Source organism: Streptomyces sp. NPDC030995 (genome assembly GCF_055571215.1).
Genome location: NZ_JBVIFS010000003.1, coordinates 114,813 through 170,043, shown reverse-complemented (window position 1 = coordinate 170,043; position 55,231 = coordinate 114,813). Strand labels below are relative to the sequence as shown.

The following is a 55,231-nucleotide window of genomic DNA, read 5'->3' as shown; positions in this document are numbered from 1 at the left end:
CAGGCCGGCCTTCACGCACTCGTCGAGGAAGACGGAGTTCAGCAGGACGCGGGCGGCCGGGTTGAGACCGAAGGAGATGTTGGACAGGCCGAGGGTGGTCTGGACGTCCGGGTGGCGGCGCTTGAGCTCGCGGATCGACTCGATCGTCGCGATGCCGTCCTTGCGGGACTCCTCCTGGCCGGTGCAGATCGTGAAGGTGAGGGTGTCGATGAGGATGTCCGACTCGCGGATCCCCCAGTTCACCGTCAGGTCCTCGATCAGGCGTTCGGCGATGGCGACCTTGTGGTCGACGCTGCGGGCCTGGCCCTCTTCGTCGATGGTCAGCGCGATCAGCGCGGCGCCGTGCTCCTGGGCCAGTCGGGTGACCTTCGCGAAGCGGGACTCCGGTCCGTCGCCGTCCTCGTAGTTCACCGAGTTGATGACGGCGCGGCCGCCGAGCTTCTCCAGGCCCGCCTGGATGACGGGAACCTCGGTGGAGTCCAGGACGATCGGCAGCGTGGAGGCGGTGGCGAAGCGGCCGGCGAGCTCCTGCATGTCGGCGACGCCGTCGCGGCCCACATAGTCCACGCAGAGGTCGAGCATGTGCGCGCCCTCGCGGATCTGGTCGCGGGCCATCTCCACGCAGTCGTCCCAGCGGGCCTCCAGCATGGCCTCGCGGAACTTCTTGGAGCCGTTGGCGTTGGTCCGCTCGCCGATCGCCATGTACGACGTGTCCTGGCGGAAGGGGACCGTCTGGTAGAGCGAGGCGGCTCCGGCCTCCGGCTGGGGGCGGCGCTCGGTGACGGCCGTGCCGCGGACCCGCTCCACGACCTGGCGCAGGTGCTCGGGGGTCGTACCGCAGCAGCCGCCGACCAGCGAGAGGCCGTACTCGCGGACGAAGGTCTCCTGGGCGTCGGCGAGCTCGGGGGCGCTCAGGGGGTAGTGCGCGCCGTCCTTGGTCAGGACGGGCAGGCCGGCGTTGGGCATGCAGGAGAGCGGGATGCGGGCGTTGCGCGCGAGGTAGCGCAGGTGCTCGCTCATCTCGGCGGGGCCGGTGGCGCAGTTCAGGCCGATCATGTCGATGCCCAGCGGCTCCAGCGCGGTCAGCGCCGCGCCGATCTCCGAGCCGAGCAGCATGGTGCCGGTGGTCTCGACGGTGACGGAGCAGATCAGCGGGACGGTGACGCCCAGCGCCTCCATGGCGCGGCGGGCGCCGATGATGGAGGACTTGGTCTGCAGGAGGTCCTGGGTGGTCTCGACGAGCAGCGCGTCGGCGCCGCCGGAGAGCAGGCCCTCGGCGTTGATCTGGTAGGCGTCGCGGATCTTCGCGTAGGTGATGTGGCCGAGCGTGGGCAGCTTGGTGCCGGGGCCGATGGAGCCGAGGACCCAGCGCTGCTGGCCGGTGGAGGCGGTGAACTCGTCGGCGACCTCGCGGGCGATGCGCGCGCCGGACTCCGACAGCTCGAAGTTGCGGTCGGCGATGTCGTACTCGGCGAGTGCGGCGAAGTTCGCGCCGAAGGTGTTGGTCTCGACGCAGTCCACGCCCACCGAGAAGTACGCCTCGTGCACGGTGCGCACGATGTCGGGGCGGGTGACGTTGAGGACCTCGTTGCAGCCTTCGAGCTGCTGGAAGTCCTCCATGGTGGGGTCCTGCGCCTGGAGCATCGTTCCCATGGCTCCGTCGGCGACGACCACGCGGGTGGCGAGCGCCTCTCGGAGGGCATCGGCCCGGGTCTGGGTGTCAGCGGGCGGGGTGGGCAACGAGGCCATGTGATGCTCCCTGGGATGCGACGGCTGTCGGCTTTGCACCCCCTCTGTCTCAAGGGTGCACGCGGCCAGCGTAACCGCGAGGCACCGGACCCGGTGCGGGTGTCCCACGTGGCGGACTGCATTCTGTGCGGGGGCTTGCCGGGGGTCACCCGGCGGCGGTGGGGGCGAAGAGTTCCCGACGGTGCACGAGGTCGACATCGACCGATACTGTTCAGCATTGTCGAACCGCATCATGATGGTCAGTAATGACAACAAGGTCAGCAGGAGGCTGCGCGATGGCACGGAACATCCAGTCGCTCGAACGAGCCGCTGCGATGCTGCGACTCCTGGCGGGCGGCGAGCGCCGGCTGGGGCTCTCCGACGTGGCTTCCTCGCTGGGCCTGGCCAAGGGAACGGCGCACGGGATCCTGCGCACGCTCCAGGCCGAGGGCTTCGTGGAGCAGGACCCGGCGTCCGGCCGTTACCAGCTGGGCGCGGAGCTGCTGCGCCTGGGCAACAGCTACCTCGACGTCCACGAGCTGCGCGCCCGCGCGCTGGTGTGGACGGACGACCTGGCCCGGGCGAGCGGCGAGAGCGTGTACGTGGGGGTGCTCCACAAGAGCGGGGTGCTGATCATGCACCACGTGTTCCGGCCCGACGACAGCCGTCAGGTGCTGGAGGTCGGGGCCATGCAGCCGCTGCACTCGACGGCGCTGGGCAAGGTGCTCTCCGCGTACGACCCGGTGGCGCACACCCAGGCGATGGAGGTCGAGCGCGAGGCGTTCACCCCCCGTACGGTCACGGACGGCATCGGCTTCGAGGAGATCCTGGGCCTGACCCGGGCGCGCGGCTGGGCCGCGGACGTCGAGGAGACCTGGGAGGGCGTCGCCTCGGTGGCGGCGCCCATCCACGACCGGCGCCGGATGCCGGTGGGGGCGGTCGCGGTGGCGGGCGCCGTGGAACGGGTCTGCGGGGAGTCCGGGGAGCCCCGTGCGGCCCTGGTGGCCTCCGTGCGGGACTGTGCGCGCGCGGTTTCACGCGATCTCGGCGCAGGCCGGTTCTGACCTTCCTTTAGCACCTGTCAGCCAACCCTTGGCCTCTATCTGCCCACTTTTCGCCATATCCCGACCTCAGGATGGCCGGATTTGGGCGATCGCACCTAGTGGTAACGATCCGGCACATTGGCCTGGCCAGCCCTTGACGCATTCTTCACCTGGGCGGAAAACTGCCGTTCACCGGTCGGCATTGTCGAACACCTGACGGCAATACGCGCTAGGATGCGACAAGGCCAAGGACCGGTGCAGCACTCACCGAGTGCGCGGACCCACCGGAGGGACCCGGTGTCCGCCCACCCCTGGACGTACGTAAGGAGTCGCGGGTGTCCAGCTCCGACATCTTCATCGGCGAGACCATCGGTACCGCCCTGCTCACACTGCTCGGCGGTGGCGTCTGCGCCGCAGTGACACTCAAGAGCTCCAAGGCCCGCAACGCAGGCTGGCTCGCCATCACCTTCGGCTGGGGATTCGCCGTACTGATCGCCGCCTACGTGTCCGCGCCGCTCTCCGGTGCGCACCTCAACCCGGCGGTCACGGTCGGCATCGCCGTCAAGACCGGTGAGTGGGGCGACGTGCCCGTCTACTTCGCCGGCCAGCTGCTGGGCGCCATGCTCGGCGCGGTCCTGATGTGGATCACCTACTACGGCCAGTTCCGCGTCCACCTGGCGGACCCGGAGCACATCCGCGACGCCAAGCTCGGTCCCGAGGACCCGCACCCGCACGATGTGGCCGGTCCGGTGCTCGGCATCTTCTCCACCGGCCCCGAGATCCGTAATGTCGTACAGAACCTCGCGACCGAGATCATCGGCACCGCCGTCCTGGTCCTGGCGATCCTGACCCAGGGCCTCCAGGCCGACGGTCAGGGCCTCGGTGTCATCGGTGTCCTGATCACCTCGTTCGTGGTCGTGGGCATCGGTCTCTCGCTGGGTGGCCCGACCGGCTACGCCATCAACCCGGTGCGCGACCTCGGTCCCCGCATCGTGCACGCCCTGCTGCCGCTGCCCAACAAGGGCGGCTCCGACTGGGGATACTCCTGGATCCCGGTGGCCGGCCCGCTCGTCGGTGCCGCCCTCGCCGGTGGTCTGTACAACATCGCGTTCGCCTGATCAGCACCGGCAAGATCGCAAGATCCGCACCGCCCTCCTGATTCCGCCTACTCATCAGACCTGCCAGGAGCAGCCACATGACCAGCAGCACCGGCCCCTTCATCGCCGCGATCGACCAGGGCACCACCTCCTCCCGCTGCATCGTGTTCGACCGCGACGGCCGCATCGTCGCCGTCGACCAGAAGGAGCACGAGCAGATCTTCCCGAAGCCGGGCTGGGTCGAGCACGACGCCACCGAGATCTGGACCAACGTCCAGGAGGTCGTCGCCTCGGCCATCGCCAAGGCCGAGATCACCGCGGCGGACGTCAAGGCCGTCGGCATCACCAACCAGCGCGAGACCACCGTCCTGTGGGACAAGAACACCGGCGAGCCGGTGCACAACGCGCTGGTCTGGCAGGACACCCGCACCGACGCCCTGTGCAAGGAGCTCGGCCGCAACGTCGGCCAGGACCGCTTCCGCCGCGAGACCGGCCTGCCGCTGGCGAGCTACTTCGCCGGCCCGAAGGTCCGCTGGCTGCTCGACAACGTCGAGGGCCTGCGCGAGCGCGCCGAGGCCGGCGACATCCTCTTCGGCACCATGGACTCCTGGGTCATCTGGAACCTCACCGGCGGTGCCCAGGGCGGTGTGCACGTCACCGACGTCACCAACGCCTCGCGCACCATGCTGATGAACCTGCACACCCTGGCCTGGGACGAGAAGATCGCCGAGTCCATGGGCGTCCCGCTCAACGTCCTCCCGGAGATCAAGTCCTCCGCCGAGGTCTACGGCCACGTCAAGGACGGCGTCCTCGCCGGTGTCCCGGTCGCCTCGGCGCTCGGTGACCAGCAGGCCGCCCTCTTCGGGCAGACCTGTTTCGCCGAGGGCGAGGCCAAGTCCACCTACGGCACCGGAACGTTCATGCTGATGAACACCGGCGACAAGATCATCAACTCCTACAGCGGCCTGCTGACCACGGTCGGCTACCAGATCGGCGACCAGAAGCCGGTCTACGCGCTGGAGGGCTCCATCGCCGTCACCGGCTCGCTCGTCCAGTGGATGCGCGACCAGATGGGCCTGATCAAGTCCGCGGCCGAGATCGAGACCCTGGCCTCCTCCGTCGAGGACAACGGCGGCGCCTACTTCGTGCCCGCCTTCTCCGGTCTCTTCGCCCCGTACTGGCGCTCCGACGCCCGCGGTGTGATCGCCGGCCTCACCCGGTACGTCACCAAGGCGCACATCGCCCGTGCCGTCCTGGAGGCCACCGCCTGGCAGACCCGCGAGATCACCGACGCGATGACCAAGGACTCGGGCGTCGAGCTCGCGGCCCTGAAGGTCGACGGCGGCATGACCTCCAACAACCTGCTGATGCAGACGCTCTCGGACTTCCTGGACGCCCCCGTGGTGCGCCCGATGGTCGCCGAGACCACCTGCCTCGGCGCGGCCTACGCCGCCGGCCTGGCCGTCGGCTTCTGGCCCGACACCGACGCCCTGCGCGCCAACTGGCGCCGCGCGGCCGAGTGGACCCCGCGGATGCCCGCCGAGCAGCGGGACCGCGAGTACAAGAGCTGGCTCAAGGCCGTGGAGCGTTCCATGGGCTGGGTCGACGACGAAGACGCCAGCTGACCGCACTCAGCTGAGTCAATCGACGAGGAGCTAAGAGAGATATGAGCAGCCTGCAGAGCGTTCCCGCCCTGGGTACGCACCCGACCGCCGGCTCGAACGCGAGCCGCGCCGAGACCCGTGAGCAGCTGGCGAAGGCCACGTACGACCTGCTGGTCATCGGCGGTGGAATCCTGGGCACCTCGGTGGCCTGGCACGCCGCGCAGTCGGGTCTGCGGGTCGCCATGGTGGACGCCGGCGACTTCGCCGGCGCCACCTCCTCGGCCTCCTCCAAGCTGGTCCACGGTGGCCTGCGCTACCTGCAGACCGGCGCGGTCAAGCTGGTCGCGGAGAACCACCACGAGCGCCGGGTGCTGGCCAAGGACGTGGCCCCGCACCTGGTCAACCCGCTCACCTTCTACCTGCCGGTCTACAAGGGCGGACCGGTCGGTGCGGCCAAGCTGGGCGCGGGCGTCTTCGCCTACTCCGCCCTCTCGGCCTTCGGCGACGGCATGGGCAAGGTCATATCGCCGGCCCGTGCCGCCGCCGACAACCCGGGTCTGAAGACGGACAACCTCAAGGCCGTCGCCGTCTACTACGACCACCAGATGAACGACTCCCGCGTCGCCGTCATGACGGTCCGCGCGGCCGTCGAGTCCGGCGCGGTCGTCCTCAACCACGCCGAGGTCACCGGGCTGCGCAAGACGCGCGGCCGGGTCACCGGCGCCGAGCTCAAGGACCGCCTGGACGGTACCGAGTTCGGGGTCGACGCGCGCGTCGTGCTCAACGCCACCGGCCCGTGGGTGGACCACCTGCGGCGCATGGAAGACAAGCACTCCATGCCGTCGATCCGCCTCTCCAAGGGCGCGCACATCGTCATGAAGCGCAAGTCGCCGTGGAAGGCCGCCATGGCCACCCCGATCGACAAGTACCGCATCACCTTCGCCCTCCCGTGGGAGGACCAGCTGCTGCTCGGCACCACCGACGAGGTGTACGAGGGCGACCCGGCGGACGTGCGCGCCACCGAGTCCGACATCCAGCAGATCCTGGACGAGGCGGCCTTCTCGGTGAAGGACGCGGACCTCGACCGCTCGCTGATGACGTACGCCTTCGCGGGTCTGCGGGTGCTGCCCGGCGGCCCCGGCGGCGTGGAGAAGGCCAAGCGCGAGACGGTCGTCTCCGAGGGCGCCGGCGGCATGCTGTCGGTGGCCGGCGGCAAGTGGACCACGTACCGGCACATCGGCCGCGTGGTCATGGACAAGCTGGCCAAGCTCCCGGGCAGCCCGCTCACCGAGGACATGGAGCCGCTGAAGTCCCTGGTGCGCCGGATCGCACTGCCCGGTGTCGCCAACCCGAACGCGGTCGCGCACCGGCTGCTGGTGGACCGTGAGCCGGGCAGCCGGATGGACCCGCTGACCGCGCGCCACCTGGCCTCGCACTACGGTTCGCTGGCCTTCGACATCGCGCGGATCGCGAACGAGGACCCGGCGCTGGCCGAGCGCATCCACCCGGACGGTCCGGAGATCTGGGCGCAGGTCGCCTACGCCCGCGACAACGAGTGGGCCGAGACGGTCGACGACGTGCTGCGCCGCCGCACGACGGTGACGGTCCGCGGCCTGGACGACGCGGCCGTGCGCGCCCGGGTCGAGGAGATGCTGGGCCACAAGGCATAGCTCCGACGCAGGTGGGGAAGAGGGGCGGTTCCGAGGGGAACCGCCCCTCTGTCGTGGGCTGTGGCTGGCGTCGCATCAAGGCTTAGGCTGACCCACGTACGCAAGGAACTTCGGAAGGAGACCTGGGTGATCGAGCTTGAGGGCGTGCCCGAGCTGATCGACCCGGTCATGGTGGCCGCGTTCGAGGGCTGGAACGACGCGGGTGACGCCGCCTCCGGTGCGGTCGCACACCTGGACCGGGAGTGGAAGGGCGAGGTGTTCGCGGCGCTCGACGCCGAGGACTACTACGACTTCCAGGTCAACCGGCCGACGGTGTGGCTGGACAACGGGGTACGGAAGATCACCTGGCCGACGACACGGCTCTCGGTGGTCCGGATCGGCGGCGCCAAGCCGCGGGACCTGGTGCTGGTCCGCGGGATCGAACCGTCCATGCGGTGGCGGTCGTTCTGCAACGAGATCCTCGGCTTCGCGCACGAACTGGGCGTGGAGATGGTGGTCATCCTGGGGGCGCTGCTCGGCGACACCCCGCACACCCGGCCGGTGCCGGTGAGCGGGGTCACCTCGGACGCGGACCTGGCGCGGACGATGGACCTGGAGGAGACCAAGTACGAGGGCCCGACGGGCATCGTGGGCATCCTGCAGGAGGCCTGTACGCACGCGGGCGTCCCGGCGGTGTCCCTGTGGGCGGCGGTGCCGCACTACGTGTCGCAGCCGCCGAACCCCAAGGCCACGCTGGCGCTGCTGAACCGGCTGGAGGATCTGATCGACATCCGGATCCCGCTGGGCGAACTCCCCGAGGACGCGCGGGCGTGGCAGCTGGGCGTGGACCAACTGGCCGCCGAGGACAGCGAGGTGGCGGAGTACGTCCAGACGCTGGAGGAGGCGCGGGACACGGCGGACCTGCCGGAGGCGTCGGGCGACGCGATCGCGCGGGAGTTCGAGCGGTACCTGCGGCGGCGCGATCCCTCGGCGGAGGCCGGCGACGGCTCGTACCTGCGGGACACGTCGAGCGGCCTGACGCGGCCGCCGAAGCGCAGGCCGGACGCCTCCGGCGAGGATCCGCAGCCCCCTGCCGCGACCCCGCCGGACGAGGACACCCCGCCGGAGGCCTAGCGGGTACGGTCACGCCTCCGCCCGGCCCCGTGGGGCTCCGCCCCACACCCCGCGCCTCAAACGCCGGCGGGGCTGGATTGTGCCCGGCGGGAGCGAAAACGTCGGCCCGGCCGCATCTGCGGCCGGGCCGACGTTTCGTTTGCGCGGGGGTCCGGCGGCGGCGCCCCCGGTGCACGGCCCGCAGACGGCTACAAGGCCACGCCGAGCAGCGCGTCCACCGTGCGGGAGACCAGGCCCGGGGCCGACTCGTCGTCCCCGTCCGAGGCGTTCTGCGCGTCCACCCAGCGGTCCACCGCGGCCAGCGCCGCCGGGGCGTCCAGGTCGCGGGAGAGGGCCTCACGGACCTCCTCGACCAGGGCGTCGGCCGGCAGGCCGTCCGGGCGGGACACGGCCGCGCGCCAGCGCTCCAGGCGGGCCACCGCCTCGGCGAGGACCTCGTCCGTCCACTCCCAGTCGGCCCGGTAGTGGTGCGAGAGCAGCGCCAGGCGGATCGCCGCCGGGTCCACCCCCGCCCGCCGCAGCGCCGACACGAAGACGAGGTTGCCCTTCGACTTCGACATCTTCTCGCCGTGCAGCGCCACCATGCCCGCGTGCACGTACGCCTTGGCCATCGGGAACTCGCCCGTCAGCACCTGCGCGTGCGACGCGCCCATCTCGTGGTGCGGGAACGCCAGGTCCGACCCGCCGCCCTGGACGTCGAAGCCCATGCCCAGGTGGTCCAGGGCGATGGCCACGCACTCGATGTGCCAGCCCGGCCGGCCGCGGCCCAGCGAGCCGCCGTCCCAGCTCGGCTCGCCCGTACGCGCGGCCATCCACAGCATCGGGTCCAGCGGGTTCTTCTTCCCCGGCCGGTCGGGGTCGCCGCCCCGCTCCGCCGAGAGCAGCCGCATCGCCTGCGCGTCGAGGTTCGAGACCCCGCCGAAGTGCGGGTCGGATTCGACCGAGAAGTAGATGTCGCCTTCGAGCTCGTACGCGGCGCCCGCGTCCCGCAGCCGCTCGACGAGCGGCACGATTCCGGGTATGGCCTCGACGGCTCCGATGTAGTGCTGCGGCGGCAGCATCCGCAGGGCCGTCATGTCCTCGCGGAAGAGTGCGGTCTCGCGCTCCGCCAGCTCGGTCCAGTCGTGGCCGTCGCGCAGCGCCCGCTCCAGGAGCGGGTCGTCCACGTCCGTGACGTTCTGGACGTAGTGGACCTGCCGCTTGGTGTCGAGCCACACGCGTTGCACGAGGTCGAACGCGTTGTAGGTCGCCGCGTGACCGATGTGTGTCGCGTCGTACGGAGTGATGCCGCAGACGTAGATACGGGCGACGGGACCGGGGGCGAGGGTGATCGTCCCCTGGGTCGCGGTGTCGTGGATCTCGAGGTCGCGGCCCTTGCCAGGAAGGGCGGGGACCTCAGAAGCGGGCCAGGCATGCATGTCTCGAGCCTAACCGGACGGATGTTCCGGAAACGAACCGGACCTGCGGTGTTGTCTTGATCGGCACCCTTGCGGTCTGGCCGATTCTGTGCGTGTGGCCGTTGGCTGGTTCAGACCGGTGGCCAGGGAATGGACGGCCACTGCCCGGACGGCTGCGGGTGCGTGCCCGTGCGCAGCAGGTGCGCCACCCGGTCCCGTACGGCGGCCAGCTCGACCGCCGTGATCAGTTCGGCCAGCCGGGTGGCGAGCGGGGCTCCCTCGGCCAGTTCGGCGGCCAGCGCGGCCAGCACCTCGCGCGCCTCGTCCGTCAGCGGCTCTCCCGCCCAGCCCCACAGCAGGGTGCGCAGCTTGTCCTCGGCGTGGAAGGTCACGCCGTGGTCAATGGCGTAGAGCCGCCCGTCATGCGCGGTCAGCAGGTGGCCGCCCTTGCGGTCGCCGTTGTTGATCACGGCGTCGAGCACGGAGAGCCGTCGCAGGTCCGGGTCGTCGGCGTGGACGAGCAGGGCGGTGCGGCCCTCTCCGACCTCGGCGAGGGCGACGGGCTTCCAGCCCTCCCCCGCCTCCTCGCCGTCGACGAGCGCGAGCAGTGCGGGCGGTCCGGATGCCGGGTCGTCCTCCTGCGCCGATTCGATCCACCGCTGGACCATGCCCTCGCCGTAGGGGCCGTCACGCAGCACGGTGGCGGGTACCAGGCCCCATCCGGTGGCTTCGGAGACCAGGTAGGCGGCGACCTCGCGCTGGGCGAGGTTCCCGTCGGGGAAGTCCCACAGCGGCCGCTCCCCCTTGACCGGCTTGTACACGCAGTCGGCGCTGACGCCCTCGTGCTCGACCCTGCACAGCAGGACGGCGTTGGACGCCTCGCGGATCCGGCCGACGACGGTCAGCTCGCCCTTGGCGAGCAGTTCCTCGAGCTCCCCCGTGTCCGTCACGCCTGGCGCCGGTAGCCGTTCTGGCGCGGGCACACGTGCCCCTCCGGATCCAGCGGCAGGCTGCACAGCGGGCACGGCGGCCGGCCGGCGTTGACCACGTCCAGGGCGCGCTTGGCGAAGGCCCGGGCCTGGGCGCCGGTGAGGCGGACCCGCAGCATCGGCGGGCCGTTCTCCTCGTCCTGGAGCATCCGCTCCTCCGCCTCGGCGAGGTCCTCGTCCGAGTCGGCGTCGAGCTCCACCAGGGCCTGGGCCTCGACGATCATCCGCTGTTCCTCGCCGTCCCAGGCGAGGGCCATGGTGCCGACGCGGAACTCCTCGTCGACGGGGACGTCCAGGGGTGCGGTGTCGGCGGCCTCGGCGGGGGCGACGGCCGGTACCGGGGCGTTGCCCCCGGTCCGCCGTACGACCTCGTCCAGCAGCTCGTCCATCCGCTCCGCCAGCGCCGCGACCTGGGTCTTTTCCAGGGAGACGCTGGTGACGCGGGGGCCGGCGGAGGCCTGCAGGAAGAACGTACGGCGTCCCGGAAGGCCGACCGTGCCGGCCACGAAGCGGTCCGGGGGGTCGTAGAGGAACACCTGACGGGGCACGTCCAGTCTCCAAGTCTCGGCGGCAGGGGCAGATCTGCGCCCTGGGGTTGGCCCGTCCACCCTACTGCGCGGTCCGATCATGCCGCGCCCGAGCCACCTCCCACGACGGCGTTCCCGGCGGCTTCGGCGTCCTTGTCCGATGCGACGGCTTCCGGTGCGGGCGGGCGCGCCACCAGCGAGCCGAAGTCGCCGGTGTCGCCCAGCCGGAACACGAACGGGCGGGTCGGCGTGTAGCGGATGGCGGTCACCGAGCAGGGGTCGACGTGGATCCGCTGGAAGAGGTCCAGGTGCATCCCCAGGGCGTCCGCGACAAGGGACTTGATGATGTCGCCGTGCGAGCACATGAGGAAGACGGCGTCGCTCCCGTGCGCCTCCTCGACCGTCGCGTTCCACTCCCGTACGGCTTCCACGGCGCGCGCCTGCATGGCGCGCATGGACTCGCCGCCGGGGAAGGCGGCCGCCGACGGGTGCTGCTGGACGATCTTCATCAGCGGTTCGTCGGAGAGTTCGGAGAGTTTGCGGCCCGACCAGTCTCCGTAGTGGCACTCGCCGATCCGCTCGTCGGTGTGCAGCTCCAACCCCGGCCTGGCGGCCAGCAGGGGTGCGAGGGTCTCCCGGCAGCGTTGCAGCGGGCTGGTGACGGCGGCGGCGAGCGGCACCCCGGCCAGCCGTCCGGGCAGCGCGGCGGCCTGTTCGGCGCCGCGCTCGTCGAGGGCCACTCCCGGGGTCCATCCGGCGAGCAGCCCAGCGGTGTTGGCGGTGGACCGCCCGTGTCGTACGAGGATCAGCGTGGCCATGGGGCACAGCCTAGGCCCCGCCCGGAAAGGGGCTGCGCGGTGTCACGTGTGTGCGGGCGGGACCGGGGCAGGGAAGAATGCCCCGCGTGATTGTGGACTGCGCGATTTACCGGGACGGCCGCCGCACCGAGGGACCGGAGGACTTCTCCGACGCCCTCGACGAGGCGAGGGAGACCGGTGACGCCTTCCTCTGGGTGGGCATGCACGAGCCGTCGGCCGAGGAGTTCGACCACGTCCGCCAGGAGTTCGGTCTGCACCCGCTGGCGGTGGAGGACGCGCTGACCGCCCACCAGCGGCCGAAGCTGGAGGTGTACGACGATTCGCTGTTCGTCGTCCTCAAGCCGGTGCTCTACGACGACGACGCCGACACGGTGACCGCGGGCGAGCTGATGGTCTTCATAGGCGACTCGTTCGTCGTCACGGTCCGGCACGGCGAGGGGGCCCCGCTGGCCGCCGTGCGCCACCGGCTGGAGCAGGAGCCGGAGGTACTGCGGCACGGCCCGACGGCCGTGCTGTACGCGGTCTCCGACGCGGTGGTGGACCACTACATCGAAGTGGCGGCCGAGCTCCAGGGGGATCTGGAGGAGCTGGAGGCCGAGGTCTTCGCCCCGAACGCCTCGGACACCAAGAACACCGCCGCCCGGATCTACGCGTTCAAGCGCCAGGTCCTGGAGTTCCGGCGGGCGACGAGCCCGCTGCTCCAGCCGATGGACCGGCTCGCCTTCGGGCAGGTGCCCTTCGTCCACGAGCACGCCCAGCCGTTCTTCCGCGATGTCGCCGACCACCTGACCAAGGCGAACGAGTACATCGAGGGGCTGGACCGGCTGCTGTCGGACGCGCTGTCGGCGCACCTCGCGCAGATGGGCGTCCGGCAGAACGACGACATGCGCAAGATCTCGGCCTGGGCGGCGATGGCGGCCGTCCCCACCATGGTGGCGGGGATCTACGGGATGAACTTCGACCACATGCCGGAGCTCAGGCACACCTGGGGCTATCCGGCGGTGGTGGTGGTCATGGTGGTGGCGTGTCTGGGCCTGCACCGCATGTTCAAGCGCCGGGGCTGGCTGTAGGTCTGCCCTGCCTGCCCTGCCTGCCCTGCCTGCCCTACGCGAATTCGGGTGAGGTGACCGGTGCACCGCCCAGGGCATCGCGGCGCTCCGGCATCCGCAGGTTCACCATCCGGTGCCAGCCGCTGAAGCGCTCGTACGCGTACATCCCGCGGATGCCGGCGGCGAGTACGGCCGCCTTCGGCGCGGGCCAGTGCAGCAGCCGCCCCATGTGGTCCATGACGGCGAGGCTGACGTCCCGGTAGACGGCGATCTCGGCGAGCGCGCTCTCGCGGAGCACCCGCTGGATGGTCCGGCCGTGTCCCGCCCGGGCCAGCCGCAGCAGTTCCTCGTGGCAGTAGGCGAGGTGGTTGTCCTCGTCGTTGCTGATCATGTGAATGGCCTTGCCCACGTCGGGGTGGTCGCCGAAGTAGGTGACCAGCATGTCCATCTGGTCGGCGGCGCGCTGTTCGGTGACGCGGCTGTGCGCGAGGTAGACGACGATGTCCTCCTCGGTCAGCGCCTCCTCGCGGCGCAGTCTGTCGTGCGCGAGGCCGATGCCGCGGCGCTCCAGCAGCATCGTGTAGTCGGTCTCGGGCGGTACCGGGACGGGTGGCAGGCCGCGTTTGCGGAGCAGGGCGTTGAAGATCCGGCCGTGCTTGTCCTCGTCGGCCCCGTGCCGGACGATCTTGGGCGCGAGGTGGCGCATGCCGTCGGGGACCAGGGCCGCGATACGGGCGTTCTCCCAGCCGCCCTGGGTCTCGCCGCTGGCGGCGATGGAGCAGAACAGCTGGAAGGAGTCGTCGTTGTCGACGATCTCCTGGAACAGGCTGCGGGCAGAGAGCATGCACCGAGTCAAACGCCGGTCCGCCGGGCGGGCAACCGATAGGTCGCACTGCTCGTCCGAATGAACGAAACGAGGGGATGGCCCGCGGTGCGTAACCCCGCGGGCGCCCGGGGCGTTGTTCGCTGTGTCGGCCGTGGCGGGGAAGACCCCCCGAGCCCCCACCACGGCCGTAGACCTCTTCGTGACGCCGCTTCGTGACGCCGCTTCGGGCCGCGTCTCAGGCGAGACCGGCCAGCTCCATGGCCTCGGTGCCGGCGCGCAGGGCGGCGATCCGCTCGTCCAGGGTGAATCCGGCCGGGGCCAGCGTGAGGGTGGTGACCCCGGCCTCCGCGTAGGCCCGCATGCCGTCCGCGATCCGCTCGACCGGGCCGAGCAGCGTGGTCGAGTCGATCAGCGAGTGCGGGACGGCCTCGGCCGCGCCGGTCTTGTCCCCCGCCAGGTACTTGTCCTGGATCTCGGCGGCTTCCTTCTCGTAACCCATGCGCTGGGCCAACTGGTTGTAGAAGTTCTGCTTCCGGCTGCCCATGCCGCCCACGTACAGGGCGGTGTAGGGGCGGAACATGTCCGCGAGCGCGTTCACGTCCTCGCCGAGGGCCAGCGGCACGGTCGGGCAGACGTCGAAGCCGTCCATGGTCAGCCCGGCCTTCTCGCGGCCCGCCCGGATGTGGGTGAGCGCGGTGGCCTCCAGGTGCTCGGCGGCCGGGAAGATCAGCAGTGCGCCGTCGGCGATCTCGCCGGTCTGCTCCAGGTTCTTCGGCCCGATGGCGGCGATGTAGAGCGGGATGTGCTCGCGCTCGGGGTGCACGGTCAGCTTGAGCGGCTTGCCCGGGCCGCCCGGCAGCGGCAGGGTCCAGTGCTCGCCCTCGTACGAGAGGCGCTCGCGGCTCATGGCCTTGCGGACGATCTCCACGTACTCACGCGTCCGCGCGAGCGGCTTGTCGAACTTGACGCCGTACCAGCCCTCGGAGACCTGCGGGCCGGAGACGCCGAGGCCGAGCCGGAAGCGGCCCTTGGTGAGGGAGTCGAGGGTGGCCGCGGTCATGGCGGTCATCGCGGGCTGGCGGGCCGGGATCTGGAGGATCGCGGAGCCGACGTCGATGCGCTCGGTCTGGGCGGCGACCCAGGCGAGCACGGTCGGGGCGTCGGAGCCGTAGGCCTCGGCGGCCCAGCACACGTCGTAGCCGAGGCGGTCGGCCTCCTGGGCGACGGCGAGGTTGTCGGCGTCCATGCCCGCACCCCAGTAACCGAGATTGATGCCGAGCCGCATGTGTCGTCCCCTTACCGGTTTACCGATCAGTAACGTAGGTCTGCGGGGACTGTAGCGCGCCAGGGACCTCTGCGTCAGCGCCCCAGTAGTCTCAGCCCTCATGGAGCAGAGGCATCTCGGCCGCACCGGACTGCGCGTCTCCCGGATCGGCCTCGGCACCCTCACCTGGGGCCGCGACACCGGCGAGGAAGCCGCCGCCGAGCAGGTGAAGACGTTCTGGGAGGTGGGCGGCACGCTCGTCGACACCGCCGACGTGTACGGGGGCGGGGAGGCGGAGTACCTCCTCGGGCGGCTGATGGCCGGACTCGTCCCGCGCCGGGACCTGGTGATCGCGACCAAGGCGGGCAGCGTCCCGGACCCGGACCGGCGGTTCGACGGCTCGCGCGGACACCTGCTCGCCGCCCTCGACGCCTCGCTGGACCGGCTGGGCACCGACTACGTCGACCTCTGGCAGGTGCACGCCTTCGACCCGTCGACCCCGCTGGAGGAGACCCTTCAGGCGCTGGACCTGGCCGTGAGCAGCGGCCGGGCCCGGTACGCCGGGGTGGCGGGCTTCTGCGGCTGGCAGCTGGCGAAGGCTGCGACCTGGCAGCTCGCGGCCCCCGGGGTACGGACCCGGCTGGCCTCCACACAGATGGAGTACTCCCTGCTCCAGCGCGGCGTGGAGCGGGAGGTGCTGCCGGCCGCGCTGGACCTCGGGATCGGGCTGCTGCCCTCCTCCCCATTGGGCCGCGGGGTGCTGACGGGCAAGTACCGGGACGGCACCCCGGCGGACTCCCGGGGCGCCTCTGAGTCCTTGGCCGCCCTCGTGGAGCCGTACCTCGACGAGGCGGCGGGCCGGATCGTGGACGCGGTGGCGACCGCCGCCCAGGGGCTGGCCGTGACCCCGCTCCAGGTGGCCCTGGCGTGGATCCGGGACCGTCCGGGGGTGGTCGCCCCGATCGTCGGCGCGCGGACGTCGGCGCAGCTCGCGGCGGCATTGTCGGTGGAGGCCCTTAGTCTTCCCGAGGAGATCTGCCGGGCGCTGGACGATGTTTCGGCCCCGGTGCACCGCTATCCCGATCAGGACTGGAGCACGCTGTGAGTACGGACCGCCACGCCGATACCGCTGCCGCGGAGGAAGCCGGCCCCGACTCGGCCCAGGCCGGACCGAGCAGCACGGAGGACACCCCCATGACCACAGCAGCCGCCCCGGCCGACCCCGACGCCACGCAGCCGACTCCGGATCCGGTGTCCCCCGAGCCCGGCGACCCCGGTGACGGAGCTCCAGGGGCGCAGCCCCGGACCCCCGAGCCGGGGGCGGCTGCCGGAGGCGCGGATGAGCCCGGCGCGCAGCGCCCCGAGTCCGCCGCAGGCGGGGACGGGCGCCCGGCGGCGGAGCCGGCGGACGGGGCCGAAGGCCCGGTCCGTGGCGAAGCCGAAGAGCGGGGTCCAGGGGCGGAGCCCATGGTTTCGGGAAGGGGCGGGGTGGGGGAAAGCCCCGCAGGGCCCACCCCGGAGGCCGGGGCCGACGCGGAGGCCGGGGCCCAGGCCGACGCCCAGGCCGGGGCTGGGGCTGGGGCTGGGGCCGACGCCGGGGCGCAGGCACAGCCCGTGCTCAGCGAAGCCGAAGCCGAGTTGGCGGCGCAAAAGGTCGAGCGGGAGCGGATCGCCCGGCGCAAGGCCGAGCGCGAGGCGCCCGTCGACGCCGGGGCGAAGCTCAGCGGGAAGGCCGCCGACCTGCTGGCCGCCGTACGGGCCGTGGAGAGCGGCGCGAAGCCGCCGGCCGTCTACTTCGACGAGGCCCCGGCCGCGCCGCGCAAGGCGGCCCCCGCTCCCCCGCAGCCCCAGCGGCCGGCCCCCGCACCCGCCTCGGCCCCCGAGGCCCGGGACGTCGGTGCCGTAGGTGCCGTGCTGGCCCGTGGCGGCGCCCCCGAGGCCCTGGCCGCGGCCGCCGCGGCGGCCCTGGGCGACGGCGCCGCCGAGCAGCTCACCGAGAACCCCTGGCGGCTGCTGGCGGTCCCCGCCGTGCGCCCGACCCAGGCCGACGGCTTCGCGCGGGCCCTGCTGGGCCCCGAGGCCGGTCCGGGCGACGAGCACCGCACCACCGCCCTGGTGGGCTGGCTGCTGGTCCAGGCCGGGCTCAAGGGGCACACCGCCCTGGAGGCTCCGGTCCTGCAGAAGGCGCTGGCCCAGTACGCCGTGCCGGATCCGGCCGAAGCGCTGGAACAGGCCATCGCCGAGGGCTCGGTGCTGGTGTTCCACGAACCGCTCGGACCGCCCGTCGGCGAATCCGCCGAAGACACAGAGCAGCCCGTACGGATCCTCGTGGGCCTGGAAGGGTCCGCGATGGCCGAGGAGAGCCTGGCCGACGGTCTGGCCCGGCTGGCCAGCACCTTCGACGGCCCGGCGGACTGGTCCGGGGCCGCCGGCGGCCCGGGCGCCGAGCTGATCCGCGCCGTCGCCGGTCACGGCCTGGTCACCCACACCGGCGGCGAGGCGGCCCGCGCCGAGCCGTTGGCGCTGGTCGCCGCGGCCCGGGAGCTGGGCCTGCGCGTCTGTCTGGCCGGCCACGCGCCCGCCGAGGGCGCGGTGACCGTGGCGGGTCTGCTGGCCGGGGCCGAGGGGCCGGGGCGGGACGCGGACGGGCAGTTCGCGCTGGACCTGCTCGTGGTGCTGGACGCCCCGCAACTGGACGTGGAGACGGCGGCGGCCCTCGTCGAGTCCGTCCCGGACGGGGCCCGGCTGGTGCTCTCCGGGGACCCCGGAGTGCTCGGGTCCGCGGGGGCCGGGCGGGTGTTCGCCGATGTGCTGGCGGCCCGTACGTGCCCGCAGGTGGTGTCCCGCACCCCGGATCCCGGTCCCCTCGGCGAGCTCGTCTCGGGGGTCGGGATCGGGGAGTTGAACCAGGTCGACGCCCCCGGCAAGGAGGTCGTCATCGTCCCGGTGCAGGACGCCGGGGAGGCCGTGCACCGTGCCGTGCAGCTGGTGGCCGAGTCGGTGCCGCGGGCCTTCGGGATCCCGGCGGACAGCGTGCAGGTGATCACCCCGGGCCACGGCGGCTCCGCGGGCACCCGCGCGCTGAACGCCGCCCTGAAGGAGCGGCTGAACCCCGGTCCCGGCCGGTTCGGCGGCTTCGACCCCGGCGACCGGGTCGTCCACGTGCCGTCCCCCGGGCGGGCGCTGGCGGCCCGGGTGGTGTCGGCCGACGCGCAGGGGCTGCACCTGGACCGCGCGGGCGCGCGGATCGTCGTACCGAAGGACCTCGTCGAGTCGCAGGTGCGGCACGGCTGGGCGGTGACGGCGCATCAGGCCGTGGGCACGCGCTGGCCGGCGGTGGTCGTCGTACTGCCGGGTGACGCCGCGCAGGCTCTGTCGCGGGACTGGGTCTACACCGCGTTCGGGCGGGCCGAGCGGCACCTGTCGGTGGTGCACGGCGTCGACCAGGCGCTGCCGCGCGCGGTGGCGGAGGTCCTGCCGAAGCCGCGTACGACGCGGCTGACGGGCCTGCTGACGGCCCTCGCGGCGACGGGCGGGCAGCCGGAGTAGTCGCGGTGACGGGCGTGGCCCCCGCCCTGCGGGGCGGGGGCCACGGTGGCCGGCACGTGTCGGGCCGCGCTCAGGCCGGGGTGAGCCCCGGCTGCGCGGTCTCGCCTTCGTCCTCGTCCTCCTCTTCGTCCTCGCCCTCGTCGAAGACGGAGCTGACGTCGAACCGGTGCAGGACGTCCTGCGGATCGATGTGCCCGAAGGGCGAGTTGAGCCACTCCCCCGGCTCCGCCACCTCCTCCGAGGCCGCGATCCAGAGGGTGGAGTCACCCTCCTCCAGCCCGAAGTCCTTGCAGCGGGCGGCGATCTCGTCGGGCTCGTACTCCCCGAAGAGGACGCCCAGCGCGTCCGCGGTGCCGCCGTCCTGGACGAATTCGGCGTCCCGGTCGTGCGCGGCGACGCGCTCGGCTTGGGCGATCAGCCGCGGCGGTTCGACCACCGCGTAGTCGCGGCGGATGAGCACGCTGAAGGCGGCGGGCTCGGCGGGGCCGGTGTACGGGACACCGTCCTCGGGCGTGGGGATCTCGAAGGGGGTGACCTCGTCGTAGCGGTCGTAGAGGAGCTCGTCGTACTCCTCGGCCGCGGCGGCGAGTTCGTTGAACGCGGCGTAGACGTCCGGGTCCTCGTCCCCGATCCTGCGCTCGACCGCGGCGAGGTGACGGTCGAGCGCGGCCTTGACCGCCTCGGCGGCGGCGCGTACCTCGGCAACAGTGGGCAGAGCGGCATCAGACATAGAGCAGACGCTATCCGTAGCAGGGCTCTGCCCGCACAATAGATGCGATGCCGGAATACGAATTTGTCGACGTGTACGTGCCCCGCGGCGTTCCTCGCAAGGAGGCGACCCGCCTGCTGACCGACCATGCCGAGTACGGGAACTGGGAAATCGACCGCCTGAGCCTGCACCGGGACGGCAGCCGCCGCGTGCGACTGCGCCGCCGGATCATCCGTCAGGTCCGCGCGACCTGGTGACGCGGGCCCCGGTGGGGGCACCCCCAGCGGCAGCCAGGGGGGAGGGGCCCGCGTCGTGAGCAACCGTCAGGCGGCGTTGCGCGCACGCCGGTAGAGCACGGTGCCGGCCAGCAGCAGGCCGCCGGCGAGCGGGAGGCCGGCGGTCAGCACGTCACCGCTGCCCGTGGCCGCCAGGCCCGGTGCGCCCACGGTCCCGGTGTCGGCAGCCGGGCCGGGGTGGGTGACCGGCGTGACGGGAGTGACCGGAGTGACGGAACCCGTGCCGGAGCCGGTGGACGTCCCGGGCGTGCCCGGAGTGCCCGTGCCGGGGGTGCCGGGGTTGTTCCCGCCGGGCGTGCCCGGGTTGCCGGGAGTGGTCGGGTTCTCCGTACCCGGCGTACCGGGGTTGCCCGGGTTGTTCCCGCCGGGCGTGCCCGGATTTCCGGGGTTGCCCGGGTGCTCCGGGTGGTCGTCACAGGGCTCGTCCCCGCCGCCCGGGTGACCGGGGTGTCCCGGGTGCCCGGTCTTGGCCGGGACGTTGGAGCAGTGGTTCCCGAAGGCCGGGTTGAGCAGCGCGATCACGTTGACCGTGTTCCCGCAGAGGTTCACCGGCGCCTCCACGGGCGCCTGCACGTTGTTCCCGGACAGCACGCCCGGAGAGTTCACGGCCTGCCCCGAGGCGCCGGAGTCCGCGTGTGCGTAGCCCCCGCCCAGGGCGAGAACACCCCCCGCGGCGGCCATGGTGATCAGGGTCTTCCTGGTGACCTGTGCCTGTCGTCGCATCTGTACTCGTCCCCTGGTGTGTACGTTTCGGCCAGGCTCCCCCGCCTGCTGCGCCGAAGATGAGATTCCGTGCCGGAAAGCCCGGCGGCCCCGGAACGCTGGAATGCGTTCCGGGGCCAGGTCTTCAGAAGCGTCAGGCGTTGACGCAGGTGTTGCCGAAGGCCGGGTTGAGCAGCGCGATGACGTTCACCGTGTTGCCGCAGACGTTCACGGGGATGTGAACCGGAACCTGGACGACGTTGCCGGACAGGACGCCGGGGGAGCCGATGGCCGCACCCTGGGCACCCGCGTCGGCGACAGCCAGGCCCGCACCCGCGAGAACCAGACCACCGGTGGCAGCCGCAGCAGCAGCAACCTTCTTGAGCATTGTTCCTCCTAGTAGGCAAGTGCGGTCCCAGCCGCGGACCGCACCACCTGTAACGAGGAGGGATCACCAGGGCTACGAGCTTATGAGTGCATTCACTCTTCTCAGTGGAATGCGCACACCTTCTCGATTCTCAGGCGTTGTCGATGAATCGGTCGAGCACCCGCACGCCGAACTTCAGTCCGTCCACCGGCACCCGCTCGTCCACGCCGTGGAACATCCCGGCGAAGTCCAGCTCCGGCGGCAGCTGCAGCGGCGCGAAGCCGAAGCAGCGGATGCCGAGGTCGTCGAAGGACTTGGCGTCCGTGCCGCCCGAGAGCATGTACGGGACCGCCCGCGCGATCGGGTCCTCGGCCTTGAGGGCGCCCTGCATGGCGTCCACCAGCCGGCCGTCGAAGTCCGTCTCCAGCGCCTTGTCGCCGTGTACGTCCTCCCGCTTCACGCGCGGGCCGAGGATGCGGTCCAGGTCGGCGAAGAACTCGTCCTCGTAGCCTGGCAGGAAGCGGCCGTCGACGTGGGCGGTCGCCTGGCCGGGGATGACGTTGACCTTGTAGCCGGCGCCGAGCATGGTCGGGGCGGCGGAGTTGCGCAGCGTCGCGCCGACCATCTTGGCGATGCCGCCGAGCTTGGCGAGCGTGGCGTCCATGTTGTCGGGGTCCAGCGGGGTCCCGAGCGCGTCCGAGAGCTCGTCCAGGAAGCTCCGTACGGTCTTGGTCACGCGCACCGGCCACTGGTGGCGGCCGAGCCGCCCCACGGCCTCGCACAGCTCCGTGATGGCGTTGTCGTTGTTGGTCATGGAGCCGTGGCCCGCGGTGCCCTCCACCGTGAGCCGCATCCAGTGCATGCCCTTCTGGGCGGTCTCCACGAGATAGAGCCGCAGGTTCTCGTTCACCGTGAAGGAGAAGCCGCCGACCTCGCCGATCGCCTCGGTGACGCCCTCGAACAGGCCCGGGTGCTTGTCGACGAGGTGCCGCGCCCCGTAGATGCCGCCCGCCTCCTCGTCGGCGAGGAAGGCCAGCACGATGTCGCGCGGGGGCTTGCGCCCGCTGCGCATCCGGTCGCGTACGACGGCGAGCGTCATCGCGTCCATGTCCTTCATGTCGACCGCGCCGCGGCCCCACACGCAGCCGTCGGCGATCTCGCCCGCGAAGGGGTCGTACGTCCAGTCGGCGGCATTGGCCGGGACGACGTCGGTGTGCCCGTGGATGAGCAGCGCGGGCCGCGAGGGGTCCTCCCCCTCGATCCGCGCCACCGTCGAGGCGCGCCCCTTGTGCGATTCGAAGATCTGAGGCTCCAGCCCGACCTCGGCGAGCTTCTCGGCGACCCACTCGGCCGCCTTGCGCTCTCCGGGGCCCGAGTGGTCTCCGTAATTGCTGGTGTCGATCCGGATGAGGTCCCGGCAGAGGTCGACGACCTCGTCCTCACCGGAGACGGTCCTGCCCGCGCTCGACTCGCTCACGCTGCTTCCTCCCACTGATCGGTACCGAACGCCTCCCATCCTCCCGCTCCCGGCCGCTCTCCCCAAGGGCGATCCCCGGCCGTCGGGGGGTGTGATCGAGGACCCCGGAATGTTTGGTAATGTTTTCCACGTCGGAACGGCCCGCGAGGGACGCGAGACAGACACCTTGTCCGGGTGGCGGAATGGCAGACGCGCTAGCTTGAGGTGCTAGTGCCCTTTATCGGGCGTGGGGGTTCAAGTCCCCCCTCGGACACAAGAGAAGGACCCCGCTTCGGCGGGGTCCTTTTTCGTTGTGCCGAGGGTGCGGAAAAGCCCGTACGGGGCCCCGCGCGCGGGGCTCCGTACGGGCTCGGGGGCGTCAGTCGCGGGAGGCGGCGATTTCGGCCACCCGGCCGCGGACCAGGTACCAGCCGCCGACCAGGGCGGCGCCGATGACCGGGACGAACATGACCGTGGTGCGGCCCACACCGCCGTCGCACCACATCAGGACCAGCACCGTCACGAGGAAGACCAGCGTGACGATCTGGGTGTACGGGGCCCAGGGCAGGCGGTAGGCGGGGCGTTCCACCAGGCCCTGCTTCGCACGGCTCCAGAAGAAGAGCGAACAGATCATGACCATCGCCCAGGTGCCGAGGATGCCGAGCGAGGCGAAGTTGAGGACGAGCTCGAAGGCCTCCTCCTCCATGAAGTAGTTCAGGACGACACCGGCGACGCCGAAGGCGGCGGTGAACAGGACCCCGCCGTAGGGGACCTTGCCCTTGTTCATGACGCCGGTGAACTTCGGGGCGGAGCCGGAGAGGGACATCGAGCGCAGGATGCGGCCGGTGGAGTAGAGGCCGGAGTTCAGGCTGGAGAGGGCCGCGGTCAGGACGACCAGGTTCATGACGCCCGCAGCGCCGGGGACGCCGAGCTTGTCGAAGACGGTGACGAAGGGGCTCTGGTCGGAGCTGTACTCCGTGTACGGCAGCAGCAGTGCGAGCAGGACCACGGAGCCGACGTAGAAGAGGCCCACGCGCCACATGATCGAGTTGATCGCCTTCGGCATGATCTTCTCGGGGTTCTCGGTCTCGCCGGCGGCGACTCCGCAGAGCTCGACGGAGGCGTACGCGAAGACCACGCCCTGGATCACCAGGAGCATCGGCAGGACGCCGGTGGGGAAGATGCCGCCGTTGTCGGTGATGGAGTCGAGGCCGGGGGTGTGGCCGCCGATCTCGTGGCTGGTGGCGACGAGCCAGATGCCGACGATCAGGAAGATCACCAGGGCGGCGACCTTGACCAGGGAGAACCAGAACTCCATCTCACCGAAGTACTTCACCGAGATCAGGTTGGCGGTGAGGACGACGGCGAGGGCGATGAAGGCGAGGACCCACTGGGGGACGTCGGTGAACATCGACCAGAAGTGGGCGTAGGTCGCGGCGGCGGTGATGTCGGCGACGGTGGTCGTGGACCAGTTCAGGAAGTACAGCCAGCCGGCCGTGTAGGCGCCCTTCTCCCCCATGAACTCACGGGCGTAGGAGACGAAGGCACCGGAGGACGGGCGGTAGAGGACGAGCTCGCCGAGCGCCCGCACGACGAAGAAGGCGAAGACGCCGCACACCGCGTAGGCGATCGCGAGGGAGGGGCCCGCACCGGCGAGGCGGCCGCCGGCGCCGAGGAACAGGCCGGTGCCTATCGCTCCGCCGATCGCGATCATGTTGATGTGGCGGGACTTGAGGTCCTTGCTGTAGCCCTCGTCACCGGCGTCGACATGGCGGGACGACGCCGGGGCGGGTGCCTCGGTCAAGGTGCGGTCACTCAGGTCACTCATGTATGACTTCGCCTTCGTGGGTTCGGACAGGCAGGCCCGGACCGCGCGCAGGGGAGCTGGGTGGTGTCCCCTGTGTCATGGTCCGGTGATTTTGTCGCCCCAGGAGACCATGAGGGTCCGCCCCCCGCCAAAATCGACCCCTTACGCACCGAAGCCCCCGACGACCTTGGAAACGGGCGCCGGGGGCTTCGTAGAAGCTGGAAAGCGAGGTCAGTCGCCCGGAGTGGCCTCCGCCGCCTGGTCGAGGCGGAAGGCCTCGTTCCCCAGGCCGATACGAGCGTGCACCTCGGGGCGGCTGCGGCGCAGCACCGCTCCGTACAGCAGGCCGATCACCACGGCGGCGCCGATGATGCCGGGCAGGACCCAGCTGAGCGCGGAGCCCTTCTCGGCGCCGACCAGGACGTCGAAGTCCTTGACGGTGTAGGCGGCGATGGCGAGCAGCGCGAGGCCGGCGGCGCCGGCCGAGACGAGGCGCCAGACCTGGGCGCCGGCGGTGCCCCGGCGGACGAAGAAGGCGATGACCGCGAAGGAGGCGGCGGCCATGAGGAGGGTCACACCGAGGGCGCCGACGTTGCCCATCCAGGTGAACAGGTGCAGGACGGGGGCGGTGGGGTCGGGGAGCTGCACCGGGAAGCTGGGGTCGGCGGGCACCTCGTCCGCGGTGACGGCGAAGGCGATCACGACGAGGGCGGCGATGACGGTCTGCAGGAGGGAGCCGGTGGCGGGGGCGCCGGTGCCGGCGTTGGTGCGGCCGAAGGCGGCCGGGAGCAGGCCCTCGCGGCCCATGGCGAAGGCGTAGCGGGCGACCACGTTGTGGAAGCTGAGCATGGCCGCGAACATGCCGGTCACGAAGAGGACGTGCAGGACGTCGGTGAAGGTGGTGCCCAGGCGGGTCTCGGTGAGCTGGAAGAGCAGGCCGGGACCGGCTTCGCCGGACGTCTTGACCACCTCGGCGGGGCCGGTGGCGACGGTGAGGGCCCAGGCGCTGAGGGCGAAGAAGAGGGCGACGAAGCCGACGGCGAGGAACATCACCCGGGAGACGACGATGTGCGGCTTGCTGGTCTCCTCGGCGTACACCGGGGACTGCTCGAAGCCGACGAAGGCGGCGATGCAGAAGCAGAGGGCGGTGCCGAGACCGGCTCCGCTGAGGGTCTCGGGGTTGAAGGCGTGGAGCGAGAGGCCTTCGGGGCCGGGCTCGGTGAGGGCGGCGAAGTCGAAGACCACGACGAGGGCGCACTCGACGAGGAGGAGGACGCCGAGCACCTTGGCGTTGAGGTCGATCTTGAGCCAGCCGAGCGCTCCGGTGACGGCGACCGCGAGCAGGGCCGGTATCCACCAGGCGAGTTCGATCTCCAGGTAGGTGGCGAAGAGGCTGGACATCTCGAAGCCGAGGATGCCGTAGACGCCGACCTGCATGGCGCTGTACGCGATGAGGGCGACGAGGGAGGCGGCGGCGCCGGCGGTGGGGCCGAGGCCGCGGGCGATGTACGCGTAGAAGGCGCCGGCGTTGTGGACGTGCCGGCTCATCTCGGCGTAGCCGATGCTGAAGAGCGCGAGGACGACGCCGAGGATGACGAAGAGCAGCGGCTGGCCGACGATGCCCATGACCCCGAAGGTCGTGGGCATGACGCCGGCGACGACCATCAGGGGCGCGCTGGCGGCGAGCACGGAGAGCAGCAGGCCGGCGGTGCCGAGGCGGTCGGCGCGCAGGGCCCGGTCCTGGCCCTTGTAGGTACGGATCTCGGCCGGGTCTTGGAGCGTGGTGGATCTGCCCGTCGGCATGGCGCCGTCCTTTCGGGGGTGTGGTCCTTCGGGGAGCTTCAGGGAGCTTCGGGTTCTTCCGGTGCTGTAGTAGAGAGGTGTCAGGCGGTGCCGAGCGCTACCCTGCGCGCGGCGAGGAAGGCCTTCTGCGGGTCCCGGTCCGGATAGGACCAGGGGGCCCGGGTGGCGTGGCTGCCGATGCGGTGGAAGAGGGCGGCGGCCTCGGCGGGGCGGCCCTCGCAGAGTTTGGCGTGGGCGAGGAAGTTGAGGTCGACCCGGTTGCGGGGGTGGTCCTCGCGCTCCCATTCCAGCCACCAGTCGAAGGCGGAGCGCAGGACCTGGCGGGCGCGGCGGCCGGCCCAGTGGTCGGTGGCCGCCTCGGAGCTGTGGCCGTACGTGGCGGCGAGCACCCGGTAGCGCTCGGCGTGGGCGACGACGGGGAGCACGGCGAGCGGGGAGTCGGCCGGGGACTCCTCGGCGGCCCAGGACGCGAAGTCGTAGACCTCGTGGAGCGGGTCGTGGCCGGAGGTGAGGGCCCGCTCGGCCAGTCGGGCGACCATCAGGTGGTGGGCGTGGTGGTGCTCGCGGTGGCGGGCCCGGACCTGGTCGAAGTGGCGGCTGAACTCCTCCTCGGTGCCGAAGACGCGGGAGAGCAGGAGCAGGCCGAGCCAGGGTGTGGGGTCGGCGGGGAGCAGGGCGGCGGCCCGGCGGCAGGCTTCCTCGGCGTCGCCGGGCGTGCCCTTGTGGCGCAGGGCGGCGAAGACCGCGGCGCAGGCGAGGAGGGTGGCGGCGTCGGCGCTCTCGGGCTCGGCGAGCAGCCATTCGCGGGCCCAGGCGGTGGCGGCCCGGGTCTGGGCGAGGACGACGACGCGGTGGCCCCTGCGGTCCCAGTCGTCGCCGGTGCCGACGAGGAGGGAGCGGGCGCCGGCCCAGCGGCCCTGGTTGAACTGGGTGCGTACGTCGACGAGTTCGGCGTCGCACAGGGCCGGGTCGAACAGCTGGGCGTCCCGCTTGCGGGCGCGGCCGAGGGGCGGAGGCGGGGACATCCGCGGGTATCCCTCCAGGACGCGGGCGGCCGGTGATCACGCACAGCAAAGCGGTACGCACAGCTCCACGTCAAGGTCCAGCCCACCGCCTGGCGGGTTTCAACTGCTGTGGATGTCGTGTGAGTTGTGGTGATTGCGCCGGTTCGGGGAGCCTTCGCCCGCGCGCCGTAGGGTGGGCGCCATGACTGGACACGACGATCTGCCCCCGTACTTGCTGGGGTTTCCCGGCCCGTTGCGCGACCAGTTGGTCGCGGCCGTGCTGAGCGGGGCGAAGACCAGCACCACCGGCCTGCTCGCGGAGTACGAGGCCGAGGGCGAGCCGCTGCCGGAGCCCGGGGCCCGGGGCATGCTGGTCGACTCAGCCGAGCGCGGGGTGGCGGTGGTGGAGGTGACGGCCGTGGAGGTGCTGCGGCTCGGGGACGTCGGGCTGCGGCACGCGCTCGACGAGGGCGAGGGGTACGCGTCGGTGGCCGAATGGCGTACGGCACACGAGGGGTTCTGGCACAGCGGACCGGTGCGCGCGGCGATCGGTGACCCGGGGTTCACGGTCGACGACGACACGCTCGTCGTCGCGGAGCGGTTCCGGGTCACCGAGACGCCGTCCGCCTGACGGTCAGGCGACCGCGCGGGCGGCGGCGCGGCCCGCCGCCCGCCCCGAGAAGATGCACCCGCCGAGGAAGGTGCCCTCCAGAGCCCGGTAGCCGTGGACCCCGCCGCCGCCGAATCCGGCCGCCTCGCCCGCCGCGTAGACGCCGGGCAGCGGTTCGCCCGCCGCGGTCAGGACGCGCGAGGAGAGGTCGGTCTCCAGACCGCCCAGGGACTTTCGGGTCAGGATCGAGAGCCGTACCGCGATCAGCGGGCCGGCCTCGGGGTCCAGGATCCGGTGCGGGGCGGCCGTGCGGATCAGCTTGTCGCCGAGGTACCTGCGGGCGCCGCGGATGGCCGTCACCTGGAGGTCCTTGGTGAAGGGGTTGGCGATCTCCCGGTCGCGGGCCACGATCTCGGCCCGGACGGCGGCCTCGTCGAGGAGGTCCTCCTTGGTCACCGCGTTCATCCCGCGCACCAGGGCGGACAGGTCCCGCTCGACGACGAAGTCGGCGCCGTTGTCCATGAAGGCCTTGACCGGGGCGGGTACGGCCTGGCGGGCGCGGGAGATGACGTCGCGGATCGATCTGCCGGTGAGGTCGGGGTTCTGCTCGGAGCCGGAGAGGGCGAACTCCTTGCCGATGACGCGCTGGTTGAGCACGAACCAGGTGTGGTCGTGGCCGGTCTTCATGATGTGGTCGAGGGTGCCGAGGGTGTCGAAGCCCGGGAAGAGCGGCACGGGCAGCCGCTTGCCGGTCGCGTCCAGCCACAGCGGGGACGGGCCGGGCAGGATGCGGATGCCGTGCCTGGCCCAGATCGGGTTCCAGTTCTCGATGCCCTCGGTGTAGTGCCACATCCGGTCCTTGTTGATGTGACTGGCGCCCGCCTCCTCCGCGATGCCGAGCATCAGGCCGTCCACGTGGGCGGGGACCCCGGAGAGCATCCGCTGCGGCGGGGTGCCGAGCCGGGCGGGCCACTGCTTGCGCACGAGGTCGTGGTTGCCGCCGATGCCGCCGCTGGTCACGATCACGGCCTGGGCCCGCAGGGAGAAGGACCCGGCGGCCTCGCGGCTGCTCGCGGTGCCCCGTACGGCGTCGGAGGGCTCCAGGATCTCGCCCGTCACGGTGTCCACCGCGCCGGCCGTCGCGGAGAGCCCGGTGACCCGGTGGCGGAACTTCAGCTGGACCAGGCCGCGGGCCACCCCGGCGCGGACGCGCCGCTCGAAGGGCTCCACCAGGCCGGGGCCGGTGCCCCAGGTGATGTGGAAGCGGGGGACGGAGTTGCCGTGGCCGTTGGCGCCGTAACCGCCGCGCTCCGCCCAGCCGACGACGGGGAAGAAGCGGACGCCCTGCGCGTGCAGCCAGGGGCGCTTCTCACCGGCCGCGAAGTCGACGTAGGCCTCGGCCCAGCGGCGCGGCCAGGCGTCCTCCTCGCGGTCGAATCCGGCGGTGCCCAGCCAGTCCTGGAGGGCGAGGTCGTGGCTGTCCTTGATCCGCATCCGGCGCTGCTCGGGCGAGTCCACGAAGAACAGGCCGCCGAAGGACCAGTGCGCCTGGCCGCCGATGGACTGCTCCGGCTCCTGGTCGAGCAGGATGACCTTGCGGCCCGCGTCGACGAGCTCGGCGGTGGCCACGAGGCCCGCGAGCCCGGCTCCGATCACGATCACGTCTGCGTCGTACGTCATGCGGTTACCCGTCCTCCGTCGATGGTGGGGCAGATCCTTGGCTACGGAGCGGTAACCAGTCAACAGCGGTGGTTGGATGACCTGTGTGAGTGCCGCTGATGAAGTGCTGGACGTGGTGGACCGGGACGACCGGGTGGTCGGGCGGGCCCCGCGCGGTGAGGTGTACGCGGGCGGGCTGATCCACCGCTGTGTGTTCGTGCAGGCGAGGGATGCGGAAGGCCGGATCTTCGTGCACCGGCGGACCGCCTCCAAGCTCGTCTTCCCCTCGTACTACGACATGTTCGTGGGCGGGGTGCTGGGCGCCGGCGAGAGCTACGCGCAGGCCGCGCTGCGGGAGGCCGAGGAGGAGCTGGGGGTACGGGGACTGCCGCAGCCCGTGCCGCTGTTCAAGTTCCTGTACGAGGGCCCGGGCGGGGCCTGGTGGTCGTACGTCCACGAGGTGCGGTGCGAGCAGCCGGTGTCCCCGCAGGTGTCGGAGGTCGACTGGCACACGTACCTCTCGCCGGAGGAGCTGGACCGGCGGGTCGGGGACGGGGAGTGGGCATGGGTGCCGGACGGGCTGGAGGCGTACCGGCGGCTGCGGGAGTTCCGGGAGCTGCGCCAGTAGATTGGGCGGGTGATCGACTTCGTCAAGGACCTGCGCCTCTGGTTCGCACCATCGCGGCTCAAGGACGAGGGCGAGACCCCCGACTACCGCTTCTCGCTGGCCAACGAGCGGACCTTCCTGGCCTGGATCCGGACCGCGCTGGCGCTGGTGGGCGGCGGTTTCGCCGTCGACCAGTTCCTGCCCGACCTGCGGTGGGGGGTGCGGGTCGGGATGGCCTTCGCGCTGCTCGCGGTGGGCGCGGCCTGCGCGCTGCGGGCGGTGAACCACTGGGTGCGGTGCGAGCGGGCGATGCGGCGGGGTGAGGATCTGCCGGTGTCTCGGTTCCCGGTGGTGCTGAGTCTGGGCGTGGGGCTGGTCGCGGTGACGATGGTGGTGGTCGTGCTGCTGGGCTGGACGACGGGGCGGTGAGTCCCACCGGCGCGAGCCGCGATGACGCGGGCGGCGATGACGCGGGCGGCGAGCAGCGCGACGCCGGGTTGCAGCCGGAGCGGACGCGGCTCGCGTGGCGGCGTACGACGCTGGCCTCCTCGGTCGTGCTGGTGCTGGCGCTGCGGCAGGCGCTGCGCGGGTCCGGCGCGGCGGCGGAGCTGGTGGGGGCGGCGGTGATCGCGCTGGCCTGGCTGGCGTTCCTGTGGGTGGCGCACCGGCGGATCCGGGCGCTGGCGGCCGGCCGGCCGACGGTGCTCGCGCCGCCGGCGGCGGTGGCGGCGGTGGCGTGCACGGTGGCGCTGGCGGTGTTCGCGATGGCGGTGATCGTCTGACCCGGCGGTCTGATGATCAGGCTTCTCCGCGCCACTCGAACACAACGGGCGATACCCGGCGATCCACACTAATCTCGGCGCCATGACGACCATGCACCACGAACATCCCACGCACCAGCACACGCACGGCGCGGACTGCGGACACCAGGCGGTCCCGCACGGCGATCACGTCGACTACGCGCACGACGGCCATCTGCACCGGGAGCACTCGGGGCACTGGGACGAGTGCGAGCCCTCGGGGCACACCGCGCACGAGAGCCACGCGCACGCGCACGGCGCGGGCTGCGGGCACGACACGGTCCAGCACGGTGACCACGTCGACTATCTGCACGACGGGCACCGGCATGCGGCCCACGACGGGCACTACGACGACCACTGACTGAAGGATCAGTCAGTCAGTCGGTCAGTCAGGGCACCCGCTCTCCCCCCGGCGCGGCAGCGGCTGGCAGGATGCTGACCGCCTGTCAAAGCGATGTGGGGAGAGCGCAGATGCCCGTCGAAGAGCCGTACCTCGTCCAGCCCGCGCCGGGCGTGTACGCCTACGTCCAGCCGGACGGCGGCTGGTGCCTGAACAACGCCGGTTTCGTGAGCGACGGCGGCCGGACCCTGCTCATCGACACCGCGGCCACCGAGCGGCGGGCACTGGCGCTGCGCGATGCGGTCGTGGCGGCCGGGGTGCCGCTCCCCCGCACCGTGGTGAACACCCACCACCACGGCGACCACACCTACGGCAACGGCGTGTTCGCCCCCGAGGCGCTGATCCTCGGGCACGACAACGCGCGGTCCGAGCAGCTCGCCGCCGGGCACCAGCTGGAGATGATCTGGCCCGCGACCGACTTCGGCGCGATAGACATCACCGCACCCGATCTCACCTACAGCGACCGGGCCACCCTGCACGTGGGCGAGACGGAGGTGCAGGTCATCCACCCCGGCGTGGCCCACACCACCGGGGACTCGATCGTGTGGCTGCCCCGGCAGCGGGTGGTCTTCACCGGCGACCTGGTCTTCGCCGAGGGGACGCCGTTCCTGGCGATGGGCTCGCTCGCCGGTTCCCTGCGGGCGCTGGAGCTGCTGCGCTCGCTGGACGCGGAGACCGTCGTACCCGGGCACGGGCCGCTGACCGATTCTTCAGCCTACGAGGCCACCGAGCGCTATCTGCGGTACGTGGCGGAGCTCGCCCGCGAGGGACGGGCGAAGGGGCTGACCCCGCTGGAGGTGGCCCGCCAGGCCGATCTGGGCGAGTTCGCCGCCTGGCGGGAGAGCGAGCGGCTGGTGGCGAACGTGCACCGGGCGTACGCGGAACTGGCCGGGGAACCGGAGGGTGCACCGCTCGACATCCTGGCGGTCCTGACGGACATGACGGTGATGAACGGCGGAACGCCGATCCTCTGCCACGCGTGATGCCGTAGGCGGTGCCTTGCCGCGGGCCGGAGGCGTTCCGGGGCGGAGGGGCTTCGGGCCGGAGGGGTTTCGGGGCGGAGGGGTTTCGGGCCGGAGGGGTTTCCTTCGGCCCGCGCTCTGGACGGCATACCGACTGGTCGGCATGATGGCTCACGGACATCCGACGTCAACCCGCACGGAGGTGCACACGATGAGCCCAGCCTCAGCCTCAGCAGCGGCCGGCCCGCGCGGCCTGGACCTGGAGCGGCTGCGCGGCCATCTCGACCGGGCGCGGCCGGGCCTCGTGGCCGGGGCCCTGCGCGGCCGGCTGATCGAAGGCGGCCGGTCGAACCTCACGTACGAGATCACCGACGGGACCGCCCGCTGGGTGGTGCGCCGGCCGCCGCTGGGCCACGTGCTGGCCACCGCGCACGACATGCGGCGCGAGCACCGGGTGATCGAGGCGCTGCACGGCACGGCCGTGCCGGTGCCCGAGCCGGTGCTGCTGTGCGAGGACGAGGCCGTGCTCGGGGCGCCGTTCTACGTCATGGAGTACGTGGACGGGGTGCCGTACCGGACGGCCGGCGAGCTCGCCGCGCTCGGCCCGGAGCGCACCCGGCGGGCGGTGCTGGGCCTGGTGGACACCCTGGTCGAGCTGCACGCGGTGGACCCGGAGGCGGTGGGCCTGGGCGACTTCGGCCGGCCCGAGGGCTTCCTCGACCGGCAGTTGCGCCGCTGGGGCAAGCAGCTCGCGGCCTCGCGGGGGCGGGAGCTCGCCGGGATCGACGAGCTGCACGCCGCGCTCGGCCGGGCGGTGCCCGACTCCCCCGCCCCGACCGTGGTCCACGGGGACTTCCGGCTCGACAACGTCCTGATCGGCGGCCCGGACGACACGATCCGGGCGGTGCTGGACTGGGAGATGTCCACGCTGGGGGATCCGCTGACCGATCTCGGGCTGCTCGTGATGTACAGCTCGGACCTCGGCCTGACCGAATCTCCGGTCAGCACGACGAGCGGAGCGCCGGGCCACCCGACACCCGCCGAGCTGGTCGAGCGGTACGCCGCCCGCTCCGGCCGGGACACCGGAGCCATCGCCTGGTACACGGCCTTCGCCTGGTTCAAGCTCGCGGTGATCCTCGAAGGCATCCACCACCGCTACACGCTCGGGCAGACCGTCGGTGCGGGCTTCGACCGGATCGGCGAGCTGGTCCCGGTCTTCATCGAGCACGGCCTGACCACCCTCCAGGCCCCCACGAACTCTGACCGCCAGGAAGGCTGAGGCACGCACCCATGGACTTCGCATTCGACGCCCGGACCGAGGAACTCCGCGAGCGGCTGCTCGCGTTCATGGAGGAGTACGTCTACCCGGCGGAACCCGTCGCCGCCGAGCAGCGCGCGCGGCTGGCCTCGCCCTGGGACACCCCGGCCGTCTTCGGTGAACTGAAGGCCGAGGCACGCCGCCAGGGCCTGTGGAACCTCTTCTTCGTCAACCAGCACGGCCTGCCCGATGCCGAGCACGGCGCCGGGCTGACCAACCTCCAGTACGCCCCGCTCGCCGAGATCACCGGACGCAGCCCGCACCTGGCCCCGATGGCGACCAACTGCGCGGCCCCGGACACCGGGAACATGGAGCTGCTCGCGCAGTTCGGCAGCGAGGAGCACAAGAAGCAGTGGCTCGACCCCCTGCTGGCCGGGGAGGTCCGCTCCGCCTTCGCGATGACCGAGCCCGAAGTGGCCTCCTCGGACGCGACGAACGTCGAGACCCGCATCGAGCGCGACGGGGACGAGTACGTGGTCACCGGGCGCAAGTGGTTCATCTCCGGGGCCATGAACCCGGATTGCAGGATCTTCATCGTGATGGGCAAGACCGATCCGGAGGGCGCCGATCCGCGCCGCCAGCAGTCGATGATCCTGGTCCCGCGCGACACCCCGGGTGTGGAGGTGCGCCGCGCGATGACGGTGTACGGGTACGCGGACCACGACCACGGCGGCCACGCCGAGGTGGTCTTCGACGGGGCGCGGGTCCCGGCGGCGAACCTGATCGGCGAGGAGGGCAGCGGCTTCGCCATCGCCCAGGCCCGGCTCGGCCCGGGCCGCATCCACCACTGCATGCGGCTGATCGGCATGGCGGAGCGGGCCATCGAGCTGATGTGCCGGCGCGCGGTGGACCGTACCGCCTTCGGCAAGCCGCTGGCCGCCCAGGGCGTCGTACAGAACTGGATCGCCGACGCCCGGGTCACGGTGGAGCAGCTGCGGCTGCTGGTGCTGAAGACGGCCTGGCTGATGGACACGGTCGGGAACCGGGGCGCGCACACCGAGATCCAGGCCATCAAGATCGCGACCCCGCGGGCGGTGGTGGGGATCCTGGACCAGGCGGTGCAGCTGCACGGCGCGGGCGGGGTGAGCCAGGACTTCCCGCTGGCCGAGCTGTGGGCGGCGGCGCGGACGCTGCGGCTGGCCGACGGCCCGGACGAGGTGCACCAGCGGTCGCTGGCGCGGCGGGAACTGAAGCGGCACCAGTAGCCTCCGGCGGGCTGCTCAGGGCCTGTCTTTCGGATCAGGCCGGCCCAGGCCGGGCCGCGCCTGATCCGAAGGACAGGCCCTGAGCGGTCCTCGTGACGCCGACCCGGGTTGATTATCAAACGGGTCGACCCGTATAGTAAATCGGTATGAGCTCCTCTCCGTCCTCCAGGGGACGTCCCAGGGATCCCCGCTCGCACGAGGCGATCCTCAGCGCCGCCACCGAGCTGGTGATCGAGGTCGGCTACGCCGCGACATCGATCGGGGCGGTGGCTGCCCGTGCCGGTGTCGGCAAGGACACGGTCTACCGGCGGTGGCGGGGCAAGCCGGAGTTGGTCTTCGAGGCCGTGTTCACGACCACCGACCATGCTCCGGTCCCCGACACCGGAACGCTGACCGGGGACCTGACCGCACTGCTGCGGGGCCTGGTCGACGAGTTCAACGCACCGGCCGCCGCGGCGGCGCTCCCGGGGCTGCTCGCCGACTTCGCCGCCGATCCGGTGCTGAAGGCGCGCATCCGCAGCGACTTCCTGGCCCCCTCGAAGGAGCGGCTGCTGATCGTCTTCGAGCGTGCCGTGGCGCGCGGGGAGATCGCGGCCGGCACACCCGTGGATCTGGTTCTGGACACGCTGGCAGGAGCCGTGTTCTTCCACGTCGGTCTGATCGGGGAACACCCCGACCGTCAGCTGGCCGACCGGCTGGCTGCTGTCATAGCCAAAGGAATCGAGATCCGATGAACGGCTGGCTTCTCGCAGCAGGCATCACCGCGTCCGGTGTGGCCGCAGCCCATGTCGTCGGCGGGCACCGGGATGTGGTGCGCCCGCTGCTGTCCTGCGGACTCGCAGACGAACCCAAGCGCGTCCTTCATGCCGTGTGGCACATGGTGAGCGTCGACCTGGTGCTCTCCGCAGCCGCCCTGATCTACCTCGCGCTCGCGGACGATACGTCAGCGACCGGCCTGATGGCGTGGTTCGTGGCTGCGCACTTCGTGGCGTACTCAGTCGCCTTCCTGGTCGTCACGCTGTCGGTCGGCTGGCCGAAGCCACTGCTCCGGCTGCCGCAGTGGATTCTCCTCCTGCCGGTCGCGGTCCTGACAGCGGCGGGTGCCGCGTAGCGGCAGCCCCTCAATGGATCAGCGGCAAACTTCACCCAAAGCCGCTCAGCTCGCGGTGACGCGGCCCGCCGCCGCGTCGATGACCTCGTCCAGCACCTCCCGGGAGCGGACGAGGTCACCGATCATCCGGTCGATCCGCTCCCGCTCGGCGGTGAGTTCGGCCACCAGCGCGGGGGTGGCGCGGCCCGAGGGGCCGCCGTCCTCGTCCCGCATGCAGGGCAGGATCCGCGCGATCTTCGAGCTGTTCAGACCCGCCGCGTAGAGCTCCTGGATGCGGATGACGCGGTCGACGGCCCGCTCGGAGAAGTCGCGGTGGCCGCCGGGCGTCCGGTCGGAGGCCAGCAGGCCCTGTGCCTCGTAATAGCGCAGCGAACGCTCACCGACACCGGTGCGCGCCGACAGTTCTCCGATCCGCATGCCCCACCTCGACTCTTGATCTTGTATCTCTCGAGCTCTTGAATCTGACATCAATGTCAGGTTTTACGGTACCGGCATGACGCAGACACCGCAGGTTTCCGCCGCATCCCGACTCTTCGAATCCACCCGCCTCGGCGGCCTGGAGCTCCCCAGCCGCCTGGTGATGGCGCCGCTGACGCGCAACCGCGCCGGGGTCGACGGCGTCCCGGGCGAGCTCATGGCCACGTACTACGCACAACGCGCCTCGGCCGGTCTGATCATCGCCGAGGCCACCACTCCGAACGCCGCCGGGCAGACCTACCCGCACATCCCCGGCATCCACACTCCGGCCCAGGTCGCCGGGTGGCGCCGGGTCACCGAGGCGGTGCGCGAAGCCGGCGGGCGGATGTTCCTCCAGCTCCAGCACGGCGGACGGGTCGGCCACCCCGACACCAGCGGGCACGTCCCGCTCGCCCCCTCCGCCGTACGGTTCCCCGAGCCGCTTCAGACCCCCCAGGGGCTCCAGGAGGCCGTCCCGCCGCGGGAGATGACGCCCGGCGACATCAGGTCCACGATCGCGGACTTCGCGAGCGCCGCCCGGGGCGCCGTGGAGGCGGGCTTCGCCGGGGTGGAGGTGCACGCCGCGAACGGCCATCTGCTCCACCAGTTCCTCTCGCGGAACACCAACCGGCGCACCGACGAGTGGGGCGGTTCCGTGGACGGGCGCATCCGCTTCACCGTCGAGGTGGTGCGGGCCGTCGCCGAGGCCATCGGGCCGGAGCGGGTCGGCGTACGGATCTCGCCCGGACTGAACGTGAACGGCATCGAGGAGGGCGACACCGAGGAGATCTACCCGGCGTTGATCAAGGCGCTGGCGGACCTCGGCCCGGTCTATCTGCACCAGGTCCACGCCGACCGGGACCCGGCCCTCTTCACGGAGATCCGCAAGGCCTGGCCCGGCACGCTGATCGCCAACCCCGCGCTCTCGCACGAGGAGGTCGCGGCCGACGGCGGCAAGCGGCGGGGCGAGCTCCTGCTGGCCGAGGGTGCCGATCTGGTCGCGCTGGGCAGGGGCTTCCTGGCCAACCCGGATTTCGTGGAACGGCTGCGCACGGACGCGCCGCTCAACGAGATCCGCCCCGAGTTCCTGATGCACGTGCACGGGGCGGAGGGCTACACCGACTATCCGGCCCTCGGCCCGGACCGGACCGGCCGGGACCGGACCTAGGGCGTGTCTTTTGGATCAGGCCGGATCAGCCCGCGGCGTCCGGTGCCGTGCATCGCAAGGCGGAGGAGGGAGGCGACGCGGAGCGTCGGCGACCGACGACAACGCGACGAGGTGCGGCACCGGACGCCGCGGGCCCGGCCTGATCCAAAAGACACGCCCTAGGGACGCAGCGCGCGCAGCAGCAGGTCGGCGAGGTGGTCGGCGACCTGCTGCGGCGTGAGCGGGCCGTCCGCCCGGTACCAGGTGGACAGGTGGTGCACGGAGCCGAAGTGGTAGTCGACCACCAGGTCGGCGGGGGTGGCGCTGGAGAACACCCCGGTGCGCTGGCCCTCCTCGATCAGGGCCCGGAAACGCTCGTGGTAGCGCCGGCGCTCGGCCCGCACCTGCTTGAACTTCTCCGGGCTGAGCTGGTGCATCGACCGGAAGAAGATCATCGCGTCGTCGAGGTTCTCGATGGTGGTGACGACCACGTCGGCGGCCGCCGCCCGCAGCCGCTCCTCTACGGGTGCGTCGGATCCGGCCACCGCGTCGAGCCGCTGCTGCTGGAGGCGCAGCATCCGCGCGTACACCTCGTGCAGCAGATCGTCCTTGGATCCGAAGTAGTGGTAGAGCGCACCCTTGGTGACCCCGGCCGCCTCGACGATCTCCTGGACCGAGGTGCGGTCGTAGCCGCGCTCGGCGAACAGCCTGGTGGCGACGGCCAGCAGCCGCTGCGGTACCGGGGCTTCGTGGGTGCCTTCGGGCTCCGTGGTCTTGGCCGCCATGGCGCTGGCCTTCCCTTCCTCGTTCCTGCCTGGTCATCGCGACCAGCTGTACGACCGTCCGACTGTATTCAGCCGCGGTCGCGCAGTTCCCGTCGCAGGATCTTGCCACTGGTCGTCTTCGGAAGGACAGGCAGGATCTCCACCTGGCGGGGGTATTTGTACGCGGCGAGGCGCGCGGCACAGTGGGCCGAGAGCTCCTCCGGTGCGGCCGAGGAGCCCGGACGCAGGCTCACGTACGCCTTGACGCTCTCCCCGCGGTACGGGTCGGGGACCCCGACCACGGCGGCTTCGCGGACGGCGGGGTGGGTGTGGAGCACGTCCTCGACCTCGCGCGGCCAGACCTTGAAACCGGAGGCGTTGATCATGTCCTTCTTGCGGTCGACGACGTAGAGCCAGCCGTCCGGGTCCATGAACCCGACGTCGCCCGTGCGCAGTTCGCCGTCCGGGAAGGCCGTGTCGGTCTCGGCCGGCAGGCCCCAGTAGCCGGGTACGACCTGGGGACCCCGGACGGCTATCTCTCCGGTCTCGCCGAAGGGGACCTCGGCGCCCTGCCCGTCGAGGATGCGGACGACGGTGTCGGCTCCCGGCAGGCCCACCGAGAGGGTGCCGGAGGCGGGGTCGACGGGGGCTTCGAGGTGCACGGGCACGGAGGCGGAGGCGGCGGTGGTCTCGGTGAGGCCGTAACCGTTGCGGAGGTAGAAGCCGAAGGCGGTGCGCAGGCGTGCGACGAGCGCGGGCGGGAGGGGGGCGCCGCCGGAGGAGACCACCTGGAAGGAGGCGAAGTGGTCCGGGGTGACGCCGGGGTGGGCGGCGAGGGCCATGAAGGCGGTGGCCGGGCCGACGGTGTAGGCGGGGCGGTGTTCGAGGAAGGCGTCGAGGACGACTCCGGCGTCGAAGCGGTGCGCGAGGGCCAGCGTCCCGGCGTTGGCGAAGCAGGCGGCGAGCTCGCAGACCATGCCGGTGATGTGGAAGAGGGGGGCGAGGGCGAAGTAGGTGGCGCCCTCGGGGAGGGGGTGGCCGGTGACCTGCCGGACGGCGTTGTGGGTGAGCGCGCCGTGCGGGTTCATCGCGCCCTTGGGGGCGCCGGTGGTGCCGGACGTGTAGCTGATCAGAGCGGTGTCGACGGCGGTGAGGCACGGGTCGTGCGGGGCGGGGTGGCCGCGGCGGGCCACGGTGAACAGGTCCAGCGCCGCCGGCGTCTCAGCCACCCCCGGCCCCGTCGGCGCTTGAGCAGATCCCAGCCCCGCCGGCGTTTGAGGCGCGGGGGGCTGGGGGCGGAGCCCCCGGGAACGGGGTTCGGGGCGGAGCCCCGGGTCGGTTGGAGCCGCGCCGGCGTCTGAGGCGGGAACGGGGGAAGGGCGGGTGGGGGACGGCTCCGCGCAGCGGGAACCGGCGGCGGGCGCGGGGAAGACCCGGGGGTCGTTCCGGGTCTGGAAGTCCTGGTCACGCGCGGTCAGGACGACCCGCACACCGGTCCCCCGCACCGCCTCGCGCAGGTACGCCTCCCACGCACCCCCCTCGCACACCAGCGCGCCCGCGCCCGAGTCGCGCAGGACGTGCCCGACCTCGCCGGACTTGTACATGGGGTTGAGCGGGACCACGACGGCCCCGGCCTTCCAGGCGGCGAGGACGGCGAGCACGAAGTGCGGGGTGTTCTGGAGCATGACCGCGACCCGGTCCCCGCGGCGGACGCCCCGCGCGGCGAGGTGGCCGGCGACGGAGTCGGAGAGCGCTTCGGCCTCGGCGTAGCCGATCCGTCCGTCGAAGTAGGCCAGCGCGGTGCGCTCGGGGGCCCGGGCGACGGCGGCGCGGAAGGCGTGCAGCACGGTGGCCGGCGGTGCGAGGGGCGCACGCTGGGCCGGGCTGAGCAGGCCGAGCCAGGGCTTGGCGGCGTACGAGGAGGTCACCTGGTCTCCCATTTCTGCTGGAGGTGGCTCATGTTGCTCAGCCAGCGGTCCGGCTCGGTGGCGCGGGCGACGAAGTAGTCGGCGACCTCGGGGTGCGGCAGGATCAAGAAACGGCCCTTCTCCATGCCGTCGAACAGCGCGTCCGCGACCGCTTCCGGCTCGATCGCGGTCGGCGCGAGGACGAGTTCGCCCGCCGTGCCCGCGGCGGTCAGCATGTCGGTGCGCACCCCCTGCGGGCAGATCGCGTGGACCTGGACGCCGCGGTGGCGGTAGGTCAGCGAGAGCCATTCGGCGAAGGCGAGCGCGCCGTGCTTGGTGACACTGTACGGGGCCGCTCCGATCATGGTCAGCAGCCCGGCGGCGGAGACGGTGGACACGAACCGGCCGCTGCCCCGCTCCAGCCAGTCGGGCAGCAGCAGCCGGGCGGCGCGGACGTGGGCCATGACGTTGGTGTCCCAGGCCGCTTCCCAGACGGCCTCCTCGGCGAACGCGTCGCCGCCCGAGGCGAGGCCCGCGTTGGCGCAGTAGATGTCGACCGTGCCGCCGAGGACCCCACGGGCCTCGGCCACGATCGCCGACGCGTCCCCCGCCAGCGGGATCGCCCGGGGCCCGATCGCGGCCGCCACCGCGGCGGCCTTGGCCGGGTCGAGGTCGTTGACCACCACCGTGGCGCCCTCGGCCGCGAAGCGGTGGGCGAGGGCGGCGCCGATGCCGCCGCCCGCTCCGGTGACGACGACTCGCTGGTCCTGGTACGCGCTCACGGGGATCACCTCTCGTGGGGCCGGGTGCTGGTGCTGACTGCCCGGTGTGGATTGCCGGATGCCGGATGCCGGATGCGGGGTGCGGGGTGCCTGATGCGGGGTGCTGGATTCCGGACATCGAGCAGACTAACCAGTCGGTATGTTCGGGCGGAAGGGGTGCGACTCGTAGCGTGACCGGATGACGCTGTCGCGACGCGGGGTGCTGGGACTGGCGGGGGCCATGGGTGCGCTGGGGACGGTGGGAGCCGCCGGGCCGGGCCCCGCGACCGTGGCGGGCGCGCCGCGGGACGGCCGGGTGCGGACCGGTTTCGAGCGGCTCGCCGCGGACGGGTACGCCGTACTGGCCGGCCAGAAGGTCGGGGTGGTCACCAACCCCACCGGGATCACGGCCGACGCCCGGCACCTGGTCGACGTACTGCACGCGGACGGACGGGTGGACCTCGTCGCGGTGTTCGGACCCGAGCACGGGTTCCGCGGGACGGCGCAGGCGGGCGATTCGGAGGGAGCCGGGCGCGATCCGGCGACCGGGCTGCCGGTGTACGACACCTACGACAAGAGCGGGCAGCGGCTCGCGGACGTGTTCACGGCGGCCGGGGTCGACACCGTCGTCTTCGACATCCAGGACGTCGGGGCCCGCTTCTACACCTACATCTGGACCCTCTACGACTGCATGCGCGCCGCCGCGCTCGCCGGCAAGGGGGTGGTGGTGCTGGACCGGCCGAATCCGGTGGGCGGCCGACGGGCCGCCGGGCCCGTGCTGCAGCGGCCGTACGCGAGCTTCGTGGGCCGGGAGCCGGTCGCGCTCGCGCACGGGATGACGGCGGCCGAACTGGCCCTGCTCTTCAACGGGGAGTTCCTGACTGACAATCCGGTCAGGCTGCGGACGGTGCCGATGTCCGGGTGGCGGCGGGAGTCGTTCTTCGGGGAGACCGGGCTGCCCTGGGTGCCGCCGAGCCCGAACATGCCGACTCCGGACACGGCCCTCGCGTACGCCGGCACCTGCCTGTTCGAGGGGACGAACCTCTCCGAGGGGCGCGGGACGACCACCCCCTTCGAGGTGGTGGGCGCGGAGGGGATCGACCGGCGCTGGGCGCGGGCGGCGAACGCGCTGGAGCTGCCCGGGGTGTGGTTCCGGGAGGCGTACTTCACGCCGACCTTCTCCAAGCACGTGGGGAAGGTGTGCGGCGGGGTCCGGTTGATCGTGCACGACAGGGAGGCCTTCGACCCGGTGCGGGCCGGGATCGGACTGCTGGTCACCGCCCGGCGGTCGTGGAGCGGCTTCGCCTGGCGGGCGGACCACTGGATCGACCGGCTGACCGGCTCGGACCGGGTCCGGACGATGGTGGACGCGGGGGCCGGTGTGGAGGAGATCGCGGGCGACTGGGCGGCGGGGCTGGCGCGGTTCGAGGCGGTGCGCGCGGAGTACCTGCTCTACGGGTGAGCCGACCGCGTCAGGGGGCTGGCCGGATGTGCGCGGCAGCAGGATGCTGCCAGTGCTGCGGCTGGAGGTACGGCGTGGAGGGGGACGTCATGACGGAAATCGGTGGCGGGGCCGGGACGAGGGCCGGGATGCCGGCCGGGATGGCGGCCGGCATCGGGAGCGCGACGGCGGCCGGGATCGGGGTCGGGCCGTACGCGGAGCTGACCTTCGACTCCGAAGGGGACGTCGACCGGGCCACGCAAGGGGTGGTGGCCCGGATGGAGGCCACGGACATCCTGGTCTTCGCGCACGGCTGGAACAGCGACCGGTCCACGGCGACCCGGCTCTACGACCGCTTCTTCGCCCCCTTCCCGCGGCTGGTCGGGCCGGGGGTACGCCTGGGCTACGTGGGTGTCGTATGGCCCTCGATGCGTTTCTCCGACGAGCCGATACCCGACTTCGACGCGCCCGGCGCCCTCGCGGGACCCGGCTTCGGTACGGCGCTGGACCCCGTCACCCGGCAGGCGCTCGGGGAGTTCTGGCCGGGGCGGCAGGCGGAGCTGGACCGTATGGCGGAACTACTGGAGGAGCGGCCGGACTCGGCGGTCGCCTTCATCGAGTTCGGCGCCCTCGTACGGGAGCTGGCGGAGGTGGACGCGGTGGCCACGGCGGCCGCCCCGGCGGTTCCCGCGATCTTCACGGACGACGTGCTGGAGGTCTGCCGGACCCTCGCCCACGCCCTGGTCGAGGCGGGCGCGCCGGCCGGGAGCGCCGACGGGCCGGGCCTCGCGCCCGGCAGCGGGCTGCGCGGACTGTGGGGCGGCGCCAAGGAACTGCTCCGACAGGCGACGTACTACAAGATGAAGAAGCGGGCGGGCGTGGTCGGCGAGCGCGGACTCGGCCCGGTACTGGCAGAGCTCGCCGGCGGCCGCCCGGCCCTGCGATTCCATCTGATCGGCCACAGCTTCGGGGCGCGGGTGGTGTCCTTCTCGCTGCGCGCGGTGCCGGCCGGGGCCCGGTACGTGAAGTCCGTGACCCTGCTCCAGGGCGCCTTCTCCCACTACGCCTTCACCGACCGGCTGCCGCACGACCAGGGCAACGGCGGCGCCCTGCGCGGCCTCCACGGCAGGGTCGACGGACCGGTGGTGGCCTGCCACTCCCCGCACGACTCGGCGCTCAAGGTGTTCTATCCACTGGCCTCCCGGATGGCAGGCGATTCGGCCGGTCTGCTGGGCTTCGACGAGCGCTGGGGCGCGATCGGGCACGACGGGGTGCAGGCGGTGCCGGGCGCGCCGCGGATGAGCCTCGACGCGGCCCTGCGCGAGGGGGTGCCCGCGGCCGGTTGCGTCAGTGTGGACACGGGCTCCGTGGTGCGGCGCGGCGGCGCCCCCTCGGGGGCGCACAGCGACATCTGCCACGAGGAGCTGGCCCGACTGGTGGTTGGCGCGGGGCGCATGGGGCGCTGACTTCCGGCCACGTGCCACCCGCACGCCTCGACCGCCCCCGCATGCGCCCACCCCCGGCCGGGCATGTTGGGCACATCGGCGGAGGTGATGGTGGGATGGCGGGATTCCGGAGTCTGGCCTACCAGGTGCGCGACGCACGCAATGACCGGGCCCTGCGGCGCCATTCGCTGCGCCGCTGCCTGGAGCGGTTCGCGCCGTACGGGCACCGGGCCACGTGGTGGCACCTGTGCGACCGGCACGGGATCGGCCCCGAGGACCGGGCGGCCGATCCGCTGCGGCTGGTCGCCGCGCTGGAGGAGCTGGAGGACGCGCGGGCGGTCTGGCTGGAGTACGAGCGCCAGTTCGCGGAACGGCGCCGGCGGGAGAAGCACCACGGGCTGCGCCGGCCGGAGTGGGCGTGGGGCGGGAGTGGGGACGCGGTGGTGCGGTGCGCGGATCCGGGGGTGCGGCCGGAGGGGGCGCTGGGCGAGGTGCTGCGGCGGCTGGTGCGGGCACTGGAGTCGGAGCCGGGGACCGCGTGCCCGGTCTGCGGGGAGCAGGAGCTGCGCTGGCCGACGGTGGCCGCGGCGCCGAACCGCGTTTCGACCGGCCCCGGTCGCCGCCCCGGTCGCAGCCCCGGCCAGAACGCTGGCCAGAGCCCTGGTCAGAGCAGCCCTGGTCAGAGCCCCGGGCACGGCCCGTGGGAGGGGGCGTGGGCCTGGGACGGGCCGGTGTGCGCGGGTTGCGGGATCGTGGTGCCGAGACCGGCGCTGGCGGACACTCCCTCGGCGGGGGCGGCGTGAGCCCTCCGCTGCCGGTGTCGCTGAACGGCTCCCGGAGCGCCGCCGACGGCCCGGCCGTGCCGATGTCGCCGGAGGACCTGGCGGAGGCGGCGGCGCGGGCGGTCGCCGCCGGCGCCGGGGAGGTACTGGTGCACCCGCGCACCCCGTGCGGGCGGGAGAGCCTCTCGCCCCGGGTGGTCGGGCCGGCGCTGGAGGCGCTGCGCGGTACGGGGGTCGGCGTACCGCTCTCGGTGTGCGCGAGCATCGGGGCCGAGCCCGATCCCGCGGGGCGGCTGGAGCGGGTGCGGTCGTGGACGGTGCTGCCGGACCGGGCGGTGGTGGACTTCGCGGAGCCGGGGGCCGGGGAGCTGGCGCAGGCCCTGCTGGCCCGGGGGATCGCGGTGGACGCGGTGGTCGCGCTGGGCGGACCGGCCGGGCCGGAGCCGATGGAGCGGTTCCTGGCCTGGCCGGTGCGCGAGCCCGCACGGGTCCGGCTCGCGGCCGAGCTCGCGTCGGCCGATCCGGCTCTGATGGCCGGGCTGCGCTGGCTGCCGCCGGTCGCGGTGCTGCTGTACGGGCGGGAGGCGGCCGCCTGGCCGGTGCTGCGGCTGGCCGCACGGTGCGCCGTGGGCACACGGACCGGCGTAGGAGACGTGCTGCACCTGCCGGACGGGCGGCCGGCGCGCTCGAATGCCGAGCTGGTGACGGCGGCCCTGGAGCAGTTTCGCCCTACAGGCGCGAACCGGTGAGCCGTTCACCGAAGGCGTCGTCCGGGTTGGACAGTGCGCAGGTTTCCAGCGAGAGGCAGCCGCAGCCGATGCAGTCGGTCAAGTGGTCGCGCAGGCGGCCGAGTCGGGTGATCCGCTGGTCGAGCTCGGCGCGCCAGGCCTCGGAGAGGCGGGCCCAGTCCTCGCGGTTGGGGGTGCGCTCCTCGGGGAGCTGGGCCAGCGCATCGCGGATGCTGGCCAGGGGGATACCGACGCGCTGGGCGGCGCGTACGAAGGCCACTCTGCGCAGCGCGTCGCGGGTGTAGCGGCGCTGATTGCCGGAGGTGCGGCGGCTGCTGATCAGCCCCTTGGCCTCGTAGAAGTGGAGCGCCGAGACGGCCGCGCCGCTGCGGGCGGACAGCTGGCCGACGGTGAGCTCGTGGATGTTCTCGGGAATCTGCGGCACCCGGCCGAGGGTAGTCGGAGGTCCGTTGACATACACATACGGTCCCAGCATGCTGAGCAAGCGCTTATTCGCCCGCGTCGCATCGCCATTTGCCAGTCGCCGTTTGTCAATCGCCGTTTGCCAGTCGCCGTTTGTCAGTTGTCAGTGAGAAGGCAGGAGCAGGGCATGGCCGAGCCGAGGATCTTCACGTCCGCCGAGGAACTGCACGCCGGGATCGGCGAGCCGCTCGGTCCCAGTGAGTGGCTGGAGGTGGACCAGAAGCGGATCGACCTCTTCGCGGACGCCACCGGCGATCACCAGTGGATCCACGTGGACCCGGAGCGGGCGGCCTCCGGACCCTTCGGTTCCACCATCGCGCACGGCTATCTGACGCTGTCCCTGCTGCCCAGCCTGGTACCGCAGATCATGCGGGTCGAGGGCATGCGGATGGGCCTCAACTACGGGGCGAACAAGGTGCGTTTCCCCGCGCCGGTACCGGTCGGCTCGCGGCTGCGCTCCACGGCCGTGATCACGGAGGTCGCGGAGGCGGGCGGCGGCGTACAGGTCACGGCCACCGTCACGATCGAGCGCGAGGGCGGCGACAAGCCGGTGTGCGTGGCGGAATCGGTGTCCCGCTACTACTTCTGAGGGCGCGGCCGCGCGGCCACCATGCGGAGCACGAGGTCGGCGTAGAGCGCGCCGACCTCGTCGGGCGTGCGCTGCCCGCCCACGTTGAACCAGCGAGCCACGTCGATGCACAGCGACAGCACGGCGAGGGTGGTGCCCGGCACGTCGGGGACGTCGAACTCCCCCGCCGCGACCCCGTCGACGAGGATGCGGCGCACGGCGGCATCGCTCTGCCGGCGCAGCGCCACGATCTCGGAGCGGTGTTCCGGAGCGAGAGCGTCGAGCTCGTACTGGACCACGCGCGCGGTGGTGTGGTGCGCCGCGTGCCACAGCACGAAGGACCGTACGGCGGCATCGAGCCGATCGGCGGCGCAGCCGGGACCCTCGGACGCCGTGGTCAGGATCTCCAGCGCCTTGTCGTGGCCGATCCGGCTGATGCGGTGGAGCAGCTCTTCCTTGGTCTTGTAGTGGATGTAGAGCGCGGCCGGGCTCATGCCGGCACGGCTCGCGATGTCACGTGTGGTGGTGGCGTGGTACCCGCGCTCGGCGAAGGCCTCGACGGCGGCGACGAGCAGCCGCCGCGCGGCGTCGGGGGTGACCTCCGACCACGGCTGGTAGCCGCCGGTCTCCACCGCGCTGTCCATCTCTCGCTCACCCTCTTCGCCTTGCAGGAATGAACACCTTACCGGAGGGTGAGCAAGCGCTTAGCGGAGATCGTCCGTCCGATTGACGGCCGCCGCGCTCAGAACGCGGAGACTCCGGTGCGGGCGCGGCCGATGAGCAGCTTCTGGATCTGGCTGGTGCCCTCGTACAGGGTCATCACGCGGGCGTCGCGCAGCAGCCTGCCCGCCGGGTACTCGTCGATGTAGCCGTAACCGCCGTGCACCTGGAGGGCGTTGCTCGCGGCGCGCACGGCGGCCTCGGAGGCGAAGAGCTTGGCGGTGGAGGACTCGGTGGCGAAGGGCAGACCGCGGTCGATGAGGTCCGCGACCCGCCAGGTCAGCAGCCGGGCCGCGTCCACGTCGACGGAGATGTCGGCGATGAGCTCCTGGACCAGCTGGTGCTGGGCTATCGGCTTGCCGAACTGCTCGCGCTGGGCGGCGTACGAGACGGCCGCGTCCAGCGCCGCCTGCGCGATGCCCACGCAGCCGGCGGCGACCGACATCCGGCCCTTGGCGAGGGCGGACATGGCGACCGAGAAGCCCTTGCCCTCGGGGCCGAGCATCGCGGAGGCGGGCACGCGGACGCCGTCGAGGGTGATCTCGGCGGTGGCCTGGCCGCGCAGGCCGAGCTTGCCGTGGATCTCGCGGCGGGTCAGGCCCGGGGTGTCGGTGGGGACGAGGAAGGCGGAGACCCCGCGGTGGCCGGGCTCGCCGCCGGTGCGGGCGAAGAGGAGCACCACGTCGGCCCAGGTGCCGTTGGTGATGAACATCTTGCTGCCGTCGAGGACGTACGAGTCCCCCTCGCGCACGGCTCGGGTGGTGAGGTTGCCGGCGTCGGAGCCGGTGCCGGATTCGGTCAGTCCGAAGCAGCCGAGCGCGTCGCCGGAGCACAGGCGGGGCAGCCAGGCGCGCTTCTGCTCCTCGGTCCCCCACGCGGCGATGGTCTTGGCGACGAGGCCGAGGGAGACGGAGACGATCCCGCGCACGGCGGAGTCGCCGCGTCCGAGCTCCTCGGTGACCAGCACGTAGGCGAGGTGGTCACCGCCGGAGCCGCCGTACTCCTCGGGAACGGTCAGACCGAGGAAGCCCAGGGCGCCCAGCTTCTTCACGACGGCCCGGTCCACGCTCTCGGCGCGGTCCCACTCGGCGGCGTACGGGGCCACCTCGCGCTCGGTGAACTCGCGCGCGAGCCGGCGTACGGCGGCCTGCTCCTCGCTCAGCTCCAGGTTCACGGGGCACCTCCGGGCACCTCGTCCGGGGCTTTAACTAGCACCGGTAGTTTATGGCGGGCAGGCCCTACTATGTGGCGCATGGCCAGACCGCGCAAGCCCCTCCTCAGCAGAGCCCGGATCGTCGAGGCGGCGGGCGCGCTGGTGGACGCGGAGGGGCTGGAGGCGGTGTCGACGCGTCGGCTGGCGGCCGCGCTCGGCGTCAGCGGGCCCTCGCTCTACAACCACTTCCGGACCAAGGACGAGATCCTGGAGGCGGTCGCGGACGCGGTGAGCGCGCGAGTCGACTTGTCGATGTTCGAAGGGGCCGGTCAGGACTGGCAGGGCGCCCTGCACGCGTGGGCGCACTCGTACCGGGACGCCCTGTCCGACCATCCGAACATCGTCCCGGTGCTGGCGCGCGGGCCGGGCCGCCGCCCGGCCGGGCTGCGGCTGGCGGACGCGGTGTTCGGCGCGATGACGGCGGCCGGCTGGCCGCCGGCGCAGGCGACCCGGATCGGCGCGCTGATGCGGTACTTCATCCTGGGCTCGGCGGTCGCCTCGTTCGCCCGGGGTTTCGTGGACGACCGCACGGCATACGACCCGGCGGACTACCCCCACCTGGGGCAGGCCCACCTGCTGGCCGAGCGGCAGCGCGAGGTGGACGAGGGCGCCTTCGAGACGGGCCTGGCGGCGCTGCTGGACGGGCTGGCCCTCCAGTACGCGGCGTTGAAGGAGACCATGTAACGCCCGGGGACACCGACTAGCCCAGGAGCAGGCGCCGGAGGCACCCGCCCTGCTCCTGTGCGGCCTCCCGGGCTGACCGGGCTGACCGGGCTGACCGGGCTGACCGGGCTGCCTGAACTGCCTGAACTGCCCGAACTGCCCGAACTGCCCGGACACCATGCTGTCCGGGGCTGCTCGGCGGCGGTACGGCTAGAAGACGACGAGGGAGCGACCGCCCTTGCCCGCGAGCATCGCGTCGAAGGCCGCCGGTATGCCGTCGAGGGTGATGCGGTCGGTGACCAGGGCCCCGAGGTCGAGGCGGCCCGCGCGGACGTGCTCGGCGATCACCGGGAGGTCGACCGCGGGGTCGCTGTTGCCGTAGACGCAGCCGGTGAGGGTGCGGGCGAAGTGGAAGATCTCCAGGGCGTGGAAGGTGACCTGCTGCTCCTTGCCGCCGATGCCGACGACCGTGGTGCGGCCGCCGCGGCGGGTGGACTCCCAGGCTCCGCGGATGGTCTCCGCCCGGCCGACGCACTCGATGGCGACGTCCGCGCCCTGCCCGCCGGTGAGCGAGCGGATCTGCTTCGCGGTGGTGTCGGAGGCGAGCACGAACTCGGTGGCCCCGGCCGCGCGGGCCAGTTCCTCCTTGGCCGGGGACACGTCGACGGCGATGACCGGGCCCGCCTGCGCGATCCGGGCCGCCTGGAGGGCCGACAGACCGACCCCGCCGACGCCGAACACGGCCACCGATTCGCCGGGGCGGACCTGGGCGCTGTGGTGGACGGCGCCGTAGCCGGTAAGGACGGCGCAGCCGAGCAGGGCGGCCTCGGCGAGCGGGATGCCGGCGGGCGCGGGTAGCACGCAGTTGGCCGCGACGACGGTCTCCTCGGCGAAGGCGGCCACGTTCAGCCCCGGGTGCAGCTCCACGCCCTGCGCGTCGTGGGCGTAGACGGCCCCGACCCCGGAGAGCGCCGAGGCACACAGCCAGACCTCGCCGATGGTGCAGTGGCGGCACTGCCCGCAGGACGGGGCCCAGTTGAGCACCACTCCGTCGCCGGGGGCGACGTGGGTGACACCTTCCCCGACGGCGAGGACCGTGCCCGCGCCCTCGTGGCCGAGGACGGCGGGCACGGGGACCCGCATGGTGCCGTTGGTGAGGGAGAGGTCGGAGTGGCAGACCCCGGCTGCGGTGAGCCGCACCCGGACCTGCCCGGGGCCGGGATCGGGCAGCACGATCTCCCGTATCTCCAGCGGGGCTCCGACGGCGGGCAGGATGGCGGCGCGGACCATGGTCGTCGTCTCGTCTTTCCGGTGCAGAGGGCTGAGGACGCGGGGAGAACGGGCGGGCTGCGGGATCAGAACTGCAGGGACTTGGTCTGGAGGTACTCCGCCAGGCCGTGCGGGCCCAGCTCACGGCCGACACCCGACTGCTTGTAGCCGCCGAAGGGCGCGAGCACGTTGAAGCGGCCGCCGTTGATGTCCACCTGCCCGGTGTCCATGCGGCGCGCGAAGGCCACGGCCGTCGCCTCGTCCTCGGCCCATACCGCGCCGCCCAGGCCGTAGACGGTGCCGTTGGCGATGCGCAGGGCCTCCTCCTCGTCCTCGTACGGGAGGATCGACAGCACCGGGCCGAAGATCTCCTCCTGGGCGATGGTCATGTCGGGGGTGACATCGGCGAACACGGTCGGTGCGACGAAGTACCCCTGCTCGTGCGGCGCGTCCGGACCACCCGCGACGAGGCGCGCTCCTTCCGCCACGCCCTTGGCGATGTAGCCGCGGACACGCTCGTGCTGCTTGGAGTTGACGACCGGGCCGACGCGGGTGCCCGGCTCACGCGGGTCGCCGGTGGGGAACTCGGCTACGGCGGCGGCCGCGAGCGAGACGGCCTCCTCGTACCGGTCCCGGTGGACGAGCATCCGGGTGAGCGCGTTACAGCTCTGGCCGGTGTTGTTCATGACGTGGCCCACGCCTGCCGCGACGGCCTTGGCCAGGTCGGCTCCGGGCAGGATGACATTGGCCGATTTGCCGCCCAGCTCGAGGGCGACCCGCTTGACGGCGGCGCCGGCGGTGGCGCCGATCTGCTTGCCGACGGCGGTCGAGCCGGTGAAGGAGACGAGGTCGACTCCCTCGTGCGCGGCCAAGGCCTGCCCGGCGACCGGGCCGGTACCGGTCACCAGGTTGAAGACTCCGGCCGGGATGCCCGCCTCGTGCACGGCTTCGGCGAAGAGCTGCGCGGTCAGCGGGGTGTCCTCGGCCGGCTTGAGGACGAGGGTGCAGCCGGCGGCGAGAGCGGGCGCCACCTTTGCAACGACCTGGTGCAGCGGATAGTTCCACGGCGTGATGGCGCCGACCACACCGATCGGCTCCATCAGCACGGTGGAGTTCCCGATCCGCTCCTCGAAGGCGTACGAGGACGCGAGATCCGCGTAGGAGGAGGCCACCGCGATCGGCGACCCGACGTGGACCATCGTCGAGAAGCCGAGCGGGGAGCCGAGTTCGGCGGTGATGGTGTCGGCGATCTCGGCCTTGCGGGCCTGGAGTACGTCGCGGAGCGCGCGGATCAGGTGGGCCCGCTCGGCCGGAGGCGTGGCCGCCCAGCCGGGGAAGGCCGCGCGGGCCGCGCGTACGGCCGCGTCGACGTCCTCGCCGGTCCCGGCCGGGACCTGGGCGATGACCTGCTCGTCGGCCGGATTCACGACCTCGATCCGGTCGCGTCCGACGGCGGGCCGCCACTCGCCGTCGATGTACATCCCGTCGTGGGCCTTCATGGCAATTCCTCCCGAGCACGCACGAGCGCGTAGGTCCGACCTCGCGAACACCCTACAAACTAGCGTCGGTAGTTTTTGGTGGCCAGGGGGCGGCCCGGATCAGATGATGCCGAAAAGCATCCCTGCCGCGAGGACGACGAGAGAGGTCAGCGCCGCCCATTTCACGGTGAAACGGGTGTGGTCGCCGAACTCGACCTTGGCCATGCCGACCAGAACGTAGACGGCCGGAACCAGTGGGCTCGACATGTGCAGCGCCTGGCCGACGAGGGAGGCGCGGGCGATCTCGAGCGGGGAGACCCCGTGGGCGGCGCCGGCCTCGGCCAGGACGGGCAGGACGCCGAAGTAGAAGCCGTCGTTGGACATGAAGTAGGTGAGCGGGAGGCTGAGCAGGCCGGTGACGAGGGCCATGTGCGGGCCCATGCCCTCGGGGATGGCGCCGACGAGCCAATCGGCCATGTGCTTGACCATGCCGGTGCCGGTGAGGACACCGGTGAAGACGGCGGCGGCGAAGACCATGCCGGCGACGTTCAGGACGTTGTCGGCGTGGGCGGCGATCCGGGCCTTCTGGTCGGGCATGTGCGGGAAGTTCACGGTGAGGGCAAGGGCGGCGCCGAGCAGGAACAGCACCGGGATGGGCAGCAGCTCCATGATCATCGCGGTGAGGAGCGCGATGGTGAGGCCGGCGTTGAACCAGTAGAGGCGCGGCCGCAGGGTGGGGCGGTCGGGGTCGAGGCCTTGGAAGCCGTCCTCGGGCGCCGGGGCGCCGTCGCTCCCCTGCGGGGCGGCGGCGGAGCTGCTGGCGGAGCTGCTGGCGGAGGAGCTGCTGACGGATCCGGAGCCGGTGGCCACGGTCGGGCCGGCGCCCACGGCGTCGTCGGCGGCGGCCGAGCCGGGGGTCGCCGGGACCAGGGTCTCCTCCGCGGCCTCCGGCTCCGCCTGGCCGGGCAGGACCAGCATGCCGACCCGGCGGCGCTCCTTGACGCCGAGGACGTACGCCAGGATGAACACGCAGAGCAGGCCCACCGCGAGGGCCGGGATCATCGGGACGAAGATGTCTGCGGCGTCGAGCTTGAGCGCGGTGGCGGCGCGGGCCGTGGGACCGCCCCAGGGCAGGGTGTTCATGACGCCATTGGCCGTGGCCGCGACCCCCGTCATGACCACCAGGCTCAGGCCCAGCCGCTTGTACAGCGGATACATGGCCGACACGGTGATCATGAAGGTGGTCGATCCGTCACCGTCGAGCGAGACGATCGCGGCGAGGACGGCGGTGCCGACCACCACCCGCATCGGGTCCGCCTTGCAGAAGCGCAGGATGCCGCGCACGATCGGGTCGAAGAGGCCGACGTCGATCATCACGCCGAAGTAGACGATGGCGAACATCAGCATGGCGGCGGTCGGTGCGAGCTTGCCGACGCCTTCGATGACGTAGTCGCCGAGGTGCGCGCCCTTCCCTGCGAACACGCAGAAGAGTGCGGGGATGAGGACGAGCGCCGCGATGGGCGACATTTTCTTCATCATGATCAGGACCAGGAATGTCGCGATCATGGCGAAGCCGAGGAAGGTCAGCATGTGGGGAAGGTAGGTGCCGCCTCCCTGGGCCAACAAGACGTCTACGTGTGAGCAATACGAGCAAAACCCCAGCTCAGGGCAGGGGTGTCAGTTCGACGGGGAACCCGTTGAGGACCGCCGTGCCGGACAGCCGGTCGAGCCGGGTGCCGTCGAGCAGCTGGTTGACGTTGACGCCAGGCGCGGCGGAGGCCACTGAGAGCCGGGCCCCGGCGCGGTCGTGGCCCCAGCCGTGCGGAAGGCTCACCACCCCGGCGCGGACGGCGTCGGTGACCTCGACGGGCGCCTCCAGGCTTCCGCCGTCGGCGGTGACCCGGGCCCGCCCCCCGTCGGTGAGACCCAGCCGGTCGGCGTCCTGCGGGTGGACCTGGAGGGTGCAGCGGTTGGAACCTCCGGTGAGGGCCGGGACGTTGTGCAACCAGCTGTTGTTGGACCGCAGATGGCGGCGGCCCACGAGCACCAGGGTGGCGGGGCGGTCGGCGAGCGCCGCGCGCAGCCTGGGGAGCTCGGCCGCGATCGGGTCCGGGAGCAGCTCGATCCTGCCGCTGCGGGTCCTCAGCACGCCCGGGAGCCTGGGCCGCAGCGGGCCCAGGTCGATGCCGTGCGGGTGCGCGAGCAGCCGCTCCAGGCTGAGCTCCCCCTCGGCATCCGCGCCGAACCGGTCTCCGTACGGCCCCAGTCGGAGCATGAGGTCGAGGCGACGCTCGGGACCGCTCTCGCCGGTGAGGAAGCCGGCGAGGTGCGCCGGGTCCTGCCCGTGGAGCGGCGAGCGCGGGTCGGCGGTCTCCTTGGCCAGGGCGCCTTGGACGGCCAGCTCGTCGACGGCCTCCGGTCCGGCCGAGCCGTGCATGCCGGAGACGGCGAGGACGAGGCGCGCGTGGATTTCGCACTCGTCGAGACGGCCCGCTTCGAGGGGGACGGCGGCGCGGGTGTAGCGCGCCTGGTTGCGGATGGCGAAGCCGTTGAAGGCGAAGTCGTGGTGTGCGCTTTGCGCGGGCGGCGGCGGGGGCAGCACGACGTGGGCGTGGCGCGAGGTCTCGTTCAGGTACGGGTCGACCGAGATCATGAAGTCGAGGCCGGCCAGCGCCCGGTCGAGCCGGTCGCCGTCGGGTGCGGACAGGACCGGATTCGCGGCGATGCAGATCAGGGCACGGATCCGCCCCTCCCCCGGGGTCTCGATCTCCTCGGCCAGGGCGGCGGTGGGCAGTTCGCTCTTGACCTCGGGGTGCCCGCTGACCCGGCTGTGCCAGCGGCCGATGCCGAAGCCCTTGCCGGGCCCGGCGGGGCGGGGCCGCGGGCCGGCGGCCGGGAGCGGGAAGAGGACTCCGCCCGGCCGGTCGAGGTTGCCGGTGAGGATGTTCAGTACGTCGACCAGCCAGCTGGTCAGGGTGCCGTACTCGACGGTGCAGCTGCCGACCCGCCCGTAGACGGCGGCGGTGGGCGCGGCCGCGAGCTCGCGGGCGAGGGTGCGGATCTCGTCGGCCGGGAGGTCGCAGGCGGGTGCCACGGCCTCAGGAGTGAAACTCCCGAGCACGTCGGCGAGTTCCCCGAGTCCCTCGGTCCGTTCCTCCAGTTCGCCGGGGGCGGCGAGCTTCTCGGTGAGCAGGGTGTGCGCGAGGGCGGCGAGCAGCAGTGCGTCACTGCCGGGGCGCGGCGCGAGGTGGCGGTCGGCGAGCGCGGCGGTGCGGGTGCGGCGCGGGTCGACGACGACCAGGGTGCCGCCGCGGGCACGCAGGGCCTTGAGCCGGCCGGGGAAGTCGGGGGCGGTGCACAGGGAGCCGTTCGACTCGACCGGGTTGGCGCCCAGGAGCAGCAGGAAGTCGGTCCGGTCGAGATCGGGGACCGGAATGGCGAAGGGGTCGCCGAAGAGCAGCCCGCTGGACACGTGCTTGGGCATCTGGTCGAGCGTGCTCGCGGTGAACAGGTTGCGGGTGCCGAGGGCCTTGAGGAGCATCGGCGGGTAGAGGGCGCCGGCCATGGTGTGCGCGTTCGGGTTGCCGAGGACCACGCCGACCGACAGGGCCCCGTACTCCCGGACGAGCGCGGGAACGGCGGCCGCGATGGCGTCGTAGGCCTCCTCCCACGTGGCCTCCTGGAGCCGGCCGTCGCGGCGGACGAGGGGGCTCCGCAGCCGGTCGGGGTCGGCGTCGAGCTGGCCGAAGGCGGCGCCCTTGGGGCAGATGAAGCCCTTGCTGAAGACGTCCTCGCGGTCACCGCGGGCGCCGGTGACGGCGGTGCCCTCGATGGTGAGGGTCAGGCCGCAGGTGGCTTCGCAGAGGGGGCAGATGCGCAGGGCGGTGCGGGGCATGGGCCCTCCAGGGCGGCAGGC

General features: G+C 72.2%; 52 protein-coding genes and 1 tRNA gene (1 of these 53 running past the window's edge). 27 read left to right on the top strand and 26 right to left on the bottom strand.

Annotated elements, in window-relative coordinates; genetic code table 11:
- A protein-coding gene (gene metH / locus ACZ45T_RS06995; protein ID WP_468438275.1) for a methionine synthase crosses the window boundary here: on the bottom strand, positions 1-1,749 show its 5' portion. 1,764 nt of this gene lie to the left of the window's left edge; 1,749 of the gene's 3,513 nt are visible here — the first part of the coding sequence; it begins with the start codon at positions 1,747-1,749; its stop codon lies off the left edge, out of view.
- Between the two features lie 275 nt (positions 1,750-2,024).
- Here metH and ACZ45T_RS06990 point away from each other — a divergent pair, with 275 nt between their 5' ends.
- From ACZ45T_RS06990 to ACZ45T_RS06970, 5 genes are all read left to right on the top strand, one after another.
- Entirely contained in the window at positions 2,025-2,792 is a 768-nt protein-coding gene (locus ACZ45T_RS06990; RefSeq protein ID WP_468438273.1) for an IclR family transcriptional regulator, read from the top strand.
- Positions 2,793-3,106: 314 nt separating this feature from the next.
- Complete coding sequence (locus tag ACZ45T_RS06985; RefSeq protein WP_468438271.1) at positions 3,107-3,889, top strand: MIP/aquaporin family protein; 783 nt, start codon at positions 3,107-3,109, stop codon at positions 3,887-3,889.
- A 77-nt stretch (positions 3,890-3,966) separates the two neighbouring features.
- Positions 3,967-5,493: a glycerol kinase GlpK gene (gene glpK, locus ACZ45T_RS06980; protein WP_468438269.1), complete on the top strand. Its 1,527-nt coding sequence runs from the start codon at positions 3,967-3,969 to the stop codon at positions 5,491-5,493.
- Positions 5,494-5,534: 41 nt separating this feature from the next.
- Complete coding sequence (locus tag ACZ45T_RS06975; protein ID WP_468438268.1) at positions 5,535-7,142, top strand: glycerol-3-phosphate dehydrogenase/oxidase; 1,608 nt, start codon at positions 5,535-5,537, stop codon at positions 7,140-7,142.
- A 126-nt stretch (positions 7,143-7,268) separates the two neighbouring features.
- The gene (locus ACZ45T_RS06970) at positions 7,269-8,255 is read left to right on the top strand and encodes a PAC2 family protein (RefSeq protein WP_468438267.1); all 987 of its coding nucleotides are present in this window, start codon (positions 7,269-7,271) and stop codon (positions 8,253-8,255) included.
- A gap of 188 nt (positions 8,256-8,443) precedes the next feature.
- On the opposite strand, the gene mshC is transcribed toward ACZ45T_RS06970, so the two are convergent.
- The 4 genes from mshC to ACZ45T_RS06950 form a co-directional block, all read right to left on the bottom strand.
- Positions 8,444-9,673, bottom strand: a complete 1,230-nt coding sequence (gene mshC / locus ACZ45T_RS06965) for a cysteine--1-D-myo-inosityl 2-amino-2-deoxy-alpha-D-glucopyranoside ligase (RefSeq protein ID WP_468438265.1) — start codon at positions 9,671-9,673, stop codon at positions 8,444-8,446.
- 110 nt (positions 9,674-9,783) lie between these two features.
- Positions 9,784-10,635, bottom strand: coding sequence for an SCO1664 family protein (locus ACZ45T_RS06960; protein ID WP_468438263.1), 852 nt, complete (start codon positions 10,633-10,635; stop codon positions 9,784-9,786).
- Positions 10,599-11,189, bottom strand: a complete 591-nt coding sequence (locus ACZ45T_RS06955; protein ID WP_360887657.1) for a DUF3090 domain-containing protein — start codon at positions 11,187-11,189, stop codon at positions 10,599-10,601. The genes ACZ45T_RS06960 and ACZ45T_RS06955 overlap by 37 nt, the downstream gene beginning before the upstream one ends.
- Before the next feature lie 77 nt (positions 11,190-11,266).
- Complete coding sequence (locus ACZ45T_RS06950) at positions 11,267-11,986, bottom strand: histidine phosphatase family protein (protein ID WP_468438261.1); 720 nt, start codon at positions 11,984-11,986, stop codon at positions 11,267-11,269.
- 77 nt (positions 11,987-12,063) lie between these two features.
- Here ACZ45T_RS06950 and corA point away from each other — a divergent pair, with 77 nt between their 5' ends.
- Positions 12,064-13,056 carry a magnesium/cobalt transporter CorA gene (corA, locus tag ACZ45T_RS06945; protein WP_468438259.1) on the top strand — a complete coding sequence of 331 codons (993 nt, stop codon included), beginning with the start codon at positions 12,064-12,066 and terminating at the stop codon, positions 13,054-13,056.
- 34 nt (positions 13,057-13,090) lie between these two features.
- Here corA and ACZ45T_RS06940 read toward each other — a convergent pair whose 3' ends face one another.
- Both ACZ45T_RS06940 and ACZ45T_RS06935 read right to left on the bottom strand, forming a co-directional pair.
- Positions 13,091-13,879 carry a ferritin-like domain-containing protein gene (locus tag ACZ45T_RS06940; RefSeq protein ID WP_468438258.1) on the bottom strand — a complete coding sequence of 263 codons (789 nt, stop codon included), beginning with the start codon at positions 13,877-13,879 and terminating at the stop codon, positions 13,091-13,093.
- 217 nt (positions 13,880-14,096) lie between these two features.
- Positions 14,097-15,146, bottom strand: a complete 1,050-nt coding sequence (locus ACZ45T_RS06935) for an LLM class F420-dependent oxidoreductase (protein ID WP_468438256.1) — start codon at positions 15,144-15,146, stop codon at positions 14,097-14,099.
- A 100-nt stretch (positions 15,147-15,246) separates the two neighbouring features.
- Here ACZ45T_RS06935 and ACZ45T_RS06930 point away from each other — a divergent pair, with 100 nt between their 5' ends.
- Positions 15,247-16,230 carry an aldo/keto reductase gene (locus ACZ45T_RS06930; RefSeq protein ID WP_468438254.1) on the top strand — a complete coding sequence of 328 codons (984 nt, stop codon included), beginning with the start codon at positions 15,247-15,249 and terminating at the stop codon, positions 16,228-16,230.
- A gap of 89 nt (positions 16,231-16,319) precedes the next feature.
- Positions 16,320-18,674 carry a helix-hairpin-helix domain-containing protein gene (locus ACZ45T_RS06925; protein ID WP_468438722.1) on the top strand — a complete coding sequence of 785 codons (2,355 nt, stop codon included), beginning with the start codon at positions 16,320-16,322 and terminating at the stop codon, positions 18,672-18,674.
- 70 nt (positions 18,675-18,744) lie between these two features.
- Here ACZ45T_RS06925 and ACZ45T_RS06920 read toward each other — a convergent pair whose 3' ends face one another.
- Entirely contained in the window at positions 18,745-19,404 is a 660-nt protein-coding gene (locus ACZ45T_RS06920; RefSeq protein ID WP_468438252.1) for a hypothetical protein, read from the bottom strand.
- A gap of 47 nt (positions 19,405-19,451) precedes the next feature.
- Between ACZ45T_RS06920 and ACZ45T_RS06915 the strand changes: the two genes are divergently transcribed.
- A complete protein-coding gene (locus ACZ45T_RS06915) occupies positions 19,452-19,640 on the top strand; it encodes a DUF5703 family protein (RefSeq protein ID WP_030037337.1) in 189 nt (62 codons plus the stop codon).
- A gap of 66 nt (positions 19,641-19,706) precedes the next feature.
- On the opposite strand, the gene ACZ45T_RS06910 is transcribed toward ACZ45T_RS06915, so the two are convergent.
- From ACZ45T_RS06910 to ACZ45T_RS06900, 3 genes are all read right to left on the bottom strand, one after another.
- Positions 19,707-20,402 carry a chaplin gene (locus ACZ45T_RS06910; protein WP_468438250.1) on the bottom strand — a complete coding sequence of 232 codons (696 nt, stop codon included), beginning with the start codon at positions 20,400-20,402 and terminating at the stop codon, positions 19,707-19,709.
- A 133-nt stretch (positions 20,403-20,535) separates the two neighbouring features.
- Entirely contained in the window at positions 20,536-20,769 is a 234-nt protein-coding gene (gene chpH, locus ACZ45T_RS06905; RefSeq protein ID WP_360887686.1) for a chaplin ChpH, read from the bottom strand.
- 130 nt (positions 20,770-20,899) lie between these two features.
- Positions 20,900-22,225: a M20/M25/M40 family metallo-hydrolase gene (locus tag ACZ45T_RS06900; protein ID WP_468133966.1), complete on the bottom strand. Its 1,326-nt coding sequence runs from the start codon at positions 22,223-22,225 to the stop codon at positions 20,900-20,902.
- A 168-nt stretch (positions 22,226-22,393) separates the two neighbouring features.
- On the opposite strand from ACZ45T_RS06900, the gene ACZ45T_RS06895 reads away from it, so the two are divergent.
- A tRNA-Leu gene (locus tag ACZ45T_RS06895) sits at positions 22,394-22,478 on the top strand.
- A 105-nt stretch (positions 22,479-22,583) separates the two neighbouring features.
- Here ACZ45T_RS06895 and ACZ45T_RS06890 read toward each other — a convergent pair.
- The 3 genes from ACZ45T_RS06890 to ACZ45T_RS06880 all read right to left on the bottom strand — a co-directional run bounded on the left by ACZ45T_RS06890 (position 22,584) and on the right by ACZ45T_RS06880 (position 26,839).
- On the bottom strand, positions 22,584-24,023 hold the full coding sequence (locus ACZ45T_RS06890) for an amino acid permease (RefSeq protein WP_468438720.1): 1,440 nt from the start codon (positions 24,021-24,023) through the stop codon (positions 22,584-22,586).
- Positions 24,024-24,242: 219 nt separating this feature from the next.
- Positions 24,243-25,814 (bottom strand): APC family permease, encoded by a 1,572-nt coding sequence (locus tag ACZ45T_RS06885; RefSeq protein ID WP_468438248.1) that lies wholly within the window; start codon positions 25,812-25,814, stop codon positions 24,243-24,245.
- 80 nt (positions 25,815-25,894) lie between these two features.
- Positions 25,895-26,839 (bottom strand): hypothetical protein, encoded by a 945-nt coding sequence (locus ACZ45T_RS06880; RefSeq protein WP_468438246.1) that lies wholly within the window; start codon positions 26,837-26,839, stop codon positions 25,895-25,897.
- A gap of 181 nt (positions 26,840-27,020) precedes the next feature.
- On the opposite strand from ACZ45T_RS06880, the gene ACZ45T_RS06875 reads away from it, so the two are divergent.
- Positions 27,021-27,449 (top strand): ASCH domain-containing protein, encoded by a 429-nt coding sequence (locus tag ACZ45T_RS06875; protein WP_468438244.1) that lies wholly within the window; start codon positions 27,021-27,023, stop codon positions 27,447-27,449.
- A gap of 3 nt (positions 27,450-27,452) precedes the next feature.
- On the opposite strand, the gene ACZ45T_RS06870 is transcribed toward ACZ45T_RS06875, so the two are convergent.
- Positions 27,453-29,108 carry an FAD-binding dehydrogenase gene (locus ACZ45T_RS06870; RefSeq protein ID WP_468438242.1) on the bottom strand — a complete coding sequence of 552 codons (1,656 nt, stop codon included), beginning with the start codon at positions 29,106-29,108 and terminating at the stop codon, positions 27,453-27,455.
- A gap of 76 nt (positions 29,109-29,184) precedes the next feature.
- Here ACZ45T_RS06870 and ACZ45T_RS06865 point away from each other — a divergent pair, with 76 nt between their 5' ends.
- The 9 genes from ACZ45T_RS06865 (at position 29,185) to ACZ45T_RS06825 (ending at position 35,490) form a co-directional block, all read left to right on the top strand.
- Positions 29,185-29,715 carry an NUDIX domain-containing protein gene (locus ACZ45T_RS06865; RefSeq protein ID WP_468438241.1) on the top strand — a complete coding sequence of 177 codons (531 nt, stop codon included), beginning with the start codon at positions 29,185-29,187 and terminating at the stop codon, positions 29,713-29,715.
- A gap of 9 nt (positions 29,716-29,724) precedes the next feature.
- Positions 29,725-30,123 carry a YidH family protein gene (locus tag ACZ45T_RS06860; protein WP_468438239.1) on the top strand — a complete coding sequence of 133 codons (399 nt, stop codon included), beginning with the start codon at positions 29,725-29,727 and terminating at the stop codon, positions 30,121-30,123.
- Positions 30,120-30,476, top strand: coding sequence for a DUF202 domain-containing protein (locus tag ACZ45T_RS06855; protein WP_468438237.1), 357 nt, complete (start codon positions 30,120-30,122; stop codon positions 30,474-30,476). Before ACZ45T_RS06860 ends, ACZ45T_RS06855 begins: the two co-directional genes overlap by 4 nt.
- Positions 30,477-30,558: 82 nt before the next feature.
- Entirely contained in the window at positions 30,559-30,855 is a 297-nt protein-coding gene (locus tag ACZ45T_RS06850) for a hypothetical protein (protein WP_468438235.1), read from the top strand.
- A gap of 110 nt (positions 30,856-30,965) precedes the next feature.
- A complete protein-coding gene (locus tag ACZ45T_RS06845; RefSeq protein ID WP_468438233.1) occupies positions 30,966-31,877 on the top strand; it encodes an MBL fold metallo-hydrolase in 912 nt (303 codons plus the stop codon).
- A 190-nt stretch (positions 31,878-32,067) separates the two neighbouring features.
- Complete coding sequence (locus tag ACZ45T_RS06840) at positions 32,068-33,135, top strand: phosphotransferase family protein (protein ID WP_468438232.1); 1,068 nt, start codon at positions 32,068-32,070, stop codon at positions 33,133-33,135.
- 11 nt (positions 33,136-33,146) lie between these two features.
- The gene (locus tag ACZ45T_RS06835; RefSeq protein ID WP_468438231.1) at positions 33,147-34,379 is read left to right on the top strand and encodes an acyl-CoA dehydrogenase family protein; all 1,233 of its coding nucleotides are present in this window, start codon (positions 33,147-33,149) and stop codon (positions 34,377-34,379) included.
- Between the two features lie 146 nt (positions 34,380-34,525).
- On the top strand, positions 34,526-35,113 hold the full coding sequence (locus ACZ45T_RS06830) for a TetR/AcrR family transcriptional regulator (protein ID WP_468438229.1): 588 nt from the start codon (positions 34,526-34,528) through the stop codon (positions 35,111-35,113).
- The gene (locus ACZ45T_RS06825; RefSeq protein ID WP_468438227.1) at positions 35,110-35,490 is read left to right on the top strand and encodes a hypothetical protein; all 381 of its coding nucleotides are present in this window, start codon (positions 35,110-35,112) and stop codon (positions 35,488-35,490) included. Before ACZ45T_RS06830 ends, ACZ45T_RS06825 begins: the two co-directional genes overlap by 4 nt.
- A gap of 45 nt (positions 35,491-35,535) precedes the next feature.
- Here the strand turns inward: ACZ45T_RS06825 and ACZ45T_RS06820 are convergent, their stop codons facing one another.
- Positions 35,536-35,907 (bottom strand): MerR family transcriptional regulator, encoded by a 372-nt coding sequence (locus tag ACZ45T_RS06820; protein WP_468438225.1) that lies wholly within the window; start codon positions 35,905-35,907, stop codon positions 35,536-35,538.
- Positions 35,908-35,983: 76 nt separating this feature from the next.
- On the opposite strand from ACZ45T_RS06820, the gene ACZ45T_RS06815 reads away from it, so the two are divergent.
- A complete protein-coding gene (locus ACZ45T_RS06815) occupies positions 35,984-37,114 on the top strand; it encodes an alkene reductase (protein WP_468438223.1) in 1,131 nt (376 codons plus the stop codon).
- Positions 37,115-37,272: 158 nt separating this feature from the next.
- Here ACZ45T_RS06815 and ACZ45T_RS06810 read toward each other — a convergent pair whose 3' ends face one another.
- From ACZ45T_RS06810 to ACZ45T_RS06800, 3 genes are all read right to left on the bottom strand, one after another.
- Positions 37,273-37,878, bottom strand: a complete 606-nt coding sequence (locus ACZ45T_RS06810; RefSeq protein ID WP_468438221.1) for a TetR/AcrR family transcriptional regulator — start codon at positions 37,876-37,878, stop codon at positions 37,273-37,275.
- A gap of 68 nt (positions 37,879-37,946) precedes the next feature.
- Positions 37,947-39,797: a class I adenylate-forming enzyme family protein gene (locus ACZ45T_RS06805; protein ID WP_468438219.1), complete on the bottom strand. Its 1,851-nt coding sequence runs from the start codon at positions 39,795-39,797 to the stop codon at positions 37,947-37,949.
- Positions 39,782-40,555: an SDR family oxidoreductase gene (locus tag ACZ45T_RS06800; protein WP_468438217.1), complete on the bottom strand. Its 774-nt coding sequence runs from the start codon at positions 40,553-40,555 to the stop codon at positions 39,782-39,784. The genes ACZ45T_RS06805 and ACZ45T_RS06800 overlap by 16 nt, the downstream gene beginning before the upstream one ends.
- A gap of 169 nt (positions 40,556-40,724) precedes the next feature.
- On the opposite strand from ACZ45T_RS06800, the gene ACZ45T_RS06795 reads away from it, so the two are divergent.
- The 4 genes from ACZ45T_RS06795 (at position 40,725) to ACZ45T_RS06780 (ending at position 44,942) form a co-directional block, all read left to right on the top strand.
- Positions 40,725-41,987, top strand: coding sequence for an exo-beta-N-acetylmuramidase NamZ family protein (locus tag ACZ45T_RS06795; protein ID WP_468438215.1), 1,263 nt, complete (start codon positions 40,725-40,727; stop codon positions 41,985-41,987).
- 128 nt (positions 41,988-42,115) lie between these two features.
- Positions 42,116-43,432, top strand: coding sequence for a serine-threonine protein kinase (locus ACZ45T_RS06790; protein WP_468438718.1), 1,317 nt, complete (start codon positions 42,116-42,118; stop codon positions 43,430-43,432).
- A 95-nt stretch (positions 43,433-43,527) separates the two neighbouring features.
- Positions 43,528-44,214 (top strand): hypothetical protein, encoded by a 687-nt coding sequence (locus ACZ45T_RS06785; RefSeq protein ID WP_468438213.1) that lies wholly within the window; start codon positions 43,528-43,530, stop codon positions 44,212-44,214.
- Entirely contained in the window at positions 44,211-44,942 is a 732-nt protein-coding gene (locus ACZ45T_RS06780; RefSeq protein ID WP_468438212.1) for a 3-keto-5-aminohexanoate cleavage protein, read from the top strand. Before ACZ45T_RS06785 ends, ACZ45T_RS06780 begins: the two co-directional genes overlap by 4 nt.
- On the opposite strand, the gene soxR is transcribed toward ACZ45T_RS06780, so the two are convergent.
- Complete coding sequence (soxR, locus tag ACZ45T_RS06775; RefSeq protein ID WP_468438210.1) at positions 44,923-45,366, bottom strand: redox-sensitive transcriptional activator SoxR; 444 nt, start codon at positions 45,364-45,366, stop codon at positions 44,923-44,925. The genes ACZ45T_RS06780 and soxR overlap by 20 nt on opposite strands.
- A 165-nt stretch (positions 45,367-45,531) precedes the next feature.
- On the opposite strand from soxR, the gene ACZ45T_RS06770 reads away from it, so the two are divergent.
- Positions 45,532-45,993, top strand: a complete 462-nt coding sequence (locus ACZ45T_RS06770; protein ID WP_468438208.1) for a MaoC family dehydratase — start codon at positions 45,532-45,534, stop codon at positions 45,991-45,993.
- Here the strand turns inward: ACZ45T_RS06770 and ACZ45T_RS06765 are convergent.
- Both ACZ45T_RS06765 and ACZ45T_RS06760 read right to left on the bottom strand, forming a co-directional pair.
- On the bottom strand, positions 45,984-46,616 hold the full coding sequence (locus ACZ45T_RS06765) for a TetR/AcrR family transcriptional regulator (protein WP_468438206.1): 633 nt from the start codon (positions 46,614-46,616) through the stop codon (positions 45,984-45,986). The two genes, ACZ45T_RS06770 and ACZ45T_RS06765, sit on opposite strands and share 10 nt — an antisense overlap.
- Before the next feature lie 98 nt (positions 46,617-46,714).
- Entirely contained in the window at positions 46,715-47,866 is a 1,152-nt protein-coding gene (locus ACZ45T_RS06760; RefSeq protein ID WP_468438204.1) for an acyl-CoA dehydrogenase family protein, read from the bottom strand.
- A 78-nt stretch (positions 47,867-47,944) separates the two neighbouring features.
- Here ACZ45T_RS06760 and ACZ45T_RS06755 point away from each other — a divergent pair, with 78 nt between their 5' ends.
- Positions 47,945-48,589 carry a TetR/AcrR family transcriptional regulator gene (locus tag ACZ45T_RS06755; RefSeq protein ID WP_468438202.1) on the top strand — a complete coding sequence of 215 codons (645 nt, stop codon included), beginning with the start codon at positions 47,945-47,947 and terminating at the stop codon, positions 48,587-48,589.
- Between the two features lie 189 nt (positions 48,590-48,778).
- On the opposite strand, the gene ACZ45T_RS06750 is transcribed toward ACZ45T_RS06755, so the two are convergent.
- The 4 genes from ACZ45T_RS06750 to ACZ45T_RS06735 all read right to left on the bottom strand — a co-directional run bounded on the left by ACZ45T_RS06750 (position 48,779) and on the right by ACZ45T_RS06735 (position 55,210).
- Positions 48,779-49,858 (bottom strand): Zn-dependent alcohol dehydrogenase, encoded by a 1,080-nt coding sequence (locus ACZ45T_RS06750; protein ID WP_468438200.1) that lies wholly within the window; start codon positions 49,856-49,858, stop codon positions 48,779-48,781.
- 65 nt (positions 49,859-49,923) lie between these two features.
- A complete protein-coding gene (locus ACZ45T_RS06745; protein ID WP_468438198.1) occupies positions 49,924-51,336 on the bottom strand; it encodes an aldehyde dehydrogenase family protein in 1,413 nt (470 codons plus the stop codon).
- Between the two features lie 99 nt (positions 51,337-51,435).
- Positions 51,436-52,905: a CitMHS family transporter gene (locus ACZ45T_RS06740; RefSeq protein ID WP_468438196.1), complete on the bottom strand. Its 1,470-nt coding sequence runs from the start codon at positions 52,903-52,905 to the stop codon at positions 51,436-51,438.
- Positions 52,906-52,978: 73 nt separating this feature from the next.
- Positions 52,979-55,210 carry a molybdopterin oxidoreductase family protein gene (locus tag ACZ45T_RS06735; protein WP_468438194.1) on the bottom strand — a complete coding sequence of 744 codons (2,232 nt, stop codon included), beginning with the start codon at positions 55,208-55,210 and terminating at the stop codon, positions 52,979-52,981.
- Positions 55,211-55,231 lie beyond the last annotated feature (21 nt).

Excerpts from the sequence above, each read along its gene's own strand:
- ACZ45T_RS06950 (WP_468438261.1), bottom strand. The coding sequence starts at position 11,986 with ATGGCCACGCTGATCCTCGTACGACACGGGCGGTCCACCGCCAACACC.
- ACZ45T_RS06835 (WP_468438231.1), top strand. The coding sequence starts at position 33,147 with ATGGACTTCGCATTCGACGCCCGGACCGAGGAACTCCGCGAGCGGCTG.
- ACZ45T_RS06830 (WP_468438229.1), top strand. The coding sequence starts at position 34,526 with ATGAGCTCCTCTCCGTCCTCCAGGGGACGTCCCAGGGATCCCCGCTCG.
- ACZ45T_RS06880 (WP_468438246.1), bottom strand. The coding sequence starts at position 26,839 with ATGTCCCCGCCTCCGCCCCTCGGCCGCGCCCGCAAGCGGGACGCCCAG.
- ACZ45T_RS06940 (WP_468438258.1), bottom strand. The coding sequence starts at position 13,879 with ATGCTCTCTGCCCGCAGCCTGTTCCAGGAGATCGTCGACAACGACGAC.
- ACZ45T_RS06755 (WP_468438202.1), top strand. The coding sequence starts at position 47,945 with ATGGCCAGACCGCGCAAGCCCCTCCTCAGCAGAGCCCGGATCGTCGAG.
- ACZ45T_RS06750 (WP_468438200.1), bottom strand. The coding sequence starts at position 49,858 with ATGGTCCGCGCCGCCATCCTGCCCGCCGTCGGAGCCCCGCTGGAGATA.
- ACZ45T_RS06930 (WP_468438254.1), top strand. The coding sequence starts at position 15,247 with ATGGAGCAGAGGCATCTCGGCCGCACCGGACTGCGCGTCTCCCGGATC.
- ACZ45T_RS06815 (WP_468438223.1), top strand. The coding sequence starts at position 35,984 with ATGACGCAGACACCGCAGGTTTCCGCCGCATCCCGACTCTTCGAATCC.
- corA (WP_468438259.1), top strand. The coding sequence starts at position 12,064 with ATGCCCCGCGTGATTGTGGACTGCGCGATTTACCGGGACGGCCGCCGC.
- ACZ45T_RS06740 (WP_468438196.1), bottom strand. The coding sequence starts at position 52,905 with ATGCTGACCTTCCTCGGCTTCGCCATGATCGCGACATTCCTGGTCCTG.
- ACZ45T_RS06765 (WP_468438206.1), bottom strand. The coding sequence starts at position 46,616 with ATGGACAGCGCGGTGGAGACCGGCGGCTACCAGCCGTGGTCGGAGGTC.
- ACZ45T_RS06935 (WP_468438256.1), bottom strand. The coding sequence starts at position 15,146 with ATGCGGCTCGGCATCAATCTCGGTTACTGGGGTGCGGGCATGGACGCC.
- glpK (WP_468438269.1), top strand. The coding sequence starts at position 3,967 with ATGACCAGCAGCACCGGCCCCTTCATCGCCGCGATCGACCAGGGCACC.
- ACZ45T_RS06925 (WP_468438722.1), top strand. The coding sequence starts at position 16,320 with ATGACCACAGCAGCCGCCCCGGCCGACCCCGACGCCACGCAGCCGACT.
- ACZ45T_RS06875 (WP_468438244.1), top strand. The coding sequence starts at position 27,021 with ATGACTGGACACGACGATCTGCCCCCGTACTTGCTGGGGTTTCCCGGC.
- ACZ45T_RS06915 (WP_030037337.1), top strand. The coding sequence starts at position 19,452 with ATGCCGGAATACGAATTTGTCGACGTGTACGTGCCCCGCGGCGTTCCT.
- ACZ45T_RS06785 (WP_468438213.1), top strand. The coding sequence starts at position 43,528 with ATGGCGGGATTCCGGAGTCTGGCCTACCAGGTGCGCGACGCACGCAAT.
- ACZ45T_RS06845 (WP_468438233.1), top strand. The coding sequence starts at position 30,966 with ATGCCCGTCGAAGAGCCGTACCTCGTCCAGCCCGCGCCGGGCGTGTAC.
- chpH (WP_360887686.1), bottom strand. The coding sequence starts at position 20,769 with ATGCTCAAGAAGGTTGCTGCTGCTGCGGCTGCCACCGGTGGTCTGGTT.
- ACZ45T_RS06850 (WP_468438235.1), top strand. The coding sequence starts at position 30,559 with ATGACGACCATGCACCACGAACATCCCACGCACCAGCACACGCACGGC.
- ACZ45T_RS06770 (WP_468438208.1), top strand. The coding sequence starts at position 45,532 with ATGGCCGAGCCGAGGATCTTCACGTCCGCCGAGGAACTGCACGCCGGG.
- ACZ45T_RS06840 (WP_468438232.1), top strand. The coding sequence starts at position 32,068 with ATGAGCCCAGCCTCAGCCTCAGCAGCGGCCGGCCCGCGCGGCCTGGAC.
- ACZ45T_RS06910 (WP_468438250.1), bottom strand. The coding sequence starts at position 20,402 with ATGCGACGACAGGCACAGGTCACCAGGAAGACCCTGATCACCATGGCC.
- ACZ45T_RS06820 (WP_468438225.1), bottom strand. The coding sequence starts at position 35,907 with ATGCGGATCGGAGAACTGTCGGCGCGCACCGGTGTCGGTGAGCGTTCG.
- mshC (WP_468438265.1), bottom strand. The coding sequence starts at position 9,673 with ATGCATGCCTGGCCCGCTTCTGAGGTCCCCGCCCTTCCTGGCAAGGGC.
- ACZ45T_RS06990 (WP_468438273.1), top strand. The coding sequence starts at position 2,025 with ATGGCACGGAACATCCAGTCGCTCGAACGAGCCGCTGCGATGCTGCGA.
- ACZ45T_RS06975 (WP_468438268.1), top strand. The coding sequence starts at position 5,535 with ATGAGCAGCCTGCAGAGCGTTCCCGCCCTGGGTACGCACCCGACCGCC.
- ACZ45T_RS06810 (WP_468438221.1), bottom strand. The coding sequence starts at position 37,878 with ATGGCGGCCAAGACCACGGAGCCCGAAGGCACCCACGAAGCCCCGGTA.
- ACZ45T_RS06790 (WP_468438718.1), top strand. The coding sequence starts at position 42,116 with ATGCCGGCCGGGATGGCGGCCGGCATCGGGAGCGCGACGGCGGCCGGG.
- ACZ45T_RS06745 (WP_468438198.1), bottom strand. The coding sequence starts at position 51,336 with ATGAAGGCCCACGACGGGATGTACATCGACGGCGAGTGGCGGCCCGCC.
- ACZ45T_RS06795 (WP_468438215.1), top strand. The coding sequence starts at position 40,725 with ATGACGCTGTCGCGACGCGGGGTGCTGGGACTGGCGGGGGCCATGGGT.
- ACZ45T_RS06735 (WP_468438194.1), bottom strand. The coding sequence starts at position 55,210 with ATGCCCCGCACCGCCCTGCGCATCTGCCCCCTCTGCGAAGCCACCTGC.
- ACZ45T_RS06805 (WP_468438219.1), bottom strand. The coding sequence starts at position 39,797 with ATGGGAGACCAGGTGACCTCCTCGTACGCCGCCAAGCCCTGGCTCGGC.
- ACZ45T_RS06885 (WP_468438248.1), bottom strand. The coding sequence starts at position 25,814 with ATGCCGACGGGCAGATCCACCACGCTCCAAGACCCGGCCGAGATCCGT.
- ACZ45T_RS06870 (WP_468438242.1), bottom strand. The coding sequence starts at position 29,108 with ATGACGTACGACGCAGACGTGATCGTGATCGGAGCCGGGCTCGCGGGC.
- ACZ45T_RS06920 (WP_468438252.1), bottom strand. The coding sequence starts at position 19,404 with ATGTCTGATGCCGCTCTGCCCACTGTTGCCGAGGTACGCGCCGCCGCC.
- ACZ45T_RS06825 (WP_468438227.1), top strand. The coding sequence starts at position 35,110 with ATGAACGGCTGGCTTCTCGCAGCAGGCATCACCGCGTCCGGTGTGGCC.
- ACZ45T_RS06865 (WP_468438241.1), top strand. The coding sequence starts at position 29,185 with ATGACCTGTGTGAGTGCCGCTGATGAAGTGCTGGACGTGGTGGACCGG.